Raw genomic sequence first — 57,671 nt, forward strand, 5'->3', positions numbered from 1 at the left:
GCAGAGCACGGCGAGGAGCGCGATCACGACGAGCCCGGTGACGGCGAGGCGGTGCCTGAAGAAGCGCCGGCGGGTGAGCGCCCACTGGGACCGCGAGGTCTCGGCGGCGATGGGAATCACTGTGGTGCGCGGTCTGATCATCGGAGCTTCACTCTCGGGTCGAGGAATGCGTAGCTGAGGTCGGCCAGCAGATTGAACAGGATGATGGCGAGCGCGACCACCGCCATCCAGGGGAGCAGCACGTACACGTCACCCGCGAGGAGCGAGTCGAGCAGCAGCTTTCCCATGCCGGGGATGGAGAAGATCTGCTCCGTCACCACGAGGCCGCCGAAGAGCACACCGGCGTCGAGCAGCACGACGGTGATGAACGGAGCGAGCGAGTTGCGCAGCGCATGACGCATGATCACCTGCCTGCGCGGGACGCCCTTCGCGCGTGCGGTGCGCACGTAGTCGCTCGAGAGCGCGTCGAGCATGGATGCACGGCCGAAGCGACTCCAGCTGGCGATGAGCGTGATCGACAGGGTGGCCACCGGCAGCACGAGGTGTCTCAGGTAGTCGAGATTCAATCCGGATTCTCCGACCGAGTGCAGGCCGACGAAGTAGAGCGGTGGTTCGCTCGCGCCCAGCGACTGCACCGGCCAGACGCCGAAGATCTGGATCAGCAGCAGGCCGAACCAGAATGCTGGAAGCGCGATGCCGAGGTAGGAGGCTCCGGTGAGCACGTAGTCGCCCAGCCGGTACTGGTTCACCGCCGAGTAGGTGCCCACCGCGAGCGCGATGAGCGATCCGATCAGGATGCCCCAGAATATGAGCTGCACCGTGGGCCAGGCGGCATTGCCGATCATCTGCATGACGTCGCCGCCGGTGCGGGTGCTGACGCCCCAGCTGCCGGAGACGAGGCCGCCCAGCCAGAGGAAGTACTGCTCGGGGATGGAGCGGTCGAGTCCCAGCCGTTCGATCTCCCGCGCGACCACCGTCGGATCCTGCGATTGACGCAGCTTGGCGAGCGGGTCGAATGCGAGGCGCACGGCCCAGAAGAGCAGGAACGAACCGACGAGGACGACCGGGACCGAGTAGAGGAGGCGACGCAGTGCGTATGCGATCATGGCTCTGCGTCACCTCCTCGGCTCTGCACCGCTCGGCTGCGAGTCAGCCAACGGTCCATTTCTCCAGGTTCCAGAACGGTCCCTCAGACGGGTTGATCTGGAGGGGGCCGCCGATCCTGTCATTGGTCATGAGGATATTCGGCACGGTGGCGACGGGGATGCCGGGAATGTTCTCGGCGATCAGCTTCTCCGCGGCGAGCGAGGCCTCCACGCGGGTGTCCCGATCGACGCTCTGCTCGACGGTGGCGAGGAGCTCGTCCAGGCCGGGGATGTCGGTGCGCACGAAGTTGATGCCCGAGTAGCCGTTCTGCTCGCTCGGAATCGCGGTGGAGGTGAAGGAGGCCGCGAGCGTGGGCTCGGGGATCGTGTCGATGATCGTCCAGAGGCCCAGCTCGAAGTCGCCCTGAGGCGCGAGCGTCGAGAAGATCTCCGCACCGGTGGAGTTCGCGATCGTCATCTTGAAACCGGCCTCTTCGAGCTGCGCCTGCAGCACCTGCTCGGTGAGCTCACGGCGCTTGTTGCCCGCGTGCGAGGTGATGCGGAACTCGGCGGCCTGACCGGCCTTCTCCCAGACGCCGGAGCCGTTCTTGGCCCAGCCGTCGCCCGTCATGAGCTCGTCGACCTTGTCGAGATCCCGCGTGTAGCGGGAGAAGTCGTCCGAGGCGAACGAGGAGTTGAGCGGCGACAGGAAGCTCTGCTGCGCCTCGGTGACGCCGAGCTTGCCGTAGAGCCGTTCGACGATCGCCGGACGGTCGATCGAGTAGGCCAGCGCCTGACGCGTGACGACGCTGTCGAACGGGAACGCCTCGTTGTTGATCCAGATCGCCTCGAGGTTGCCCGTATCCGGGTCGACTTCGATGTTCGTGTTGGGCACGCCGGCCTCGATCTGGCTGAGCGCGTCGAGCTGCGGCGTCGGATACAGTGCCTGCACCTGGCCGCTCTTGAGCGCCTGGAAAGCGGCCGCGGTGTCGGTGATGAACTGGAAGGTGACCTTCTCGAGCTGCGGCTTCTCGCCCCAGTAGTTCTCGTTCGGCACGAGCGTGACGGAGGTGCCGCGCACCCACGAGTCGATCTTCCACGGACCGCCCGAGAACTCGTATCCGTCGCTCATGATCGCGGCGCGGTCCTCGCCGTCGAGGATATGGCTGGGCAGCAGGGAGTAGTCGCCGCTGAACAGGCTGCGCCACAGCCCGTACTCCGAACTCATCGTGACCACCGCCGTCTTCTCGTCGGGCGCCTCGACGGATTCGATGAGCGAGTATCCGGTCTTGTCGAAGATATCGTCGCCGTCGCGGATCTGCAGCGCGGTGTAGACGAAGTCCTCACCGGAGATCGGTTCCCCGTCCGACCACACGGCCTCGGGGTTGATGCGATACGTGATGATCTGCTTGCCGTCGGTGAGTTCGACCTCCGGTTCGCCGGCGAGCACGTCGGAGGCGACGAGCTGCCAGCCCTCGGCCGTCTCCCTCGTGTCGAACGCGCTCGGCAGTGTCGGCGTGCGCATGGTGTACGAACCCCAGATGTTGCCAGCACAGGTGGCGATCCAGTCGGCGCAGTCCGGCTCCTGCTCGGCGCCGATCACGATCTGGCCGCCACTGCCACTGCCGCTACCGCCGTCGGAAGCGGGCTGGCCGGCGCAGCCGCTGATTCCGAGTGCGAGTACGGCTGCCGCAGGCAGCAATGCTCGCTTCCATCGGGCGAGAGAGGAGCCCGGTGTCCGGGTGAAACTCGTCATTGCAGTTCCTTCCTTCGGTGAAGACAGTGCGCTTCGGAATCTACGAGCAGGCCGCTTTGCAGGCTCGCAGATCTCACGGTAGCGCCACTCGGCCACGATAGCAATACTTATCGTCAATCTCCGTGACTATGTAATCGACTTGAAATGTTGAGTTGCGAGATAGGGTGTATTCCACGACCTCTACCACAGGCGAGGAGTCAAGTGACCAAGCAGAACGCACCGGACGCGACAGAGGCGACCGCCGAGCCTGTCGCGCCCGTCAGGACCCGAAGAAAGCGCGACTCGCTCAATCGCGAGGTGATCCTCGAAGCCGCCGAGAAGATCGCCGTGCGCGACGGCGTGGAGAGCCTGACCTTCCAAGCGCTCGGCGCAGAACTCAGCGCGCACCCGACTTCGATGTACCGCCACTTCCGCGACAAGGACGAGCTCATGCTCGCCCTCATCGACTCGCTGCGGGATCGCTCCTACCTTGGGGCGCTCGTGCCGACCGGCGACTGGCGCGACGACCTGCGTCTCGCGGCGAGAGTCGTGCACGAGCACTACCTCCGGTACCCGCTCTTCGCGCAGCTCATGGCAGCGCGCACGACCCGGCGCCCGCGAGAGTTCGCCAACATGGAGTACATCATGCGGGCGCTGCTCGAGGCCGGCTTCGAGCCGGAGGAGGCGCTGCGCTATCAGCGCGTGTTCGGCAACTACGTGCGAGCCCTGTCGAGCATCGAGTCCGCGGCCCACGCGCTGCCGGAGGAGGTGCAGCGAGAGGACGACCTGGCCTGGCGCCTGCGCTACGAGCAGCTCGATCCCGAGGAGTTCCCGGCGATCACCTCGGCGGGCGGACCGCCGCTCCGGATCGGCGACGCGGGCACCTTCGACCTCGGTCTCGAGCTGCTGCTCGAGGGGCTGGAGGCGCGAGCCGAGGCGGCGAGAGCGCAGCGCGCGACCGGATGACGGTGGCGCCGGGGCGCCCACCATCTCTCTCGGGGAATTCGAGGCCGCTGCGCTGCACTATCACCGCAATAGTGCAGCGCAGCGGCCTCGAATTCGAGAGCGGGGTGAGCGGGGAGCCCCGCGGTGAGACGCGCGCCCGCGACCATCCCCGGTACCGGTGAATCCAGGCTATGCCTCGGTCGACCAGCGCCTCCCGGCGAGCGCCAGATCGGCCAGCTCGAGCATCCGATGCTGCCAGGCCTCCTCGACTGCGAGCCCGCTGGGCTCGTGACCCGCGTCGAACCAATCGAGCAGCACATCCCCGCCGGCCTCCCGCAAGCGGTCGGCGTAGTTCTGCGCCTGCACGGGCGGGGTGCGGGTGTCGCGAGCACCCTGGCAGAGCCAGGCCGATCCTCGTACCTCGGAGACGTAGCTGATCGCCGAGATCTTGGCGCAGGCCTCCTCGAAGGTGAGTTCGCTGTTCGAGAGCACGTTCTGCCACACCGGCCGGAGTGCGGCATTCATGTCGGCGAACGCCGCCTCCCAGTCGGCCATCGCGACGAAGGCGAAACCGCCCGCGAACATCTCGGGCAGCCGTCCGAGCGAGAGCAGCGTGAGGTGCCCTCCGTAGGAAGGCCCGGAGATGAACGTCGACTCGGGTGCGGCGACGCCCAGCTCGCGAAGGCGGAGCACGCCCGCCCGCAGATCGGCGATCTCGCGGTCGCCGTGCCCGACCCAGAAGCCCTCGCGGAAGTCCCGGCCGAACAGCACCGAGCCGCGGTAGTTGATCGCGGCCACGGCGAAGCCCTCCGCGAGCCAGGCCTGCGCTGCGGGATCGTAGCCGTCGCTGGTCACGAGATTCGGCCCGCCGTGGATGATCAGCACGGTTCCGCGGGCCTCGCCCCTCGGCAACGCCCACCACAGCTGCACCGGGGTGCCGTCCTCGCTCGTCACCATCTCCGAGGTGAAGGGGATCCCCTCGGGCACGTCCGCCGGCTCGATGACGGTGCGGACTGCGCCGTCGATCGCGATCTCCACGACCGAGGCGGGTCGGTGCCAGGCCTGCTCCACCGAGAGCACGCGGCCGTCCTGGCCGAGGTACGACTGCGAGTAGTAGCTGAGCTCCGAGGCGACATCCGGCTGGGCGTAGCTGCCGGATCCCTCGCGCGCGACGCGAGCCTCGCCCGTGTCGGTATCGAGCACCAGGAGGCGCTGGATCCCCTCGTGGGTGTGCAGGAGGAGCACGCGAGAGGCCTGCGGGGACCAGTCGAGCGGATGCAGGTCTCCGGGGAACTCGGGCAGCGCGAAGTCGACCCGGTCGCCGTCGAGGGGAGACCAGATCGCCGGTCGTGCGTAGCCGCTCCGCTCGGTCGAGAGCAGCACCCGCTGATCGTGGGCGAGCGGGGAGAACCTCACCGCGCGCACCGGCCCGCCGGCTTCGGTGTCGTCGCACACCGCGATGACCGCTCCGGTCGAGGTATCGATGCAGGTGACCGCGGTGCGGCGCCAGCCGGGATTGTGGTCGGTCGTGTCGACGGTCGCCACCGCGCCGTCGGCCGAGATGCGGCCCCACCAGCTCTCGTTCCTCGAGCTCCAGATCGTGCGAGGCGCGCCCCAGGGCGAGGCGGGTACGACCACCAGGTGGAAGCCGTCGTCGTCGACGGTCGTCGCGAGGAAGGCCAAGCCGTCCGCCGACAGATCCATGCCGCGAACGACGTAGGGCGCGTATCCGGGCGTCAGCTCGACGAGCTCCTCGCCCGTCGTCGACAGGGCGACGAGCCCGCCCACCTCGGAACCGCCGTCGTCGCTCAGGGTGACGACCCACTCGCCGTCGCGGGTGAGCAGCGCGTCGTAGCCGAGTTCGTAGGGCAGCTCGGGCGACCAGCGGGCCTCGCCGCCGGCGGGATCCGACCGCCAGATCCGACCGCGCGAGTCCGCGGGCTGGTTCTCGATGACGAGCGCGGTGTCGGCGTCGCCGGCCACCGGACGCACCGTCATCAGCTGCGGTGTGCGGAACCGCAGCACCCAGTCGGGTTCGCCCGCTGCGCGCGTCGTCTCGGAGGTCTCTTCAGTCACTGTGTGCTCCAATCTGCCACGGCTCCGTGGCGTGTGTAGGTCGCCTCGCCCACGGTTCTGAGGCGCTCGATGAGTCCTGCGGCGAGTTTCGAGCGCTCGACGATCGACTCCAGCCGCACCCACTCGTGCGGTGCGTGCGCCCCGTCGCCGAGCGGACCGAGGCCGTCGAGCGTGGCGACCCCGAGACCGGCCGTGAAGTTGCCGTCCGAGCCGCCGCCCACGGCTGCGGCCTCGAGCGGAGGAAGCCCCAGCTCGTCGGCGACCGCGGCCGCGAGCTCGAAGAGCGGCTGCGCGTACTCCCGCTGCATCGGGGGCCGATTGATCCCCCCTGTGAGCGAGAGTGTCACGCTCGGGTCGACGGGTGCGAGGGCCCGCATGAAGTCGTCGACGCGATGCAGCTCTTCGAGGCTCCACGCGCGAACATCGACCCCGGCCTCGGCGAGATCCGGCACGGTGTTCACTGTGGTGCCGGAGTGCAGCACCGTCGGCGTGACGTTCGTTCCGAGCTCGGGATCCGGGGCCTTGATGATCTCCAGCACCTGGCGCGACATCTCGATGAGCGCGTTCGCACCGAGCTCCGGCTCGAGGCCCGCATGGGCGGCGCGGCCGTGCGCGCGAAGCCGATAGATGCTCGCGCCCCGTCTCGCCACCTTGAGCGCTCCGTCGAGGCTCGGCTCGAAAATCAGCACGGCGCGCGAGCGCAGGGCGGCCTCCTCGATCAGCGCGCGCGAGGTGGTCGAGCCGGTCTCCTCGTCCGCGGTGAGGAGCAGTGCGACGTCGTCGAGCGATTCGAGCCGCTCGAGCGCGCCGATCGCGGCGACCGTGCCCGCCTTCATGTCGAAGGTTCCGGGACCGGACGCCCGGCCGTCGCTCACCCGGAACGGCATGGCGTCCAGGGTGCCGAGCGGCCAGACCGTATCGAGATGACCGAGAATCAGCACGCCCCCCTCCCGGACGGCGGGCCAGTAGAGGTGGCTGACGCCGTCGATCTTCCGCAGCTCGCCGGACCGGCCGAACAGCGGCGAAGCCCAGGCGTCGATCAGGCGGAAGCACGCGGCGATCCCGGCGCGGTGCCCCGTCGGGGACTCGGTCTCGACGAGTTCGCGCAGCCGCGACTCGGCGAGGATGACGTCTGCGCTCATTCGGGTGCTCCTCGGTCGGCGGCGGGTCGGGGAGCGCCGTCGGCGGCTCCCGAGAAGAAGGCGGCGAGCTCGTCCGCGACCTCGTCGGGGACCTCCTCGGCGAGGTAGTGATCCGAGTGGAGGGCGCGTCCGCGCACGGAGGCCGCGCACCGTCGCCACACCTCCAGCACGTCGAAGTTCTTGCCGACGTACCCCTCCGAGCCCCAGAGCGCGAGCAGCGGCGCCTCGACGAGCCGACCGCGGTCGCGATCCTCGCGGTCGTGCTCGAGGTCGATCGACGCCGCCGACTGGTAGTCCGCCGTGGAGGCCTCGATCGCCCCCGGGCTCAGGAAGCAGCGCTCGTACTCGGCGTAGGCGTTGTCGTCGATCGGCCGGCCTCCGGCGTTCCGACCGTCGAATCGGCTCCGCAGCCAGGTGGTCGGATCCGCGGCGAGCAGGCGCTCGGGTACCCCGTTGCGCAGCGCGAGGAAGAACCAGTGGAAGTAGGAGGACGCCATGGCGCGATCGACGTGCTCGAACATGTGCAGAGTCGGCACGATATCGAGCACCGCGATGCGCTCGACCGCCTCGGGTGCGTCGAGGGCCATGCGGTGAGCCACCCGTCCGCCCCGGTCGTGGCCGGCGACCCCGAAGCGTTCGAAACCGAGCGACCGCATGAGCGCGAGCTGATCCGCGGCCATGCTGCGCTTGGAGTAGGTGCTGCCGTCGGACGCGGGCTGCGGCTTGCCGGAATCTCCGTATCCGCGGAGGTCCGCGAGCACGACGGTGTGATGCTCCGCGAGCCGCGGGGCGACCAGGTGCCACATGCGTCTGGTCTGCGGGTACCCGTGCAGGAGCAGCAGGGGAGACCCCGACCCTCCGACCGTCGCCGTGATCGCCAGATCATCGTGGTAGAAGCGGAGCGGTTCGAAATCCGCGGTGATCGTCATCGACCCTCCCTGATAACAAGCTTTGTAGTCAATTACATAGACTAACTCATTGCGCGCGAGAAATGCAGGTGCGTCTCGAGTTTTCTCGGAGCGGTCTCGGCATCGAGGTCAGGCAGGGCCGGGTTGGGTCGGGCGGAGCCGGGCGGCATCCGGCAGGGCCGGGCCAGGCCGGGTGAGGCAGGGCCGGGCAGCGCAGGCCGGATCCGGCAGGGCCGCGCGGGCCGGGTCCTGCAAGGACGAGGCCGGAGAGGATCGGGCGGGCTCCGGCAGCGACGCGGCGCTACGGGAGCCGGCCCGTCGCGAGAGCGCTCACGCGAGCAGCATGGCTCGCGCCGGAGACTCGAGGAGATCGCCGACGATCTTCAGGAAGCGCGAGCTCTCGGCGCCGTCGATGACGCGGTGATCGAACGACAGGCTGAGCGTCAGCACATCGCGCAGCTCGATGCCGCCACGATGCTCCCACGGCCGACGCCGAACCGCGCCCACCGCGAGGATGCCCGCCTGGCCGGGAGGCAGGATTGGCGTGCCGGTATCGACGCCGAACACGCCGACGTTCGTGATCGAGAACGTGCCGCCGGCGAGGCTCTGCGGGGTCGTCTTCCCGGATCGCGCCGCTGCGGTCAGATCCCGCAGCTCGTCGGCCAGCTCCGTGAGCGACAAGCGGTCCGCGCCGTGGATGTTCGGCAGCAGCAGCCCGCGGTCGGTCGCCGCCGCGATGCCGAGGTCCACGGAGTCGAACTGCAGGATCTCACCCGCGTCGCCGTCCCACCGCGCGTTGACCTCGGGAACCTCCCGCAGCGCGAGGCACACCGCCCTGGCGACCACGGCGAGCAGCCCGATCCGATGCTCGGAGACCGTTCGGTCGGCGCCGAGCGAGGAGATGAACTCCGTGGACCCGGTCGCGTCGACCGTGTAGAACACCGTCGCCTGCGGGGCCGTGAACGCGCTCTGCACCATGGCTTCCGCGGTGTGCTTGCGCACTCCTGTCACCGGGATCCGGATCGTCCCGTCCGGCTGCGCGGTCGCGGTCGACGGCGTGGAGTCCTCGTGGTCGGAGCGAGGCGGGGCGCCCGCGCCGACGTGGCGGTCCACATCATCGCGGGTGATGAGCCGATCGCCGACGGAGTCCGCGATCGCTGCGAGATCGACCCCGCTGCGGCGCGCGTAGACGCGAACCGGCGGTGTGGCCCGCGGGCGGCGCCGCCGTTCGGGCTCGCCGGCCGGGGCGTGCGCAGGCGCCGGTGCGGCACTCCGGATGCGTCTGCGCCGAGCGGGGCGCACCGACGTCGTGGCGGCCGCCCCGTACCCGACGAGCGTGGGCTCGGGTGCCGCGTCCGCGGTGCCGTCCGCCGTGCCGTCCCCCGAGTCCGCCGCACGCGGGGATGAGCCCTCCGGCCCGGTGCCGACCGCCCCGTCATCCGCGCCCTCGACCTCGAACGAGATCAGTGGCGAACCGACCTCCACGGTGTCGCCGACCTGGGCGTGCAGCCGCGCCGCGATGCCGGCGTGGGGAGACGGGATCTCGACGATCGCCTTCGCGGTCTCCATCTCGGCCAGCGGCTGATTCAGGGCGACCGCGTCGCCCGCCTCGACGAACCACTGCACGACCCTCGCCTCGACGAGCCCTTCGCCGAGGTCGGGGAGCAGGAAGACGGTGCTCATCGGTCCGCTCCCGTCTGCTCGCCCAGCGGCACCATGACCTGATCCACCGCGTGCAGAATGCGGTCGAGGTCGGGCAGGTGGTGCTTCTCGAGCTTCGCCGGCGGGTACGGGATATCGTGACCCGTCACTCGGCGCGGCGCCGCCTCGAGGTATTCGAAGTCGCGTTCGACGATGGAGGCGATGAGTTCTGCGGCGGGGCCCGCCTCTCGAGAGGCCTCGTGCACGACTACCACACGGCCGGTGCGCGAGACGGAATCCGAGATGGTGTCGTAATCCACCGGGGAGAGCGAACGGAGGTCGATGACCTCGATCGAGATCCCCTCATCGGCAGCCGCCACCGCGGCGTCGAGGGCGGTGGGGACGAGCGCGCCGTACGCGAGCAGCGTGACGTCGCCGCCTGTTCGCAGCACCCTCGCCGTGTCCGTCGCGGGGAGCTCCGCGATGCTGCGATGCGTCGTCGCGGGACTCTTCGAGTGGTAGAGGCGCTTCGGCTCGAGGAAGACGACCGGGTCGTCCGAGGCGATCGCCCGGCGCAGTGCATCGTAGGCGTCCTGCCCGTTCGAGACCACCACCACCCGCAGACCGGCGGTGTGCATGAAGTACGCCTCGGGAGACTCGGAGTGATGCTCCGCGGCTCCGATGCCGCCCGCCCAGGGGATCCGCACGGTCACCGGCATCTTCACACGCCCGCGGGTGCGCGCGTGCAGCTTCGCGAGCTGCGACACGATCTGGTCGAAGGCCGGGTACACGAAACCGTCGAACTGGATCTCGACGACCGGCCGGAACCCGCGGAACGCGAGCCCGATCGCGGTGCCGACGATGCCGGACTCGGCGAGCGGGGTGTCGATGACCCGCCGCTCACCGAACTCCTCGAGCAGGCCGTCCGTGATCCTGAATACGCCGCCGAGCTTGCCGATGTCCTCGCCGAGCAGCACCACCCGGTCGTCTTCCCGCAGCGCGTCGCGCAGGGCGGCGGTGAGCGCCTTCGCGACGGTCGTCGTCTCCGTCATTGGTCATCCTCCGGTTCGAAACTCGAGAGATAGGCGGCGTAGGCATCGCGCTGCCGGGCGAGCTCGCGGTGGGGCTCCGCGTAGACGTGGTCGAAGAGCGACAGGGGCGGCGGGGTCTCCATCGAGATGCAGGCGGCGCGCATGTCCATGGCCAGCTGCTCGCCGTCGGCGAGGATCTGCCGGTGCTGATCGTCGTCTAGCGCGTCGATCTCGCGCAGGTGCGTCTCGAGCCGGAGCAGGGGGTCGCGGCGGGTCCAGGCCTCGAGCTCGTCGGCCGATCGGTATCGGGTGGGGTCGTCCGCCGTCGTGTGCGGTCCGAGCCGATACGTGACGGCCTCGATGAAGGCCGGCCCCCGGCCGGAGCGCGCATGATCGGCGGCCCAGCGCATCGCGGCGAAGCAGGCGAGCACGTCGTTGCCGTCGATGCGGATGCTCGGCACGCCGAAGCCCGCTGCGCGCTGCGCGAGGGAGTACTTCGACTGGAGCGCCACGGGCTCCGAGATCGCCCACTGGTTGTTCTGGCACATGAAGACGGCAGGCACCTCGTAGCTCGCGGCGAAGACGAGTGCTTCGTTCACGTCGCCCTCGCTGGTCGCGCCGTCGCCGAAGTAGGCGGCGGAGATCTGCTCGCCGCCGTCGATGCTGATGCCCAGCGCGTAGCCGACCGCGTGCAGGGTCTGCGCGCCGATGACGATCTGCATCGGGGCGATGGAGAGTTCGGCCGGGTCGTGACCGGATCCCGACTCTCCGCGCCACATGCGCACGAAATCGCCCGGAGCCCCACCGCGAGCGTAGACGAGTCCGAGTTCGCGGTAGCTGGTGAAGAGGAAGTCGTCATCGCGCAGAGCGCGGACGGTGCCGATCTGCGCCGCCTCCTGGCCCCTGCACGGGGGCCAGAGTCCCAGCTGCCCCTGCCGCTGCAGGGACACGCCTTCCGTGTCGATCCGCCGCAGAATCGACATGTCGCGGTAGAGCCCGCGCAACCGGTCCCCGTCGAGCTCCTCGACATAGGAGTCGAGCCTGCTGCCGGCGACGCGCGCGCCTGCTGCGTCGAGCAGCACCTCGCAGTCCTCCAGCACGTGGTCGTACGGGTGAGCTTCATGCAACGGCGCCATCGTCGTTCCTCCAGGAAGTGCACTGGGCCGAATCCCGGGGGCTCACACGCTCCCACCTTCGCGACCGCAGTGTTCTTTCGAAGATAAGTCGCCTTCATCAGTCTGCACAAGTTATGCGCAAAAATCTCAACACTCTGCTCAATATCTCCTTGTCATGACCGCTAGAATGAAGCACTATGATCAAGATGGATCGAGTCGATCGGGCGCTGCTGGCCGCACTCGCGAAGGACCCGCGAGCGACGGTCGTCGCGCTCGCCGATCAGCTGAACGTCTCCCGCAACACGGTGCAGGCGCGCATGGTGAAGCTCGAGAGCAGCGGGGCGATTCTCGGCTACGAGCGCGCGTTCTCTCCCGGCCCCTGGGGGTACCCGCTGCAGGCGTTCCTCAGCATCGGGGTGCGGCAGGCCCGGCTGCCGCAGATCGTCGAACTGCTCGGCGAGATCCCGGAGGTGCTGCAGGTGCACGGGTTGAGCGGTCGTGTCGACCTGATGGCCCTGGTCGCGTGTCGCGACACCTCGCATCTGTTCGACCTCGACGCGAGCATCCTCGGCATCGACGGCGTCGAGCGCACCGAGACCGCGTTCGTGATGCGCGAGCTCGTGCCGTACCGCGTGCTGGGGCTGGTCGAGCAGTAGCCCGCCGGGCTTACTTCGTGCTTACCGTGCCGAAGCGGCCGGCGAGGGGTGCGATGAGCACCGGCCGCATCGCCGCGACCGCCCCCGCCGTCGCCAGCACGGCCATCGCGAACCAGATGAACCCGGCCCAGCCCGGGCTGTCGGCGCCCCAGAACATGTGGTTCAGGTTCCGCAGCGCACCGGTCGCGAAGACCAGGAAGACGTGAACGACGATGAAGACCACGAAGAAGGACATCGTGAGGAAGTGGAGCACGCGCGCCGCCTCCACCGGGAAGACGCGGCCCAGCGACTCGAACCGGCGCGGCCACCAGGCGCTCATGCGGAGCCCCGTGAGCAGGGCGAGCGGGGCCGCGACGAACACGACCAGGAAGTACATGATCTGCTGCAGCGAGTTGTAGTTCGCCCAGCCGTCCTCGACCGGCCACTCGAGGGTCAGGTACTGCAGCAGCGCCGAGGCCGCGTTGGGAAGCGCGTCCCAGCTCGTGGGCACGATCCGCGCCCAGCGCCCGCTCGCGAAGAGGAGCACGACGAAGGCGACGCCGTTGAGCAGCCACAGCGCGTCCACGAGGAGGTGCGCCCACAGCGTGAGGCTGAACCGGCGCCCCGATCGGCGCGAGGACCAGTAGGCCGGAGGCTTCTGCTGGGTTCTCACCTGCCAGCCGGTGCGGATGATCAGGATCATGAAGAAGGCGTTGAGGAAGTGCGTCCACCGCACCCAGCCCGGGAAACCGGGCTCGACGGTGTCGGGCGGTTCTGAGGAGCCGGGGTAGCGCTGCAGGAACTCGGGCACCCCCGGGAGCGTCGTGACGCCGCGGGCGGCGAGCACCACGACCCCCGCCGCGAGCACGAGGGCGAGGACGGGCCCGGCGAGGCGCACGCCGCGCGGCCGGGCCGTCCGGGGCGCCGGGCGCGTTCCGGCCTGCTGCTGCTCGGCCAGTGGGAGCGACCGTTCCGCCGGCGCCTCCCGGAACGTCTCCCGGGGTGCCTCGGCGGTCGCCGGTTCCGCCGGTACTCCCGGTTCCGCCGGCAGTCCCGGTTCCGCCGGTTCCGCCGGCAGTCCCGGTTCCGCCGGTTCCGCCGGTGGGCCGTCGACGGGCGCGGGGAGCGCCATCCCGATGCTCGGGGGCCAGGGTTCGCCCCCCGGGATCCTCGGAAGCCCTTGCCGCGGTGCTGCCGGCCGGGCCTGCGGCAGACCCGATCCGAGCCGGGCGCCCGATCCCGCACCCTCGGGGCTGCGAAGAGCGGCGTCTCGTCCGGGTGCTCCGGCTGGTGGCGTCTCACGCACGCCGGCGGGGACGGCCTGCGCCGCCGGGGACGCGTCCGTCGGCGGTGCGGACCGTGCGAGCGGCGGCCACGGTTCGCCGCCGGGCGTTCGAGGGAGTCCGCGGCGCATCTGCGGCGACCCGGTCATGGCGCCGTCACCGCCGCTTCCGTTCGAGGGCCGAGATCAGCTGCGGCACGATCGTGAACAGGTCACCCACGATGCCGAAGTCCGACACCTCGAAGATGGGTGCGTTCTCGTCGGTGTTGATCGCGACGATCGTCTTCGCGGTCTGCATTCCGGCACGGTGCTGGATCGCCCCGGAGATGCCGAGGGCGATGTAGAGGCGAGGTGCGACCGTGACACCGGTCTGCCCGACCTGCAGCGTCGCCGGCACGAACCCCGCGTCCACGGCGGCCCGCGACGCGCCGACCGCGGCGCCGAGCGCATCCGCCAGCTCTTCGACGAGCGCGAAGCGATCGGCCGATCCGAGGCCCCGCCCGCCGGAGACCACGATGTCGGCGCCGGCGAGCGCCGGCCGGACGGCCGTGGCAGCAGCCTCGGTGAAGCCGGTGACGCGCGATCCGGGACCCTCCGAGGGCTGGAACTCGAGCGCGTGCGCGTCGCGCGCCCGGCCCTCGGCTCGTGCCGCCACGGCTCCGGGGCGGAGGGTGATGACCGGGGCGCCGAGCGACGCCGTGGCGGTGACCCGATAGTCGCCGCCGAACGCGGAGTGGTGGGCGACGACGCCCAGCTCGTCGCGGGAGACGCCGACGGCGTCGGCCGCGATGGCGGCCTCGGCCCGCACCGCGTAGCGAGCGGCGATCTCGCGTCCGAGCCGCGAGTGCGAGAGCAGCACCGCATCCGGAGCGACGAGCGCGACCGCCGCGGTGAGCGCGTCGACGGCGTGGATGCCGCTCGCGGCACCCTCTGCGGTGAGCACCGTTGCCGCGCCGAGCCGCGCGGCTTCGTCGACGGCGGGGCTCTCCTCGTCCGTGTCGAGCAGCAGCGCCACCGGCGAACCGATCGATGAGGCCGCCCCGAGCAGTTCGGCAGCCGACCCCGCGAGTGCGCCGTCGGGTCCGAGCTCGAGCACGGCGAGCACCGCGTCCTCCGGATACGCCGCTGCTGCTCCGCTCATCGGATCGCTCCGCTCTCGATCAGGTACTCGGCGAGCTGATCGGCCGCCGTGCCGTCGTCGACGAGCTTGATCCCGCTCGGCTTCGGCGGGGACGGCTCCGCGGAGAGCACGATCGATCGTGCCACCAGGGCCGGGTCGTCCCGCAGCCCCAGATCGGCCAGCGACAGGGTCTCGAGCGGCTTCTTCTTGGCCGCCATGATCCCCTTGAAGTTGGGGAACCGGGTGGCGGGGAGCGCCTCGGTGACCGAGACGATCGCGGGCAGATCGACCTCGAGGGTCTGCACGCCGCCGCCGTCGGAGCGGACGCCGCTCACGAGGCCCGGCGATATCTCGATCTCGTCGAGGCCGGAGGCGAAGGCCAGGCCGGCCCACTCGGCGACCGCGGCGGGCACCATCCCGCTCGCGCCGTCGGTGGAGGTCTCGCCGCCGATCACCAGATCGCACGACTCGCGGCCGACGGCCGCGGCGATCGCCTGGGCCGTGAGCACGATATCCGCGCCGACCAGATCCGGATCGACGATGTGGAGAGCCCGATCGGCCCCGACGGCCAGGGTCTTCCGAAGCGTCGCGAGCGCCTCCTCGGGAGCGACCATCAGCGTGACGACCTCGACACCGTCCGCCGATTCGGCGTACGCGACGGCGGCCTCGAGCGCACGATCCGACATCCCATCGAGCACGTACCCCGATTCCGTGCGCTCGGCGAGACCGGTCTCGCGACTCAGCCGGCGGCTCTCCGCGGTGTCGAGCACCGCCTTCACGAGAACGATGATCTTCACGGTCGACCTCCTCGGTCGGAGCCGGGCGGCGCCGGAACGGCCCGCTCGGCCCAGCGGATGGGGTTACGCGAGTCCGAGCGAACGGCTGATGAGGAGCAGCTGCACCTCGCTCGTGCCCTCGCCGATCTCCAGGATCTTCGAGTCGCGGAAGTGGCGTGCGACCGGATACTCGTTCATGAATCCGTTTCCGCCGTGGATCTGCGTCGCGTCGCGGGCGTTGTCCATCGCGGCATCGCTCGCGGTGAGCTTCGCCAGGGCGGCCGCGGTCTTGAACGGTTTCCCCGCGTCGCGCAGTCGAGCCGCGTGGTGCCAGGCGAGGCGTGCGAGATGGACGCGCTGCTGCATGCGGGCGATCATGAACTGGATGCCCTGTCGCGTCGAGAGCGGAGCGCCGAACACGGTGCGCGCCCGCGCGTACTCGACGGAGGCCTCGAGGCAGCCCTCGGCGGCGCCGGTGGAGAGGGCGGCGATCGCGATGCGCCCCTCGTCGAGCGCGTCGAGGAAGTTCGCGAAGCCGCGACCGCGCTGCCCGAGGAGGTTGGAGGCGGGAACCCTGGCGTCCTGGAAGGTGAGGGGGTGGGTGTCGGAGGCGTGCCAGCCGAGCTTGTCGTAGGCCGGTTCCACGGTGAAGCCGGGTGTGCCGTTCGGCACGATGATCGTGGAGATCTCCTTCTTGCCGTCGGTCTCGCCCGTCACGGCGGTGACCGTGACGAAGCGCGTGATCGGGGTGCCGGAGTTGGTGATGAACTGCTTCGTGCCGTTGATCACCCACTCGTCGCCCTCGAGGCGCGCGGTGGTCTTGGTCGCGCCCGCGTCGGATCCCGCGTCGGGCTCCGTGAGTCCGAAGCCCGCGAGCGCCCGCCCCGCCAGCAACTGGGGGAGGTACTCGCGTCGCTGCTCGTCGGTGCCGTAGCGGTGGATGGGCATGGCGCCCAGACTGACGCCGGCCTCGAGCGTGATGGCGATCGACTGATCCACGCGCGCCAGTCCCTCGATCGCGAGGCACAGTGCGAAGTAGTCGCCGCCCTGTCCGCCGTGCTCTTCGGGGAAGGGGAGGCCGAACAGGCCCAGCTCGCCCATCTGCGCGACGACGTCCATGTTGAGGGTGTGCGTGCGATCGGCCTCGTAGGCCTGCGGTGCGACGACGTTCTCGGCGAATTCGCGCACCATCTCTGCGAGCGCGTTCTCCTCATCGGTGAGATCGGGGTGGGTCATGGGAGTGCTCCAAGCTGCATTGCTTCGATTACTAATGAGTAACTCACTTCGTGATGAGGATAGCAATATTTCTGATTTTTAGGTAGTGTTCAATTACTGGTTAGTAATCCTTGTGGCAGCGGATTGCATCGCGCGGCGTGGCGCGATGCGGGAGTGGAGAGCGACTGACATGGCTCCGACACAGCAGTCTCCGACGTACCGCGGGCTGGTCGAGGAACTGCGCGCGCGGCTGGGCGAAGCCGCGCGGGGAGGCCCCGAGCGGTCCCGCGAGCGGCACGTGTCTCGAGGCAAGCTGCTGGCGCGCGACCGGATCGACCAGCTGCTCGACGAGGGGAGCCCGTTTCTCGAGATCGCACCGCTCGCCGGGTTCGAACTGTACGGCGGTGACTGCCCGAGCGGCGGCCTGATCGCCGGCATCGGCCTGATCCACGGCAGGCACGTCATGGTCGTCGCCAACGACGCCACGGTGAAGGGCGGCACGTACTACCCGATCACCGTGAAGAAGCACCTGCGTGCGCAGGAGATCGCCGCCGAGAACCGTCTGCCCTGCGTCTCCCTCGTCGACTCCGGCGGGGCGTTCCTGCCGATGCAGGACGAGGTCTTCCCCGACCGGGACCACTTCGGAAGGATCTTCTTCAACCAGGCGCGCATGTCGCGCGACGGGATCCCGCAGATCGCCGCGGTGATGGGCTCGAGCACGGCCGGCGGAGCCTACGTGCCCGCGATGAGCGATGAGACCGTGATCGTCAGGAACCAGGGCACCATCTTCCTCGGCGGCCCGCCGCTGGTGAGGGCGGCGACCGGCGAGGTCGTCACCGCGGAGGAGCTCGGCGGCGGGGAGGTGCACACGCGCGTCTCGGGTGTCGCCGATCACCTCGCCGAGAACGACGAGCACGCGCTGCAGATCGTGCGCGACATCGTCGCCACCCTCCCGCCGCACCCCCCGCTCCTCGAAGCCGTGATGCCGGAGCGGGCGGCCGATCCCGCACCCGGCGACCTGCTCGACGTGGTGCCGGTGGAACTCACGACGCCCTACGACGTCCGCGAGATCATCAGCCGGGTCGTGGACGGCGGCGAGTACTCGGAGTTCAAACGCGAGTACGGCGAGACGCTCGTCACGGCCTTCGCCACGATCCACGGGAACCGGGTCGGGATCCTCGCCAACAACGGCGTGCTCTTCGGCGAGTCGGCGCTGAAGGGCGCGCACTTCATCCAGCTCTGCGATCAGCGGCGCATCCCGCTCGTGTTCCTGCAGAACATCGCCGGATTCATGGTCGGGCGCGAGTACGAGTCGGCCGGCATCGCCAAGCACGGCGCCAAGATGGTGAACGCGGTCGCCACGGCCTCGGTGCCGAAACTCACGGTGGTGGTCGGCGGCTCCTTCGGCGCCGGCACCTATTCGATGTGCGGCCGCGCGTACTCGCCCCGATTCCTCTGGCTCTGGCCCGGCGCCCGGGTGTCGGTGATGGGCGGGCCGCAGGCGGCCTCCGTGCTCTCGACCGTGCGCCGGGAGCAGATCGAGGCGGGCGGCGGCTCCTGGTCGGCCGAGGAGCAGGCGGAGTTCGAGGCTCCGATCCGGGCGCAGTACGAGGCCCAGGGCAGCCCCTACTACTCCACCGCGCGCCTGTGGGACGACGGGATCATCGAGCCCGGTCAGACCCGCGACGTGCTCGGGCTCGCGCTCGACGTGGTCATGCGGGCGCCCCTCGACGATGCCGGCTACGGCGTATTCAGGATGTGAGCGAGATGTTCGAGACGGTACTGATCGCCAATCGGGGCGAGATCGCCTGCCGCATCATCGAGACGCTGCGGCGTCTCGGGATCCGCTCCGTCGCGGTGTACAGCGATGCCGATGCGGCCGCAGACCACGTCGTGCTCGCCGACAGCGCCAGGCGGCTCGGGCCCGCCCCCGCCTCGCAGAGCTACCTGAACATCGATGCCGTGATCGCCGCGGCACTCGAGAGCGGCGCCCAGGCCATCCACCCCGGCTACGGCTTCCTCGCCGAGAACGCCGGCTTCGCGCGGGCCTGCGCGGCCGCCGGGATCGTGTTCATCGGCCCGACGCCGGAGGCGATCGAGGCGATGGGGGACAAGATCACCGCGAAGCTCACCGTCGAGCAGCGCGGCGTGCCGACGGTGCCGGGCGTCGCGAGGCCGGGGCTCACGGACCAGGAGCTGATCGACGCGTCACCCGCCATCGGCTATCCGCTGCTGATCAAGCCCTCCGCGGGCGGCGGCGGCAAGGGCATGCACGTCGTCGAGCACGAGTCCGGGCTCGCGCCCGCGATCGCCGCGGCGCGGCGCGAGGCCGAGGCCGCCTTCGGAGACGACGCCCTCTTCATCGAGCGCTACCTCTCGACTCCCCGGCACATCGAGGTGCAGATCCTCGCCGACCAGCACGGCGGCGTCATCCACCTGGGGGAGCGCGAGTGCTCGCTGCAGCGCCGCCATCAGAAGGTGATCGAGGAGGCCCCGTCCCCGCTGCTCGACGAGGCGACCCGCGCCGCGATCGGCGAGGCCGCATGCCAGACCGCGCGGAGCGTCGACTACCGAGGTGCGGGAACCGTCGAGTTCATCGTCGAGGCCTCCCGCCCCGACGAGTTCTTCTTCATGGAGATGAACACGCGGCTGCAGGTGGAGCACCCCGTGACGGAGCAGATCACCGGCGTCGACCTGGTGGAGCAGCAGCTGCGCATCGCAGCGGGCGAACGTCTCCGGCTCGCGCAGGACGACGTCCGTTTCACCGGCCACAGCATCGAGGCCCGTGTGTACGCGGAGGATCCCGCCGCCGGGTTCCTGCCGACCGGCGGACGGGTGGAGTTCGTCGCGCATCCCGGCGGACCGGGGATCCGGGTCGATACCGCGATCTCCTCCGGCCTCACGGTCTCCGTCGACTACGATCCGATGCTCGCCAAGATCATCGCCTGGGGCGAGACGAGAGAGGCTGCTCGGCGGCGGCTCGTCGCTGCACTTAGCGACACGGCGGTCATCGGCTTCCCCACGAACATCGAGTTCATGCGGTTGCTGCTGGAGCTTCCCGAGGTTCGCGCAGGCGAACTCGACACCGGCCTGATCGAGCGGCAGCAGGATCGCATCTCGCATGCGCGACCGGATGACCGCGCCTTCGCCGAGGCGGCGCTGCTGCTCGACGCGGACGCGGCGGCTCGCTCGGGGCGAGGACCGTGGGAACGCCGCGACGGCTGGCGCCTCGGCGAGCCGAGCCCCCGGGTCTACTCGCTGGTCAGCGGCGAGGAGCGGCGCACCGTGCGCGTCTCGGGGGCGGCGCCCGACGGATTGCGGGTGCGCGTCGGCGACGAACCCGAGGCCCGCGCCGTGCAGCTGATGCGCCACGACGCGCACCGGTGCACCATCGGTCTCGACGGTGCGACCCGCAGTTCGTTCGTCCGAGTGGATCGGGGCCGGGTGAGCCTCGTGCGGGACGGCGCCGAACTCGAGATCCGCACCGAACGACGGCACCACGGCGCCGAAGCCGAGGCGGGCGCCGAGCCGCGGCTCGAGTCGCCGATGCCGGGCACGGTGGTACTGACCCCGGTCGAGGACGGCGCGACGGTAGCGGTCGGCACCCCGATCGTCGTCGTCGAGGCGATGAAGATGGAGCATGTGCTGCGGGCGGGAGTCGCGGGCGTGGTGTCGCTGCGGACGGTGGCGGGAGACACCGTGGCTCGGGGCCAGACGCTCGCGGTCATCACCGCAGCGGAGACAGCGGAGATACCGGAGACATCGGAGACCGAGGAGGACTCATGAGCGGAAGACGCATCGAGCAGCGCGGGCTCTACTTCGAGGAGTTCGAGGAGGGCGCCGTGTACCTGCACCGCCCGGGCCGCACGATCACCGAGGCCGACAACGTGCTCTTCACCACGCTCACGATGAACACGCAGTCGCTGCACCTCGACGCCGCGTGGAGCGAGGACACCGAGTTCGGCGAGCGGCTGGTGAACAGCATGCTGACGCTGTCGACGCTGGTGGGACTCTCGGTTTCCCAGCTCACGATGGGCACGATCGTCGCCAATCTCGGCTTCACCGAGGTATCGTTCCCGGCTCCCGTGCGCATCGGCGACACGCTGTACGCCGAGACCCGCATCGCGGGCAAGCGCCCCTCGGCGTCCCGTCCGGGGCAGGGCATCGTGACGCTCGAGCACACCATGCGCAATCAGCACGATGCCGTGGTCGCGCTCGCCACGCGGTCGACGCTGATGCGGTGCGCGCCCGACCGGGAGGGGGAATGATGCTGGGGCCCGCGCTGCTCTTCTGCCCCGCGGATCGGCCCGAGCGATATGCGAAGGCGCTCGCCGCCGCCGATACGGTCATCATCGATCTCGAGGACGCCGTGGCTCCGGCGGACAAGGCGTCGGCTCGTGCCGCGCTCGTGGCGCACGAGGCCGATCCCGACCGTGCGATCGTGCGCGTCAACCCGGCGGGCGGGGCCGATCACGAAGCCGATCTCGAGGCGCTGGCCGGCACCTCCTATCGCACCGTCATGCTGGCGAAGGCCGAGCGCGGCGCGCAGCTCGACGGCCTCGCCGCCGCAGGATATCGGGTCATCGCGCTCTGCGAGACCGCGCTCGGCGTCGAGAACTGCGCGGAGATCGCCCGCCATTCGGCCGTGGCCGGCGTGATGTGGGGGGCCGAGGATCTGGTCGCCGGCATGGGCGGGCGCTCGAGCAGGCACCCCGACGGCTCCTACCGCGATGTCGCCCGATACGCGCGCTCGCGGGTGCTCCTCGCGGCAAAGGCCGCGGGCAGGCTCGCGATCGACGCCGTGCACCTCGAGATCGCCGACGCGGAGGGGCTGCGCCGGGAGGCCCTCGACGCCGTCGCGTGCGGCTTCGACGCCACGGCCTGCATCCACCCCTCCCAGGCCGCGGTGATCCGCGAGGCCTATGCGCCCGCGGCCGAGCAGCGCGCGTGGGCGCAGCGCGTGATCGCCGCCGCCGAGGGGCAGCACGGCGTCTTCGGCTTCGAGGGCCGGATGATCGACGAGCCGGTGCTGCGCCAGGCGCGGGCGATCCTCGGAACCGACTGATCCCGCTTCGGGCGTCGCGCTACGCCCCGGCGGCCCCGCTCGCCTCGGTCTCGCGCACCGGCGAGAGCAGCGCCGCGTGCGCCATCGCGGAGAGGAGGCGAGCCGCGCGCGGCCCGCTCGAGGCCGCGCTGTGCGGGGTGGAGTTGAGCAGACCCACGACGGCGAGCAGGCGGGTCTGCGCCTCTTCCGAGCCGAACTCGGGCCGGATCGCCGTCAGCACCCTCTCCCACTCGCGCAGGTACTCCCGCTGCAGGCGGCGCACCTTCCGGTTCGTCTCCTCGGGAAGGTTCGCGAGCTCCCGGCTCTGTACCACGATGATGTCGGGCTCGGCGATCGCGAACTCCACGTGGAAGGCGATCAGCTCTTCGAGGATCTCCTCGGGCGTGCGGTCATCGCCGACGATCTGCAGGCACCCCGCGAGCAGTCGCGAACTGACATCGACCAGGAGCTCGCCGAGCAGCGCCTCTTTGCTGGGGAAGTAGTTGTAGAGCGCGGGCCCGCTCATGCCGACGGCCTCTCCCAGCTCGACGGTGGAGACGGAGTTGAAGCCGCGCTCCGCGAACAGCCGGGCAGAGCTCTGCATGAGTGCGGCGCGCCGATTCGCCTTCTGGGTCGCACGCCAGGTCGCCATGGGTCGAGTCTATCGAGAGTCCGCACGGCGCCGCGACGGCCGTGCAGCCGGGCGACGGCCGCCCGCGCCTGCGCGATGTCGGTGGCGTCGATCGCCGCGGCGGCCGGCACGGAGGGCTCCGGTACCGTCTTGGCCGGTGCGACTGTCGCGCCGGCCAAGACCGTGTGTCCGACTCAGTTGTTGCCGCCGCTTCCTCCGCCTCCCAGCGTGCTCTCGAAGGTGCGGGTGTTCTCCCCGCCGCAGCTGTCGATGATTCCGACCGATAGTCTCGTCAGGTAGGTCTCATTGATGTACTCGAACGCGAAGTCGATGCCGAGATCGGGATACTGCGCAGTAAGTTCGGCGACCGCGGTGTAATACTCATCCCATGCGGAGCGGTAGGCGGTTTCGCTCAGCGCGAATTGGAGGTTCCCGGCGGTATCGGCCGTCCCGTCTGTTCCGGAGTGCTCCCAGGTCCCAGTAAAGGTCACCTCGCCGCTCTCGATATCCGCGGGAAGCTCACCCAGCGTGGCGACCCAGTGGCCGCGAAGCTCTTCGGTTCGGATCCGGGTGACGGAGAAGGTAGCACCCTGGTCCGTGAGATTCGCCGCCCACCCGGATGGGAGGTTGGCGAGCGTTCCGGTACCCGGATCCAGATAGAACTCAGAGACGTCGTCGCCCCAGACCAGCTCGTCGGGCGTGCACGGGCAGGGGACCGGGGTGACGTCGAAGACCCAGACGGTGGTGGCGCCGTCGGCGATGGTGAAGCCATCGTCGGCGGTGGCGGTGACAGTGACGCTGCTGCCGTCGCGGGTGGTGGTGTAGGTGATGCCCTCGGTGTCGGGGATCTCGACGGCCGGCTCCTCCCCGCACTCGGCGGTTCCGAGGCGCGGCTCCACCGGAGTGACCGGTGAATCCGGGCAGGGGACCGGGGTGACGTCGAAGACCCAGACGGTGGTGGCGCCGTCGGCGATGGTGAAGCCATCGTCGGCGGTGGCGGTGACAGTGACGCTGCTGCCGTCGCGGGTGGTGGTGTAGGTGATCCCCTCGGTGTCGGGGACCTCGACAGCCGGCTCCTCCCCGCACTCCGCCTCGCCCAACTCCGGGGCGACCGGGGTAACCTCCTCGTCCACCGGATCCGGCTCCGGCTCCGGTGTTTTCTCGCACGGGTCTGTCTGCGACTGCTGCGCGGCCGCATGGGCGGGCATCGCATGCAGCACGGGTGCGAAGACGAGCAAGCCGGCGATCGCGAGTGCGCCGATCACCGCCGCGCCCGTCCGCGAGCCGGATCTTCGCCTCAGCATCAGAAGCGCCGTGCTGATGAGCAGCAGCGCGGCCACCGCACCCAGCAGGGGCGGCATCGCAGGGTTTCCCGTGGCGGCGAGTACACAAGGATCGGTGTTCATGTCGAGCTTCTCTCCTGAGGTTCCCCCCCAGCAGTGAGCTTTTCCTGCGGAGACGATATCACTGATCTGTCGGTCGCGGGCGACAGCCTGTCCTGATCGTTGTCGAACCGATCGGTCTCGTCCCGCACCGGCGGCTCGGCACGATCTCCGCGGAGCAGGATCGCTCAGCGCCCGCGCAAGGTGCGCGATGGGAGCTGGCCGTAACGGGTGCGGTACGAGCTCGCAAAGCGTCCGTGGTTGTAGAACCCCCACTCCGTGGCGATATCCGAGACCGAGATCGTCTCCGGGGTGCCTCGGACCAGGTCGTGGTGCGCGCCTTCCAGTCTCATGCGCGTGAGATACGCCCCAGGGCTGACACTCAGGTGCTCGGTGAAGCCGCGGTGGAGCGTGCGCACGCTCGCCCCGACCGCGGCTGCGATGTCCGGAACGGTGATCGCCTGCCGGACGTTCTCCTCGATGAAGGCCTGAGCGCGTCTCACCACTGCGGGACTCGAGCGACGCGGCGGCGAATCGAGGGCCTCGCGGTACTGGTGTTCGGCGGCGAGGAGCAGGCCGGTCATCAGCGTGTCCGAGATCTGGGTGACGAAGTAGGGATTCGACACCAGGCCGGAGGGACTCTTCATCGCTTCGCGCATCATGGTGACGAGGCTCCACCACTGACGGCCACGAACGGTGCGCAGATCCAGCAAGCGGAGGAAACGGATCTCGCTGGTGGCCTCCGCTCCCAGCAGCCGGGCCAGTTGAGCCTCCATGGTGCGTCTATCGAACCGGACCATGGTCAGGCGCTCGGAGCCGAGCGCCCATCCGGTGATCTCCACGCCGTCGACCGGCCCGGACACTGCTGCTGCGAACGGCGTTGCGGTGAAAGTACGCCTGCCGGTGGTCAGGTCGAGATTTCCGACATCGGGAGCGCTGACGCTGTAGAACTGGTCCTGGCCGCCCACCGTGAGGCTGACTTCGCACCCGTAGTGGAGCTCTCCGAAGGTCAGAGCTCCGAGCGGACTCGCGATCAGCGAGTAGGCGAAGGGAGTACGAGATCTTTTCGGCGACAGGCGGTGGTCGTAAAAAGCGCGCGAGCCGATCTCAATTGCATGGTCGACGTCGGTTGTGCGGAACACCCGCGTCTCTGACATTGAGAACCACCTTGACTCGAGTCGAACGGCATGAGGATGCTCTGCGTGCGCTCAGCAGCAAGTTGCGAAGATCCTACATCAGCTTGCATAGTGCCCGAACTCCGGCCTCCGAAGTCGTGGAGCGGGCCGACGCGGCACAAATAGGACAAAGACGTGACTCAAAACGTATGTCGGGCGGAGGCGTGCGCGGCTTTACTCGAGATACCTACGTGTTCCGACCGCCACAACTGTGCTGGTGAGCTCTATTCCGGCTGACATCCGCCGTGAATCGAGGGACGGACCCGATGGAGCGAATCAGCGGTTCGCTCCGTTCCGTGTTCCGGATCGTGGGCCCGGGAACGAGCGATGAAACTGCGGGAGGCAGAATGCTGGTGAGATTTGGGGTGCGCCGAGCTGAAGGCGGTACCAAGGCCCTGATGGGGATCGGGCTTGTGCTGGCGCTGTTCGCCGTCTTGCTCGTTCCCGCAGGGGCGTGGGCCGCGCCGGGCGATCTCGCGCACGGCACCGTGTACTCGGATGCGAACAAGAACGGCGCGTTGGACGCCGGGGCAGCCGGCGATGCCGATGTGGGTCTCGAGGGGGTGACCGTCAATGTGCTCGACGCGGACGGCAACCTGCTGGCGAGCACGGTGACCGCCGCTGACGGCACTTGGGCGATCTCGGAGTCCGCCGTGACGGGCACTCCGGCGCGGATCGAGATCGTCACCGCTGACGCGAACGGCGATGTCTACGGGACCTACACGACGACGAACGCCGAGAACCACTTCGCGCGCAGCAGCGCACCGAATCGCGCGGTCGCCGACCTCACGGGCACCGACGTCGAGCTGAACGCCCTGGTGTACCCGGTGTGGAAGCTGGACCTGAAACTCGCCGACGACCCGAACGGTGTCGGCGGCAAGTCGATCCTCACCGGCGCGCCGACCTGGGACCCCAATTCGGCGGAGGACGGCTTCGACGACAGCACCTCCAACACGCGGGTCCGCTCCGCCGACATCGTGGCCTTCAACTGGTCGCTGACGGCCGAGAGCGAGGACGGCTCGATCGGCGACACCTTCGCGGATGCGGTCTTCGAGCAGACGATCTTGTTCTCCGACGGAGCGGTGGCGAACTTCGTGTCGATCCCGGCGATCTGCGATCAGGCCCAGAGCACGATCGTCGCGCAGCCCTCCGGCACCACCATCGCCGCGAAAGCAGACCCGCCTGCCGGCACTACGAGTGTGGTACTGAGTTGCGTGCTGGGCGAGATGGGAGTCTCTCCGGCGCCGTCGGCCTACATTCTGTCGACCCTGGTGCAGCCGTCGGCCACCTCACCGAACGGTTCATCGTTCGAGACGGAGTCCCGGTTCTACGCGGTCGACGGCAACGGTGCGGCCACCGCGCAGCCCGCTCCCGGCCCCGAGGTACCGCCGATCGAGATCACCGCGGCACCTCGGTACGACCTCGAGAAGACTCCGGGCGACCGTACATATACCGGCTATAAGAGCATCGATGGTGAACCGGTCCGTGGCATCTTCACGTACTACAACCTGAAGATCTCGACCGACCGGAAGGTCGGCGTCGAGGCCTTCGAGCAGCCGCTCACCTTTGAAGACAGCTTCTGGGGTGTTCGCAGCGTGGCCGGCCCGGACGGTGAGCCGGTAGGTTCTCCGGTGACCGATCTCAAGTGGTACATCGACCTGTGTGATCATGGTGTGCTTCCTGGAAGCGGCATCAATCCGAGCACCACGGTCTACAGCCGGATCGGCTACTCGCTGCTGGCCACCGAGGCCAACAGCGCCCGCCACTCAGGCAATTGCGCCTACGAGCGCACAGGTGCTGCCGACACCGGCAACTACACCTTCACGCTGCAGGGCATCGATACCTCGGGTATCTCCTACCCCACGCAGACGATCGGGGGACAGTCCCTGGCCGCCGGCCCCTACTACGTGGCGTCCTACCGCGTGCGGGTGTTCGTTCCGCTCACCGAGATCGATCGTATGCAGGGCGCCGCCACCGACGGCGTCGGCGAGCTCAGCATCTTCAACCGCGTGGGCGACTTCGACCCCGAAAGTGTCTCGGGCGCCAGCAATTTCGGCTCGGGCAACGAGCCCGGATCCTGCTTGGCCGGTCCCTCGAGCGACCAGGCCACGAATTGCGACGTGATGGAAGACGGCCGTCGCAGCAATAACGTTGCCGGTCCCAGCACCCTGCGCATCTCGGCGGGATCATGGGGCAAGTACCTCAACGACGCCACCACCGGATGGGCGAACGGAGTGGCTTCGCTCCCGAATCTCTCGGTTGCACACGGCGGTGACGGCCAAGTACAACCGGGCCAGACCTTCTCATCCCGGCAGGTGCTCAACAACACCGGCACGGACATGACGCGCGCGGAGATGTGCGACGTCTTCGACCGCACGATGCTCAAGCTCGCACCGCTCGCGCAGGATGTATCAGCGACGAATCCGTTTGATGCCGGCCGCTACTCTGCAGTGCTCCGCTATCGGAACGGAACGACCGAAGCACCCGCCGAACAGCAGGCGCGGCAGGGCGACTGGGAGATCAAGTACGGCACCGTCGACCTGACTGGCGATGACCCGAACACCGGAGTCTTCGACACAGCGACCGACCGGTACGAGGGGGACTGGAGCAACCAGAAGGCCGCGGCGAGCGGCAGCGGCACCGCCTGCGGCTCCGCCGACATCACCTGGTACGACTCGCCCGAGGACGTGCCGGGCGGCGTCGACGCGGTCAACGTGGTGTGGGCGAAGACCGCACCGGGCTACGTGGTGCAGGGCGGCGACATCGAGTACTGGTATCTCGCGTTCGAGCAGCGCGACACCTACAACGGCGGGCCGCACGCAGGCGAGACGATCCCGTCGGGCACGGTCGCCGTCAACTTCGGTAATGTGTCGACTTCGACTTTCGCAACAGCTTGGGCCGGCAACGGCTATATGCCAGGGGCGGGCATGACAGGTGGCACGCACCAGACCGGCGAGAACGGTTCCACGTACGGAGATCGTTGGACCGTTGCCCGGGCCGACCTGCGCATCCAGAAACGCACGATCGACGAGACCGTCGACGGAGAGGCCTCATCGGGGGTCTCGAACTACGGCGTCACCGGTGCCGCGGTCGCAGGGAGGCCGGTGGTCTGGGAGCTCACGCCCACACTGACCGCGGCCTCCGACGAGCCGGCCCCGGTGGCCGGCATCACCGTCACCGACACCCTGCCGGAGTATGTCGTGTACGACGAAGCCGCGACGCAGGCGCTCGCCACAGCGGGCGGATTCCCCGCCCCCTCGTCGGCGACGGTGAACCCCGACGGCACCACGACCGTCGTATGGAGCCTCGGTATCCGTACGCCGAACGAGGATCTGCCCGTGCTCAAGGTCGCCACACGCACCGATCCGATGTCGCCCCCGAACACCACCGCGGTGAACGAGGTGCTGATCGCCGCAGACGGCGTGCCCCGGGTGTCGAGGCACTTCGATGACCACACCATCCGCATCGAGCAGTCGGGCCAAGTGCAGTTGAAGAAGAGTGTGGATCGCCGGCTCGATCTGCAGGATGACGACCAACGGTACACGCTGGAGGTCAAGAACTTCAGCGAAACCCTGATGATCCAGGCTCCGACGATCTACGATGCACTGCCCTACGGCGGCGACGCGACGAACGACGCGAATGTGCAGCGCACGCCCCCATCGGACTACGCGGGAACGAATCGGTTGAACGCCGCTCCGGTCGCGACCGACTTCGACGGGGCCACCCCGCGCGCCGGCGTCTTCTACTACACGACAGTCCCGGGATCAGAGATCCCCCAGCGGCAGCAGGACGACACCGACCCCTCGATCTGGTCGACGACCTTCACCCCGAATGCGACCGGCTTCAAGTTCGTGTCGGCGACCCCGCTGGCGACGACCGCCGACGCTTCGGGATCGGGGATCAAGATCGCGTTCCAGACCGACCAGGCCGAGAACGAAGCGGGAGACGTGTACACCAACCGCTTCACTGCGATCAGCCCGACACTCGACGGCGGCAATCAGCTGCTCACCTCGAACACCGTGTCGGTGCGGGTGCTCGGATTCTCACTGGGCGACTTCATCTGGTTCGATATCGACGGCGACGGGGCCTACACCGCGGGCACGGATCGGCCGGCCCCGGAAGGCGTCACGGTGCAGGTGCGCGACGCGGCGGGGACGGTGGTGGACACCGCCGCGACACTCGGCGGAGCACAGGAGGGACGCTGGATCGTCAACGATCTGCCCGCCGGAGACTACTACGTCACCATCCCGGCATCCGAGTTCGCCGACGGCGGTCTGCTGGCCGGAGCAGTTGCCGCCCCCGGCGCGGTGTCCGATCCGAACGGCGACGTGAACGAGGACGGCGACCACCACGCCATCGCAGATGGTGTTGGCGTGCGCTCCTCCGGGCTCATTACCCTGAGCGCCGATACCGCAGCCGACCCGATCACCGGAGCCGAGCCGACGGGTGAGAACGCCGCGGGGCTTTCGGCCTCGCCCCTCACCACCGACGACTTCACGAACCTGACGCTCGACCTGGCGCTCACCCCCGCCGCGAAGTTCACGGTCGCGAAGGCGGTCGACGGCGACGCAGCGCAGTACGGCACCGGCAACTTCATCGTCCAGGTGGCATGCACCAACAATGACGCAGCCGTACCCGGGTACCCCAGAACCGTCACTCTGAAGGGCGGCGAGTTCGAGGAGCTGTTCGCTCCGCTCGGCTCGCATTGCACTGCTGCCGAAACGGGGATGGGCGGAGCGACGAGTGTCGCCATCGACCCGAGCGACGGGCTCACGCTCGATGTGGAGGACGGCGAATTCACCCTCACCGTGACCAACACGTTCGACGCGGGCCAGTTCAAGATTCGCAAGGAGGTCCGGGGCGTCGGGGGAGACCTGGGCACCGACGGGCGAGAGTTCACCTTCGCGGTCACCTGCTCGTTCAACGGGGAGGATGGCGTCTTCGAGACGACCATCGCCCTCGCGGACGACGGATCGGGCGTGCTGACCTCTGAGCCGATCACGGGCCTGCCCGTCGGCGCGAGCTGCACCATCACCGAGACCGACAGCGGCGGCGCCGACGAGACGCCGGCCCCGGTGCAGCTGGTCATCGAGCAGGATCCGCAGACCGAGCAGATCGCCGGGTTCGTCAACGAGTACTCGGCGGGCGCCGTGCAGGCGCTCAAGGAACTCGCGGGCGCTGCGCAGGACGACACGTTCATCACCGGACTGGACTACGAGGTGCAGCTCGACTGCGCGATCGAACGCGATGGTGCGCTGCTCACGCTGTACAGCGGCAAGCTCTGGCTCACCCCCGGTACCGCCGTGATTCCCGAGGTCGGCGGAGTGCCGGTGAAGCTCCCCGTCGGCGCTCACTGCTGGATGCAGGAGACCGCCGACCAGGGGGCCGACGATATCGCGGTGAACTTCACCTCCTACGAGGATGCGGCCGTCGTGACCGCGGGAGCACCCGACGAGTTGCAGACCCTCGAACTCGCGGCCACCAATACCTTCGATCGGAGCGAGCTGACGGTGTCGAAGAAGGTCGTCGGGCCGGGCACCGGCGAGGCGTACGATTTCGAGCTCGCATGCACCTACCCGGTGCGCGGCGAGGACGGGGTCGAGCAGACGGTCGAGTATCCGCTCGCCGAAGGCGATGCGTCGTTCGGTCTGCGGGACGGTGAGAACAAGACCGTCTCCGTGCTCGCGGGTGTCACCTGCAAGGTGGTCGAGACGAACGTGCCCGAGGGGGCGACGGTCACGATCGTCGATAGCGACGGTGCGACCGCGGGCGGCACCGCCGATGGCGAGCTGAGCCGCGTCACCGGGTCGGCGAACACCGTCGAGGTGACGAACACTTTCACCCTCGATCAGAAGACATCGACCCCTCCGCCGACGATGCCGATCACCGGTGCCGCGCCGCTCCTCGGTGTGCTCTGGTCGGCATTGGGTCTGCTCCTCACCGGCGCGGCGCTCCTGCTCACCCGCCGCCGACAGGCGGCCCAGCGAGGAGATGCGCCGTCGGAGACGTGAGCAGCCGTTAGACGGCGGTAACAGAACGTCCCGGCCCTCCCTGGCTGGACTCGCCCTCCCTCTCCCCCCCCCCCAAGGCGAGATCTGTTACCGCTTCCCCAAGACCCGCCACCGCCAACCCCAAATAGCGGTGGCGGGTCGCCCCTTCTCCGCCTCCCGGTACCGCCGGGCGCTGGAAACACACTCCGGGTCGGCACACCTCCGCCGCATCCGGCGCAGGTGTGCCGCCCTACTGAGCCCGGCGGCGTGCTCCGACACGCAGGCGACTGAGCGCCAGGCGAGTCGGATGAATCCGGCGAACCGGCTCCTGAGGCTCCTCGCCGCCCTCGCAGTGCCGCTCGGCCTCGTTCTGCGGCGGCGGGCGCGCCGCGATCCGGAACTGATGCACGAGGACGCCGACGGCGAGAGCGGGTGAGCGATATGTGCATCAGCGATCCCGCGGATCCGGCGGAGGCGGTGGGAGCCGCTGAGTCGAAGGTGGTGGTGGATGCCCCGAACGGCAGCCCGCTGTGGCGGGACGTACGGACGGCGAACGCGGGGAAGCTGGAGACGCGTATCGACAACGAGGATGCGGTGGATCCGATCGGAGAGGGAATGCCGGTTCGGTGGCATCTCGACTACTGGACGGATCCCGTTCTCACTCAGAAGCTCCGAGGCCTCGATGAGGGCTGAGCGAGGAACGCTCAGCCCGCCGTTGTCGAGATCTGCACCGAGTTCCCCCACGGATCCGCGGTCGTGAGGCCATCGACCGAACGCTCGTAGTCGTGGCCGGCCGCGTCGAGCCGCTCGGCGATCTCGTCGACGGCGTCGGCCCCCGGCACGGTGATGGTGAGGGAGCCGAGGCCGGTGGCGTTCTCCCGAGCGCCCGCGCCGGCGCTCTGCCAGGTGTTCGTGGCGAGATGGTGGTGGTAGTCGCCGGCTGCGTAGAACAGAGCCCCGTCGGTCTGCGAGGTCACCGCGAAACCGAGGGCGTCGGCGTAGAAGGCCCGTGCCTCGTCGAGGTCGCCGACCTTCAGGTGCACGTGCCCCATGGTCGCGGAGGCCGGATCGGCGGCACCCGCTCCGAGGTGCTCCTGGATGAAGGCGTTGGGGTCGAGCTCCGCAGACCCCATCTGCACCTCGCCGTTCTCCCAGCGCCATTCGCTGCGCGGCCGGTCGACGTAGAGCTCGAGGCCGTTGCCCTCGGGGTCGAGGAAGTAGAAGGCCTGGCTCACCGCGTGGTCGGCCGAGCCCTGGAAGGTCTCGGGAGCGACGGTCGCGATGTTCATGATGGCGCTCGCGAGAGCGGCTTCGTCGGGATAGAGGATCGCCGAGTGGTAGAGGCCCGCCTCTGCGAGGGTGGAGCCCGACTCGCCGCCCGATCCCGACGTCACCCGCAGCAGCGGGGCATCGAGCCCGAGCACCACCTCGTCATCCGACTCGCTCAGCACCGTGAGGCCGACCGCGTCCTCGTAGTACGCCCGCACCTTCGGGAGGTCGTGGGCGTTCAGCTCCACGACCCCCATGGACGTGTCGTCGGGGAGCGCGGCCGACGGTGCGGCATCCTCCGCGCTCGAGCGCGACGAGGCGATGACGCCCCACACGATCCCCGCGATCGCGGCGAGCACGATGACGACGGAGACGATCAGGAGGGCCCGAGACCGGGGGAGCGCTGAGAAAACTGCCATGCCCTCCCCGAACGCGGGTGCGGGAACCCGCATTCCTGGGAATCCGTGGTGGGCGCAAAGGCGCGGTGGGCCGCATTCCCGCTTTTGGATCGTATTGCGTCGGCCCGCTGCCCGGGGACAGGGCGGAACGCGATACCGGAGCTGATCCTCAGGGCGTTGGCGAGTGTCGGTTTCGCAAGGCTCATGTTCAGTATGGTGACGACAGCCTGAACCATCTCGCACAAGGGATCCTCGTTGCCGTTCTCGAGCTCGGCGAGACAGTGGAGCGAATTCCTGGTCCGGTGAAAAGCCTTGCCCAGTATCCCCAATGGTGCGGGCAGCCCCTGGCGCGACGGCTCAACTGATAACGCCGCGGGGGTAATAGCTTGTCCGCACCCAGCGGACGCGCTCGAGGCGCCCACTCAGGAGGCGATCAGTGGGAGGAAGGAGAGGAGCAGGCTCACGACCCCGATGGCGGTGAGGGTGATCCCCGCGACGTAGACGGCGTGCACCACCGGGCGGCGCGGCTCCGGCCGCATTCTGTCGGGGCGGCGTTCACTGATGAAGGCGTTTGCGGTCTCGCGCCCGCGCCAGAGCAGTGTCTCGTCTCCGGTCAGCAGGCGCTCCCAGAAGCCGTTCGCGGCGTACCATCGGGCGCGGATCCGCGAGCCCTCGGCGACGAGCACGATCTCGACGGGCACCCAGCGGCCGTCGCCGGCCTTCACCAGGAGTCCGAACAGCAGAGCGGGCAGGCCGATGCCCAGTCCGAGCCAGGAGAGCACCTCACCGATGGTTCCGAGAGCGTCGATCAGGTTCACCCGCGCTCCCGTCCTCATCCGTGGCGAGGGAACCAGGCTCGCAAAAAAAGGGGTTCGCTGCGATCGTAGATCACCGCGGACCCCTGCCGCACGTCGGATTGCGGGTGCTCCGCGCCGACCCGCGGACGGCTCATTGAGCGAGCACCCGGGGCCATCCGGTGATCACCCGGCGCGTACTCGGCGCGTGCTCGGCGAGGGAGAAGAACCGGGATAGTGTTTCCCGCCGCGTCGCATCGAGGGCTCCGGGCACAAATAGCATTGGTGCCGACGCGCTGGCGAGTCGGAGTAACGCATCAGCCGAAGGGGAGCCCAGTGCGCAGAAGGTTGGGTACCTTGCAGAAGTCAGTCGTGCGCCGTTCGCTGTGGACCGCACTCGCATTCGGAACTGTTGCGGCGCTCGTGGGCGGCAGCCTGCTTGCCACCGGATCGCCGGGGTTGGCGGCGCCGCAACAGCACGTGCAGTCGTTCGCCTACACCGGGTCTACCGCGGTGTGGTCGGTGCCGAGCGGCGTGCACTCGGTGCAGGTCGAGATCCGCGGCGGCCAGGGCGGCAACGGCGGCGATGACGCCGCCGGTGCTCCGGCCACCGGCACCTACCGAGGCCTGGTCACCGGCACTATCGACGTGACTCCGGGCCAGGCGCTCACCGTCGCCGTCGGCAGCGGCGGGGCCACCGGCGCGAGCAGCGCCCAGGGCACTGCCGCCGGGCCGGCGGGCGGGAACAACCCGCTGTCGGGCTACGACGGCGGCATGGGCGGCAGGGTCGGCACCGCCGGCAGCTCGGGTCAGGGCGGCGCCGGCGGCGCGGCGAGCGTGCTGCGCATCGACGGCGTCGACATCGTCGCGGGCGGCGGCGGCGGCAACGGCGGCTCCGGCCAGTACGCGCCTACCAAGGGCCGTGTCGCGGACAGCACCTTCGTGCCGCGCACCGATGCCGTCTCCACGAGCGGCCAGGCAGGGCTGCAGCCGACGGGCGGCAACAACGACGGCGGCGGATCCGGCGGCGGCGGTGGCGGTGCCCACGGCGGTGCCCAGGGGCGCGTGGAATTCGGCGCGGGCACCTCGACCGAGTGGTTCGGCTACGGCGGCTCGGTCGGCCAGAACTCCACGGCGTCGTTCACCGCGCTCAGCGCGGGCTACGAGCACCTCGCCCAGAACACGGGTCACGGATCGATCGTGATCCGATGGGTGACCGGCGTCGCGGCCGCACCCGCCGCGCCGCAGGGCGTCGCGGGCATCGGCGAGGTCGATCTCTACTGGAATGCGCCGACCGAGATCGGCCAGGGGCCCGTCACCGACTACCGGGTGCAGTACAGCGCCGACGGCGGCACGAGCTGGAACGATGCCCCGTCCGTCGGATCCGCCGCCACCGAGCAGACGGTCACAGGGCTGAGCAACGGGACCGCCTACGTCTTCCGCGTCGCCGCGGTGACGCCGGCGGGGATCGGCGACTACTCGCCGCAGTCCCAGCCGCTCACCCCCTTCGCGCTGCCGTCCGCACCGACGATCACGGATGTCGCTCCGCTGGACGGCGCGCTCTCGGTCGGCTTCACCGCGCCCGCCACCGGTGCCCCGCCGACCGGCTACCAGTACCGGGTCGACGGCGGCGCCTGGGTGCCCGTGGCCGGTATCGGGCAGCCGATCACGATCCCGGGTCTGAGCAACGGCACGCCCTACAGCATCGAGATCCGCGCGACGAGCAGCGTCGGGGCCGGCGCCGCGAGCGCCCCCGAGAGCGGCACCCCGCGGGCGGTTCCCGGTGCGCCGACCGTCACCGGGGTCGCCGCAGGCGTCGGCACCGGCACCGTCTCCTTCGCCGCGGGATTCGACGGCGGATCGCCCATCACCGGCTACGAGTACCGCCTCGACGGTGGTTCCTGGCAGACAATCGCCTCGGGCACGAGTCCGCTCGCACTGAGCGGACTCGACGACGGCGCCTCCGCGAGGGTCGAAATCCGCGCGGTGAACGCGCTCGGGGCGGGAGCGCCCAGCGCGCCGGTCACCGTGACGACTCCCGACGTGCCGGGGGCGCTCGTCGACGCCGCGGCGGTCGGGCTCGACCGCGCGGTGTCGGTGGACTTCGCGCTCGGCACCACCGGCGGATCGCCGATCACCGGCGTCGAGGTGAGCCTCGACGGCGGCGCGAGCTGGGCGCCGATCGGCCTGTCTGGGCCGATCACGATCCCGGGCCTTGCGAACGGAGTGGAGCAGAGCGTGCAGCTGCGTGCGGTCAACGCCGTCGGGGCGGGGCCCGCGAGCACCGTCGCGGCGACGCCGGCCACGGTGCCGGGTGCGCCGAGCATCACCTCGGTGCGCGACAACGAGGCGGGCGCCCTTGAGGTGGAGTTCACCCCGCCCGCGCAGAACGGCGGATCCGCGATCAGCGGCTACGAGTACTCGACGGACGGCGGCCTGAGCTGGGCCGCCGCTGCCGGAGGGGGCGCGTCTCCGTTCACCATCGCGCAGGGGAGCGACGGCGGAGAACTCGATCCCGAGACCGTGTATCCGATCGCGCTGCGCGCCGTCAACGCCGTCGGCGCCGGTCCCGCCTCCTCCGCGCTGAACACCCTCGGACCGGTGCCGCCGGTGCTCGCCGGTGCTCCGACGATCACCGCGGTCGTCTCGCAGCCGGGCGCCCTGGCCGTCGAGTTCACGCCCGGCGACAACGGCGGCGCGACGGTGACCGAGTACCAGTACTCCGTCGACGGCGGCGACAGCTGGGCGTCGACCGGATCCCTCTCCGATCGCTTCGTCATCGGCGGTCTTACCGACGGCACCTCCTACCCGGTGCTGGTGCGCGCCGTGACGAATGCGGGCGACGGCGCGAGCTCGGCCCCCGTCTCCGGCACCCCCGCCTCCGCGCCCGAGGCGCCGACGCTCACGGCGCTGCAGCGGGGCGACGGACAGCTCACGGTCGAAGCGGCACTGGGAGCCAGCGGCGGATCCCCGATCGCCGACCTCGAGTACACGCTCGACGGAGGTGCGAACTGGCACTCCACCGGCCGCATCGAAGGACCGGTGACGATCTCCGGCCTGAACAATGGCGAGAGCGTCACCGTGCAGCTCCGCGCACGCAACGCGGTCGGGGTGAGCGGCGGCTCGAACCCGCTCGGCGCCAGCCCGTCAGCGGCCCCACCGCAGCCGGCGCTCACGCTGACCGCCGGCGACACGACTGTCGCCGTCGCGGTCTCCTTCCCCTCCGACGGGGGTGCTCCGCTGACCGGAATCGAGTACTCGCTCGACGGCGGCGACACCTGGGTGGACACGGGCAGCCTCTCCGGCGCCCTGCTGCTGACCGGCCGCGCGAACGGAACTCCCGTCGAGGTGCGCGTGCGCGGGGTGAACGCGATCGGCGCGGGCGCCGTCGCGGTCGAGACAGCGACCCCGCGCACGGTTCCCGGCCCGCCCACGGACGTGACCACGGTGGGGAACACCTCCTCGGTCGAGGTCGCCTGGCAGGCGCCGGCCGATGACGGCGGATCGCCCGTCACCGGGTACACGGCCTACGCGTACGCGAGTGCGGCCGCCACCACACCCGTGGCCTCGTGCACCAGCACCGGCGACGAGGCGTGCACCATCCAGGGCCTCGCCAACGGTTCCACCTACTTCGTCGCCGTAGCGGCGCAGAACGCCGCCGGTACCGGACCGGAGTCGGTGCGGCGCCCCTCGGCGATGCCGCTCGTGCGACCGGGAGCCCCGAACCTCACGGCTGCCACCGCGGGAGACCAGCGCCTGACCTTGACCTTCTCGGCGGGCACCGCCGGGGACCGGCCGATCCAGCGCTACGAGTACACCGTCGACGGCGGCGCGACCTGGCTCTCGCTCGGCACGGGCAGCCCGGCGAACGTCTCGGGCCTCACCAACGGCACGCAGTATCACGCGCAGGTGCGCGCGGTGAGCGAGGCGGGCCCGGGCCTCGCCTCGAACGTGCGCAGCGGCACCCCGTACGGCTATCCGTTCGCGCCGACGAGCATCGTCGCGACCCCCGGCAGCGGGGGCGCCTCGGTGAGCTGGAGCCCGGCCGACCTGAACGGCACCGCGCTCTCGCGGTACGCGGTGACGCTGTTCAACGCGCAGAGCGGTGGCGCGGTGGTCTCGGGCCCCCTCTACACGACGGGCACCAGCCTCAACTTCACCGGGCTCGCGAACGGCACGACCTACTACGTCTCGATCCAGACCGAGGCCACGGCGCCCGTCGGAGGCACACTGTACTCCGAGCGCTCCGATCCGCGCGTTCCGGTGACGCCCAATCAGGCCGGCACCCCGCCGACCTTCGGCACGCCGACGCGCACCGCCGACGGGTACACGGTCACCATTGCCAACTACCACGCGTCGTCGTCGTACGCCCTCGACCAGGCGGGGCTGCCCGCGGGCGCCTCGGCGGCCCGATCCGGCGACACCATCACGGTGACGGGCCTGGCTCCCGGCGCCGGCGGCACGGTCGGGGTCACGGTGACGCGATCCGGGTTCACGCCGGCCACGGCCGCCGTGATGGGCACCGCGCTGAACGCCGGCGTGGCCCCCGAGTTCGGTGCGCCCGCGCCCACGGCCGACGGCTACACGGTGCAGATCACCAACTTCGACGCGACGGCGAGCTACTCGACCTCCGGCCTGGCGCCCGGCGTCACGGCGGTCGTCAGCGCGACCGGGCTGGTCACGGTCACCGGCGTCGATCCCGGCGCCACCGAGAGCGTGTCGGTGCGGGTCGCGAAGACGGGGGCGGTGGACGCGCTCGGGTCGACGCAGGGCTCGGCGCTCGACGCTGCGCTGCAGCCGATCTTCGGCACGCCGACGCGCACTGCAGACGGTTTCACCGTGCAGATCACCAACTACGACGCGGCGTTCGCCTGGACGGCCGCGACCTCCACGGGATCGGCGACGGTTGACTCCTCGGGCCTCGTGACCGTCACCGGCCTCGTGCCTGGCGGTGCGGCCTCCGTGACCGTCGGAACGAGCCGGATCGGATTCGTGGACGGGTCGCAGAGCGTCTCGGGATCGGCGCTCGAGGCGGCGCTCGTGCCCGTGCTCGGCACGCCGACGCGTACGGCCGACGGGTTCACGGTGCAGATCGAGAACTACGACGCGGCGTTCGCGTGGTCCGCGAACGCCGCTGACGGAGCGGCGACGGTGAGTGCGTCGGGACTGGTGACGGTGACCGGACTGGACTCCGGTGCCGCTGCGACGGTGACGGTCGAGACCAGTCGCTCGGGGTACGTGCCCGGAAGCGGCAGCGCGTCGAGCGAAGCACTCGGCGCCGGTGTGGCGCCGGTGTTCGGCGCGCCGGTGCGCACGGCCGACGGCTACACCGTCACCATCGCGAACTACCAGCCGCTGGCACTGTATGCGCTGGACCCGGCGGCGCTGCCGACGGGCGCCTCGGCGACGCTCTCCGGTGACACGGTCACCGTGACAGGGCTGGCCCCGGGAACGGCCGGCGAAGTCGGCGTCACGGTCACGCGGCCCGGCTTCATGCCAGCATCCGGCACGGCGACGGGCGCGGCCCTGGAGACCGGGGTGGCGCCGGTGTTCGGCACGCCGACGCGCACGGCCGACGGCTACACGGTGCAGATCGAGAACTACGACGCGGACGCGGCGTACACCCTCGACGACTCAGAGCTGCCGACCGGTGCGAATGCCGCTCGCAGCGGTGACACGATCACTGTGACCGGGCTGGCCCCAGGTGAGCGCGGCGAGGTGGGCATGACGGTCGCGAAGTCCGGATCCACCGACGCCTCCGAGACGGTGGCGGGTACGGCCCTGGAGACCGGTGTGGCGCCGGTGTTCGGCGCGCCGACGCGTACGGCCGACGGGTACACGGTGCTGATCGAGAATTTCGATGCGGACGCCGAGTACGAGTTCTCGGTGCCGGCGGGCGTGACGGCCGCGGTCGACGGCTCGGGCCTCGTGACCGTCACCGGCGTCGAGCCGGGTGCGGAGGCGACGCTGGAGGCGACCGTGTCGAAGTCCGGATTCACCGATGCTTCGGCCTCGGTGACCGGTGCTGCCCTGGAGACCGGTGTCGCGCCGGTGTTCGGCGCGCCGGTGCGCACGGCCGACGGCTACACCGTCGTCATCACGAACCTCGATCCCGATGCCGCCTACGCGCTCGATGAGTCGACGCTGCCCGCGGGGGCCGCGGCCGCGCGGAGCGGGGACACTATCACGGTGACCGGGCTGGAGGCCGGTGCGACGGGTGCGGTCGGGGTGACCGCGTCCCGCGCCGACCGCACGGACGCGTCGGCGACTGCGACCGGCACCGCCCTGGAGGCCGCGCTGGTGCCGGAGTTCGGGACCGTGAACCGCACCGCCGACGGCTACACCGTGGAGATCGTGAACCACGACCCCGCCTTCGACTGGTCGGTCGCCGCTTCGCACGGCGACGTCGCGATCGACGCCTCGGGGGTGGTCACCGTGACCGGCCTGGACGCGGGTGCCGCCGCGACGGTGACCGCGGAGACGAGCCGCACGGGCTACGTGTCCGGCAGTCGCGTGGTGAGCGGTGCGGCACTGGAGACCGGCGAGGCGCCGGTGTTCGGCACGCCGACGCGCACGGTCGACGGCTACACGGTGCGGATCGAGAACTTCGATCCCGACGCGGACTACGCGCTCGACGCGTCCGCGCTGCCCGCGGGCGCCGCCGCCTCCCGCGCCGGGGACGCCATCACCGTGACCGGGCTCGCGCCCGGCGCGAGCGGCGAGGTGGGTGTGACCGCGTCGAAGACCGGATACACCGACGCCGCGTCGCCCGTGACCGGCACCGCGCTCGAGACGGGCATCGCCCCAGCCTTCGGCCCGGTGACCCGCACGGCGCAGGGCTTCACCGTCGAGATCACCAACTTCGATCCCACCGCCGAGTACCTCCTCGCGGCGCCTCCCGGGACGACGGTGCGTCTGGTCGGATCAACCATCGTCGTGACCGGCCTCGCTCCGGGCAAGAGCGCCACGATCGATGCTCGGGTGCAGCTCCCGGGCTCGACCGAAGCCGCCGGATCGGTGACCGGGGCTGCGCAGCAGGCGGGCTCGGCGCCGAAGCTCTCGAAGCCGAAGCCGACCGCGGACGGCTTCGAGGTGATGATCCTCGACTACGATCCGTCGCTCGAGTACACCGTCACCGTGACGCACGGCACGGTGAAGCGCGTCGGCGCGCTGATCGTGGTCACCGGGCTGGAGCCGGGGCAGGAGGCGGTGCTGACGGTGACGGCCTCGAACGCCGACACGGCCGCGGGCACCCAGGCCGTCGCGGGTGCCGCTGCGGAGGCTCCCGGCCCGGGCGAGGAGCCCGAGGCCCCCAGCACGACGCCCGGTGGCGGACTCGCCGCAACCGGTGCCGCGGGTGCTGCGCCGATCGGCCTGCTCGCAGCACTGCTGCTGCTCGCCGGGGCGGGGCTCGTCGTGCGACGCCGCAGGGTCTGAGCGATCGGCGGGCTTCGGAGCGGTTCTCCGTTCCGGAGCCCGCTTCGTCGTGCGCGCAGGAGTCCATCAGTCGATGGCAGCGGGTGCATCCCGGGCGGCGCCCCGTCGGGCCCCGCCGCGATCGATGCGGGTGATGGGCCGATCCCCGCGCGGCCCGAAGAGGTGCAGGATCTCGACCGAAAGACCGTCGGCGGGGCCGAACCAGTGCGGGGTCATGGGGTCGAACTGCGCGGTCTCGCCGGGGTCGAGCAGATGATCCTCGTCGCCGAGCAGCAGTCGCAGCCTCCCGGCGAGCACGTAGAGCCAGGCGTGGCCCGGGTGCGTGACGAGCCGGGGATCCCGCGGCCCGAGCACGTGCTTGAAGACCTGCACGCGGCTCGGGTACTGCGTCAGGGGTACGACGACGCCTCCGGTGGCGGCCCGCTGGGGCTCCAGGTGCACACGCGGATCGCCCGTCGCCGGTGCGGCCACGAGCTGATCCAGCGACACCTCGTACGTCCGCGCGAGCGGGAGCAGCACGTCGAGCGTCGGTTGCCGGCGCCCGGTCTCGATTCGTGAGAGGGCGCTCACCGACAGCCCCGATTGCTCGGCCACCGCGGTCAGCGTGAGCCCCCGTGCCTGCCGCAGCCTGCGCAGGCGCGGGCCGATTGCGCCCAGGATCTCGGCCACGTCCGCATGCATGCTCTCATCTTTGCAGATCCCGCAAAATCACTGGGCCCTGTGGAATCGCGGCGCGAGCATGGGTGGTGACTGACGATCGCCGAGAGAGAGCAGACCCCGTGACCGGATCCATCGCCACCGTCTCCGCCGCACCGCCGGTGCTGAGCGCCCGTCGCAGGTGGGCGGTGCTGACCGTCTGCGCCTCGGCGCTCTTCCTCGTCGGCCTCGATACGACGATCGTGACGGTGGGGCTCCCCGAGATCAGCGCGGGGATCGGGATCCCCGGAGATCGGACCGCCTGGGTGATCGACGCCTACACCGTACCGTTCGCGAGCCTGCTGATCACCTCGGGATCGTTGGCCGACCGGTTCGGCCGGCGCCGTATCTTCCGGTTCGGACTCGCGGTGTTCGGAGTGTCATCGCTGGTGTGCGCCGCGGCTCCGACGCTGGAGTTGTTCCTCGTCTCTCGAGCCGTGCAGGGCGTCGGGGCATCGATGCTCACGCCGGTCGCGCTGGCGATCGTGGTGAATGCGATACCAGATCCGCGGGAGCGGGCGCAGGCGATCGGAGTCTGGGGCGCGATGTTCGGCCTGAGCATGGCCGTCGGTCCGGTGGCGGGCGGCGCCCTCATCGCCGCATTCGACTGGCGGGCCGTGTTCTGGCTCAACGGCCCCGTCGTGCTGGCCGTCCTCGTGCTCGTGTCGGCGCTCGTGCCCGAATCGCGCGCGACGCGTCCCCGGAGGCTCGATCTCCCCGGACAGGTGCTTCTGGTACTCGTGCTGGGTTCCGCCGTCTCCATGCTGATCGAGGCACCCCGCCGCGGATGGGCTGCTCCGGCCTCGTTCGCGTCAGCAGGGGTGCTCCTGCTGGCCGGGACCGCGTTCGTACTGGTGGAATCGCGCCGCAGGCAGCCCCTGATCGATCCGGGACTGTTCCGCCGGCCGGTGTTCAGCGGCGTCGTCATCGCGGCGGTGGCCGTGTTCGTCGCCTGCAGCGCGACCCTGCTGCTGACCACGCTCCTGCTGCAGAACGCGCTCGGGTGGGCCCCGCTCGCCGCCGGGGCCGCGATGCTGCCGATGGCGATCGGGGCGATCGTGGGCGCTCCGCTCGGCGGATACCTCGTCGCGAGGACCGGCGCACGGCTGCCGCTCGTGCTCGCGGGCACAAGCCTGCTGCTCGGCGGAGCGCTGCTCATGGGGTTCGCCGCGGGGACGCATCCTCTGCCCCTGCTGCTCGGCGCCTCCCTCCTCATCGGCACCGGCGTGGGGGTGTCCGGCCCACCGATCACGAACACCGCGGTCAGCAGTCTGCCGCCGGATCGCGCGGGAGTCGCAGGCGGGATCACCTCGACCGCGCGGCAGGTCGGCACCGCCCTCGGTGTCGCGCTCGCCGGGGGTCTGACGGGTGGCCTCACCGCGGGCTCGCCGCCGGCCGAGTCGTTTCTCGGGAGTCTGCCCGGCTGGATCCTCGTCGTGGTCTGCGGAGCCGTGGTACTCGCGACGGCCGCGGTCGTGTCCGAACCCGATCCGGTCGCGCGGTCCGGCGTTCAGCCGGTCCCGACCCCTGACGCGGGGAGCCCGCGATGAGAGCCCTTCTCCTCGGCGCGCGCGGCGCCGTCGGGGCGGTCGTCCACCGCGAGCTGGAGTGCGGTGGCGCCGTCGTGACGGCGGCGAGTCGCACGGCTGCCGGCGACGCCGGTGTCGACCTCCGAGGCGATCTCGCCTCGTTGACCAGGCTCGCCGTGACCCATGACGTCGTCATCAACGCCTCGGGCATCGAGCGCGCCGACCTCGCCGGCGCCGCGGGGCGCACCCCGCTGGTCGATATCTCGGCCACCGGGGCCTATCTCGCCGAGCTGCGGAAGACCGCGGTCGGGCCGGTCGTGCTCGGCGCGGGTCTCGCTCCGGGCCTCAGCACCGTTCTCGCCCACGCGCTCGGCGGCGAGCCCGCCGATGAGGTCGACATCCTCGTGATGCTCGGCACCGGGGAGCGGCACGGCCCGGCGGCCGTCGCGTGGACGGCCGGTCTCGTCGGCCGTGACGTCTACCAGCCGCCCGAGGGGCGACCCGTGCGCAATCTCCGCGAGCGCATACGCGAGCAGGGTCCCGATGGGCGCACCCGACTCTACCTCCGAGCCGACTTCCCCGACCACATCCTCCTCGGCGGGGCGAAGCGCCCCCTCATCCGCTCCTACCTCGCGCTCGGATCCGCGGCGATGACGACCGCGCTCGGGATCGTGGGCCGCGTCCCCGCCCTGCGCGGCGCGCTGAACGAGGCCCCGCACCTCGGCAGCGACGCCTGGCACGTGATCGCCCGCAACCGCCGCACCGGAGACAGACGGCAGGCGAGCGGGAACGGCCAGTCCGAGGCGACCGGCAGACTCACGGCTCTCGCGGCGACGCGAGTCGCCTCCTCCTCCGACGCCGTGGGCGTCGTCACCATGGCTGATCTTGTGAGCCTCGAGGAGGCCGTCACGGTGCTCCGCTCGCTCCGACGGCAGCCGGATGAGAAAGTATGAAAAAGCCTCTGAGCTGGGGTTCAGTGCTAGAATCGGGTGATGGTGATCCGTGATCTGCAGGCTGTCCTGCACGAGGTGCACGAGGCCGTCGGGCCGCTCATCGGCTCCGGCAGCGTGGCCGATTACATTCCCCGCCTCGGGGCCGTGAACCCCGATCAGTTCGGCATCGCGGTGATGACGACGGACGGAGATCTCTGCTCCGCGGGCGATGGCGACGTCGAGTTCTCCATCCAGAGCATCTCGAAGGTCTTCTCGCTCGCGCTCGTGATGGCCGCCGACGGCGACGGGATCTGGCAGCGGATCGACCGGGAGCCCTCTGGGGCCGCGTTCAACTCGCTCGCGCAGCTCGAGTACAAACGGGGCATACCGCGCAACCCGTTCATGAACGCGGGCGCACTGGTCGTGGCCGACCATCTGCTCTCGCTCACCGCATCCGAGGATAGCCCAGTGCTCGACTTCGTGCGCGCCGAGTCGGGCAATCCGTCGATCGCGGTCGACGCCCTCACCGCCGCCTCCGAGCTGTCGCACGCCGACCTCAACTCGTCGATCGCGCATATGCTGCGCAGCTTCGGCAACCTGCGCAACGAGGTCCCGGAGGTGCTCGATCGCTACGTGCAGCAGTGCTCGATCGCGATGTCCTGCGAAGACCTTGCGGCGGCGGGGCTGTTCCTCGCCCGGCGCGGGGTGCGGGCCGACGGCAGCCGGCTGCTCACCGCGAACCAGGCGAAGCGCGTGAACGCCGTGATGCTGACCTCGGGCTTCTACGACGCTGCCGGAGAATTCGCCTACCGCGTGGGGCTGCCCGGGAAGTCCGGTGTGGGCGGCGGCATCCTGGCGATCGTGCCCGACGTCTGCGCGATCTGCGTCTGGGCGCCCGGGCTCGACGCCTCGGGCAACTCCCTCGTCGGCATGGCCGCGCTCGACGAGCTCACCTCGCGCACCGGCTGGTCGATCTTCTAGCGGGGCGCAGCCTCCGATCCGCCCCGCTCGCTCAGCCCCGGTCGCTCCGCGCGCAGCCGCGGAGCGACCGGGATCCTCCCGAGATCGTCAGCGGGCCGCGGCGAGGGGGCGATCCGGCGGGATCGCGGCGAGCAGCGTGCGCGTGTACTCGTGCTGCGGCGCAGCGTAGAGCTCCGCACTCGGCCGCGCCTCGACGATCTCTCCGCGCCGCATCACCATCACCTCGTGACTCATCTCGTGCACCACCGCGAGGTCGTGGGCGATGAAGAGATATGCGAGGCCCAGCTCGTGCTGCAGGTCCTTCAGCAGCGTCATCACCTCGGCCTGGATCGAGACGTCGAGCGAGGCGGTGGACTCGTCGAGGATGAGCAGCTCGGGTTCGCAGGCCAGCGCGCGGGCGATGCAGACCCGCTGGCGCTGGCCGCCCGACATCTCGTGCGGATAGCGCTCGGCGAAGGCCTCGGGCAGCTGCACCTGATGCAGCAGCTCGTGCACCCGCTCGCCGCGCGCGCCGGCGCCCGCGCGGAGCCGGTGCACCAGCAGCGGCTCCGCGATCGATTCGGCCACCGTCATGCGGGGGTTCAGCGCCGAGAACGGATCCTGGAACACCATCGACAGCCGGCGCCGCAGACTGCGCCGCGCGGCGCCTCGGGCGCGCAGGACGTCGGCGCCGCCGAGTGTCACCTCGCCGCTCTCCGCCGTCACCTGTCCCGTGAGGGCTCCGGCGATCGTCGACTTGCCCGAGCCGGATTCGCCGACGAGCCCGAGCGTGCTCCCGCGCGAGATCGTGAACGACACGTCCCGCACCGCGTGCACCCAGGTCGTCACGGTCTTGGACTTCACCGGGAAGCGCACGTTGAGCCCGCTCACCTCGAGCACCGGGCGCTCGCTCGCCGGAGCCGGCGGGGGAGGCGGGCTCTGCAGCGAGGGTCGGCTCGACAGGAGCCGGCGCGTGTACTCGTGCTCGGGACGATCGAAGAGGTCGAGCACGGGCCGCTGCTCGACCACGTCGCCGCGATAGAGCACGGTCACCTCGTCGGCCACCTGCCCGATCACGCCGAGGTCGTGGCTGATCCACACCACCGCCATGCCGCGCTCGCGCTGCATCTCGCGCACGAGATCGATGATCTGCGCCTGCGTGGTGACGTCGAGCGCCGTCGTGGGCTCGTCCGCGATGAGCAGGGCGGGGTCGCAGGCGAGCGCGATGGCGATCATCACGCGCTGGCGCTGTCCGCCCGAGAGCTGATGCGGATACGCCGAGAGCCGCTGCTCGGGATCGGGCAGTCCCACCGCCTCGAGCAGTCCGATCGCGCGCGTGCGCGCGGCCCGGTGGCTCAGTCGGAGGTGCGCCTCGGGCCCCTCGGTGAGCTGCCGCTCGAGGGTGAGCAGCGGGTTGAGCGAGGTGCTGGGATCCTGGAAGACGAAGCCGATCTCGGGCCCGTGCACGCGACGCAGCCCGGATTTCGATGCGGTCACGAGATCCTGCCCGCGCAGGAGCGACTGGCCGGTGACCCGCTGGTGCGGGAGATCGAGCAGTCGGGTGGCGCTCAACACGCTCAGGGACTTGCCGGATCCGGACTCGCCGACGATGCCGACCGTGCGGCCGTCGTGCACGTCGAAGGAGACGCCGTGCACGAGATCGGCAGCGCCGATGGCGACCCGCAGATCGCGGACGGAGAGGACGGGGGCATCGGTTCCGCTCATCGGCGAGCACTCCTTGATTCGATGACGCTGCGCTGCTTCGGGTCGAGGACGTCGCGGAGTCCGTCGCCGACGAGATTGCAGGACAGCACGGTGAGGAAGATCGCGGCGCCGGGGAACACGGCGAGCCACCAGGCCGTGCCGAGGAAGGACTGCGCCTCGAACAGCATGCGCCCCCACGACGGCTGCGGGGGCTGCACCCCGAGTCCGAGGAACGACAGCGCGGCCTCGGAGAGGATCGCGAACGCGAGCGAGAGGGAGGTCTGCACGATGATCGGCCCGGAGATGTTCGGCAGCACGTGTCTGCGCAGGATCCGGGCGGTGCCGGTCCCCATCGTCTGCGATGCCCGCACGAACGGCTCCGCCCTGACGCTGAGTGTGCTCGCGCGCGCCACGCGGGCGAAGATCGGGATGTAGACGATGCCGATCGCGATGGTCGCGGTGTTCGCGCCCGGTCCGAGCACGGCGACGATCGCGAGCGCCAGGATGAGCATGGGGAAGGCGAAGAGCACGTCGACGATGCGCATGAGCACGCCGTCGGCCCAGCCGCCGGCGTAGCCGGAGACAATCCCGAGCAGCACGCCGACGGTGAGCGCGATGGCGACGCTGATGACGGCGACTCGAAGCGATACCTGGGCGGCGATCACCACGCGGGAGAAGACGTCGCGGCCGAGGTCGTCCGTGCCGAACCAGTGCGCGCCGCTCGGCGGCTGCAGGGCGTTCGACACATCGGTCTCGTTCACGCCGTACGGCACGAGCACGGGGCCGACGAGCGCGGCGAGCACCATGACGAGCAGCACGATGCTGCCGATCAGGCTGACGGGGCTGCGCAAGAAGAGGCGGAACGCGGACGGGCGGCCTCCGCCGGAGGTCTTCGGTGCGGTCGCGAGTGCGACGGTGTCCGGAGCGGTCATGACAGTCGGATCCTCGGGTCGATGAGGGCGTAGAGGGCGTCGACCAGCAGGTTCACCGCGAGGAAGGCCACTGCGATGAGCAGCACGGCTCCCTGGACGACGGGGTAGTCGCGGGCGGCGACCGAGTCGTAGACGAGCCGGCCGAGGCCGGGCCAGGCGAACACGACCTCGACCACGAGCACGCCTCCGAGCATGGTGGCGAGCTGGATCCCGGTGATCGTGAGGATCGGGATGAATGCGTTGCGCGCGATGTGCACGCCGGTGACGATCGCGGGCTTCAGGCCCTTGGAGCGGGCCGTGCGCACGTAGGCGGCCTCGGCGACCTCGAGCACCGCGCCGCGGATGTAGCGCGTCATGATCGATCCTGCGACGAGGCCGATGGTGAGGGCCGGCGTGAAGACGCGTCTGAGCCACTCGCCGGGATCGTCGCCGAACGCGACGTAGCCGGAGGACGGGAGCCATCCGAGAATCGAGGAGAAGAGGGTGATGAGCAGCATCCCCATCCAGAAATCGGGGATGGAGACGCCGAACTGGCTGAGCACGCGCACGATGCCGTCGCCGAAGGTGCCCTCCCGCAGAGCGGAGTAGGTGCCGGCGGGTATCGAGATGAGCAGCGCGATGAGCATGCCCATCGCGGCGAGCGAGAAGGTGGCGGGAAGCCGCGCCAGCAGCACCTCGGTGACGGGCTGGCCGTTGCGGAAGCTGACGCCGAGATCGCCGGTGAGCGCGTGGCCGACGTAGCCGAAGAACTGCTCGATCAGCGGGCGGTCGAGGCCCGACGCGGCGCGCAGCGCCTCGTACGCCTCCGGGGTGTACCGGGTGCCGAGCGCGATGCGCACGGGGTCGCCCGGCACCAGATGGATCAGCGTGAACACCAGGACGAGCACCCCCAGCAGCACCACCACGGTGTGGAGGAGCCGCTTGGCGATGAAGCGCAGCGTCGGGGATCCCGTCACGCGCGAGGCGATGGCGGTGCTCATCCGGCGAGACTCACGTCCTTGAAGCGCACGGCCCGGTCGCTGCGCGCCGTGTAGCCCTCGAGGCCGGGGGACCACGCCTGGATGACGGACGGGTTGTAGAGGTACAGGTAGCTCGCATCCTCGGCGATCAGCTTCGCGGCCTCGGCGTAGATCTGCTTGCGCGCCTCGGTGTCGGTCTCGACGCGGCCGGAGTCGAGCAGTTCGTCGACCCGCGGGTTGCTGTAGCCCTGCGCGTTGCTCGCGCCGTCGGTGTGGTGCTGCGCGTAGTAGAAGTCATCGGGATCGATGTTGCCGAGCCAGGCCATCATGAGCATGTCGAAGTTGCCGGTGTTCTGCTCGTCGAGCCAGGTGGCGAAGTCGGGCTGCCGGATCGACACCTCGATGCCGAGGGGCTTCAGGTTGTCGGCGATGACCTGCGCGGCCGTCACGGTCTCGGGGTAGTCGGACGACGCGAGCAGGTCGAGCTTCAGGGTGCTGCCGTCGACCCCGGCCTCGCTCAGGAGCTCGTTCGCGCGATCGGGGTCGGTGCGGTACTCGTCGAACTCGGTGAACCACGCGCTCTGCTGCGGGATCGCCAACTGGTTGACCTCCGCGGTGCCGTAGCTCGTGACCTGCGCGATCGCATCGCGATCGATCGCGTACCCGATGGCCTGGCGCACGCGCGCGTCGTCGTAGGGCTCGCGCTGCTGGTTGAGCGCGAGGTACCAGTAGTCGGTGCTCGGCTCGAGGCCGATCTCGACCTGATCGTCCTGCTGCAGCTGTTCGAGCTGCTGGGCGGGGATCGAGTCGGTCCAGTGGATCTCGCCGCTCTTGAGCGCCGCGATCGCGGTGTTCCCCTCGGACAGGAATGAGAAGGTGACCCCGCCGACACCGGGGGCACCGTCCCAGTAGTCGGGGTTCGCCTCGAGCCGGATCGCGTCTCCGGGGGTGTAGCCCGAGAGCGAGAAGGGACCGGTGCCCACCGGCTTCGTCGTGATGTCGCCGCTCTCGACGTTCTGCTGCTGCACGATGGCCATGCCCTTGAAACCGCCAAGGCTCGAGAGCAGGTTGGGGGTCGGCTGCGCGACCGTGATCTCCACGGTGCGGTCGTCCGGGGTGGCGATGCCCGTGACCGCGCTGAGGCGCCAGGCGTTCGCGAGCTCCTCGTCGATGATGCGGTTGAGGGAGTAGGCGACGTCGGCGGAGGTGAACGGCGAGCCGTCGTGGAACGAGACGCCCTCGCGCAGGTGGAAGGTCCACGTGAGCTGATCGTCGCTGAGATCCCAGGACTCCGCGAGCGCCGGCTGCATCTCGAGGTTCTCGTCGGGGGCGACCAGCGTGTCGAAGATGTTCTCCAGTACCTCGAACGAGAAGTAGGAGGTGGTCTTGTGGGGGTCGAGCTGATCCGGCTCCCCGGCGATCGCCGCGGCGAGGACGGTGCCCGAGGGAGCGGTTCCGGTGCCGTCCAGATCGACGCCGGTGCCGGTCGAGCAGGCGCTCAGCGCAAGTGCGCTGAGCAGGGCGATTCCCGGGAGCAGTGTGCGTGGCTTCATCGGCACTTTCCTCTGTTCGAGTGAGCAAAATTATCATTTTTATGATGGAATCATCATTATTGCGATAGTCAACATCGAAAACCGGCTCGCGTCAACCCGAGGAAGCAGCGACATGACCTACACCATCCTGGCCAGCGATCCCGACCGGCATCTCCTGGGGGTCGCCACGGCGAGTCGCTCCCTCGCCGTCGGCGCCGGTGTTCCCGCGCTGAGGGTCGGAGTCGGTGCGGTCGCCAGCCAGGCGTACACCAACCGTGCGCTGCGCGGATTCGTGCTCGACGCGCTCGCCGCGGGGCGGGCTCCGGCCGACGTCGTGGCGCAGCTGCCCGAGGTCGACACCGGGAGCGCGCGCAGGCAGGTGGCGGTCATCGACGCCGCGGGGCGCATCGCGGTGCACACGGGGAGCGGGTGCACCGCCTGGGCGGGAAGCGCGACGGGCGACGGTTTCGCTGTGATCGGCAACCTGCTCGCGGGCCCCGCCGTGCTGGACGCGATGGCAGCGGAGTTCGGGGCCTGGCCTCGGACGGGCTCCGGGGAGGGCGCCGCGGCAGACGGCGCGGCCTTCGCCCGGAGGCTTCTCGCCGCGCTCTCGGCGGGGGAGGGCGCCGGGGGCGACCTCCGCGGCCGGCAGTCGGCGGCCCTCCTGGTCGGCGCGGGGACGGCGACCGCGGGTTCGGACGGGTCACTCGCATTCGACCTGCGCGTCGACGATCACGAGCAGCCCGTGCGCGAGCTCGGCCGCCTGCTCGGCAAGGCCGTGTCGGAGCCGGCGCCGTGACCCGTTACTGCTCGAACGGGGTCACCGCCCCGAGCACCACGCTCGGCTCCGCGCCCGTGTTCGCCCACCAGTGGGGAACGGAGCAGCGGTACGTCATGGCGTCGCCCGGTGCGAGCTCCACCCGCCGCTCTCCGTGCACCACGGTGAGCGTGCCCGACTCCACCACGATGCACTCGGTGCCGAGGTGGCGGAATGCCTTGCCCTCGTTCGTGAAGCCCGGGGGCAGCGTGCTGCGGATCACCTGCAGCGACGAGCGCAGCCCCGGGGTCAGCAGCTCCCGCACCACTCGCTGGCTCGCCGGCTGCTCCTCGAGCGCGGGCAGCAGCTCGCGCTCGTCGGCGCGCACCACGAGCTCGTCGCGCACGCTGCCGCCGTCCAGCAGCCGCGCCATCGGAATGCCCAGGGCCTCGGCGAGCCGTTTGAGCGCCAGGTACGAGGGGTTGCCGAGACCGCGCTCGAGCTGGCTGATGAGTCCGAAGCTCACTCCGGAGCGCTGGCTGAGCGCGCTGAGGCTCAGACCCTGCCGCTGCCGCTCGTGGCGGAGCTCGCGGCCGAGGCCGGCGACGTCCGGGTTCGGGGTATCCCTGTCCTTGCTCACCTCTTCAGACTAATCATGCCGCCCGTCGCCGGGCGCGCGCACCGCAGAGAAAGGCACGACGTGCAGCATCGCGACTCCGCCGTTCCCGAGGTCGCAGACCGGGGCGATCCGGTGATCCCCGAGGGAGCCGAGCGAGTCCTCTCACCCGTCGACCGCGTCGCAGAGCAGTGGCTCGACACCGAGGTGCGGCTCGATCCGGTGCTCGGTACGCGGATCGGCCGAGGCGGTGGCGACGATCGGCTGGGCGACTACTCGCCCGACGGGGTCGCGGCCCGGAACGACGCGGCTCGCGGCGCGCTCGCCGAGCTGCGGACGGCGCGTCCGCGCGATCGCGTCGACGAGGCGACCGCCCGGGATCTGGGCGAGCGGCTCGCGCTGCGGCTCGCCCGTGCCGAGGCCCGGCTGGAGTTCTGCGACCTCACCGTGCTCGAGACGCCGGTGCAGCTCATCAGACAGGCCTTCGACCTGATGCCCGCGGAGACTCCGCATGACTGGGAGGTCATCGCCCGCCGGCTCGACGCGGTGCCCGCCGCCCTCGCCGGCTACCGGGAGACGCTCGCGCGCGGCGCGGCGGAGGGGCCGGCGCCGGCGCGGCGGCAGGTGCTCGCCGTGGCCGAGCAGGCCGAGCGCTTCGCGAACGGATTCTTCCGCGGCCTGGCGGATCGGGGGAGCCGGTCGGGCCGGCTCCCCGCGGAACTCGGAGTGCGTCTCGGGGCCGGTGCCGACCGGGCGGGCGCGGCCTACGACGGCCTGGCGCAGTTCCTGCGCGACCGGATAGCCCCCGGCGCGTCCGACGCCGACGGCGTCGGACGGGACCGCTACGTGCTCGCCACCCGCGAGTTCCTCGGCGTCGAGATCGACCCCGATGAGAGCTACGAGTGGGGGCTCGAAGAACTCGAGCGCATCGTGCGCGAGCAGCGGAGCACCGCACGCGAGATCGTGCCGGGCGGTTCCATCGCCGAGGCCGTGGCGGCGCTCGACGGGGATCCCGCCCGCCGTGTGCGGGGAGAGGCCGCGCTGCGGGAGTGGCTTCAGGAGGAGAGCGATCGCGCGATCGACGCGCTCGCGGGAGCGGTGTTCGATATCCCTGCGCCGCTGCGTCGCCTGGAGTGCCGGATCGCACCGACGCGCGAGGGCGGGATCTACTACACGGCGCCGAGCGACGACCTCTCCCGTCCGGGGCGCATGTGGTGGACGGTTCCCCGGGGCGTCACCGAGTTCCGCACCTGGCGAGAGCTCACCACCGTCTACCACGAGGGGGTGCCGGGGCATCATCTGCAGATGGGGGGCGCGGTCGTGAACCGGCGCGAGCTCAACGCCTGGCGGCGCGGTCGAGCGGGCACCTCGGGGCACTTCGAGGGCTGGGCGCTCTACGCGGAAGGGCTCATGGACGAACTCGGGTTCCTCGACGATCCGGCTGCCAGGCTGGGCCGGCTCGACGCCCAGAGGATGCGCGCCGCCCGGGTGGTGCTCGACATCGGTCTGCACCTCGGCAAGCGACTCCCCGGCGGGTCGGGGCGCTGGGACGCCGACAGCGCCCTGGCGTTCATGGGCCGCAACGTCACCATGAGCTCGGCCGCTCTTCGCTTCGAGGTGCTCCGCTATCTCGGCTGGCCGGGCCAGGCCGTCTCCTACTCGCTCGGTGAGCGCGTGTGGCTGCGCCTGCGACGTGAGGCGCAGGCGCGCGAGGGGGCCGACTTCGACCTGCGCGGCTTCCACGACCGAGCGCTCCGGCTCGGGTCGCTGGGTCTCGGCACCTTCGAGTGGGCGATGCGGCCGCAGACGCCGCGGGGATCCTGACCCGGCTGTCCCACCGCCCCGGGCGCGGCATCTCGTCACAGATGCAGGCGCTTGGCGAGCTCGTGGCGCACCTCCGGCCCCGATGCGAACTGCACCAGCACCAGCGCGACCAGGCTGAGCGCGCCGCAGATCGCCGAGGGCACGGGGGTCCTCACCCACCCGAACGCCAGGAACCCGATGGGGGCGAGCCCCAGCAGCACCGTCAGCCCGCTGTAGAGGACGTGCTCGCCTACCTCCATGCGCATCACGCGCACCGTGATCAGCACGGCCACGATGGAGCACGCGCAGACGATCGGCACGGCGTACGTCAGCGACCACCCGTGCCACCCGGTGAGGTAGTCCCAGTACACGCAGACCAGCCCGACCAGTACCACGAGGTACACGGTGCCCTTGGCGACGTTGCGCCGCTTGCGCACGGCCATCAGCACCACGAGCCACATCGCGCTCACCCCGAGCCACACGGAGCGCAGCGCGCCGATGTCGTCGAACTCGCGGCTGAACAGCAGCTGGGCGGCGAACGACGCCAGGATCAACGCGATCGAGGTGAGGAAGAGCACCTGCAGCACCCGTCGCCTGGAGAACACGAGGGGCACTGCTGGCAGCGGGCTCGGGGCGGGGTCGCCGGTGAGCGGATCCGCGCACAGCGGGCAGCCGGTCCAGTCGCCCTCGATGTCGACGGCGCACGCGGTGCAGCGCCTCATCGTTCCCCCTCCGCCGGTTCCGCATCCGCGAGCTCCGCCTCGGTGACGCGCGTCGCCGCGACCGTCACGTCGACCCCGTGCGCGGTGAGCATCCGTGCGAACTCCCTGACGTGCCCGGTCTCGGTGAACGGAGAGGTGAAGCTGATCGTGAGCAGACCGGCGTGGGACATGGCGCAGAACTGCGGGCGCACCGCGGAGACGTGGAACAGCATCCGGCCCACGTGCGAGTCGGCGGGCTCGGGCAGCACCACGCGGCCCAGATTCGAGACCGCGACGGTCAGGCCGCGGTTGCTGCCGCGGTTGATGAGACCGAGGATCACGTCCTTGAGCGGGCGCGGCACGATCCTCAGCACGGGCATCCGCTCGAAGCGGATGAGGCGCCGCAGCTTCCGCTCCAGCGCCTCCGGGGTGGCCTTCGGGCGGAACTGGCTCTCGAGTCCCCGGCAGATCGTGCCGAGATCGTCCGGGCCCTCGCCGTAGCTGTGCTCCACCCGGATGGTCGCGAAGAAGTTGCGCGCCGACGTCGACGGGAAGAACTGGCGCAGGTTCACGGGCACCGAGGCCGCCAGCGTGCGGTGTTCGCCCAGGCCGCCCGAAGAGAGCCGGATGGATTCGAAGAACAGCGCGGTCAGATACATCGTGAGCGTCACCCCCTCGGCGCGGGCGAGGCCGAGCACCTCGGCGACCGGCAAGGTGAGCTCGACGACGCGGGTGCGGTTGTCGGGCGTGCGCGTGCCCCTGACCCGATGCGCCCGCTTCGCGGAGCGGAACCGCCGCGGTCTCGCGCCCGCGGTCTCGGTCTCGCGCGGCGATGCACGGGGGCTGTTCTCGACGGTGAGCGCGGCCGGCGACGCCTCGTGGCTGAACGCCGCCTCGGTGGCGGGATCCTCGCGCCGCCTGCTCCGGCGTCTGCGGAAGTAGTGCCCGAAGCTGTCGGCGGCCAGCTCGTGGGCCGGCTCGGCCGGATGGTCTCCGGGCGCGGGGTAGCGCAGCCGCGTGTAGGCGGTCACGAGGTCGGTGAGGAACCACAGCGCTCCGGTGCCGTCCGACAGCGCGTGGAAGATCTCGAGGATCACCCGACGCCGATGGTGCACCACGCGGAACAGCAGGGTGCGCCGGTCAGCCTGATAGATCGGAGCGCAGGTGTGCTGCTGCTCGGCGGCCACGAGCGGGCGCAGATCGCTGTCCTGCAGGTAGTACCAGAACACGCCGCGTCGCAGCACCGCGCGGTAGAGCGGGTACCGGTCGTAGGTCGTATCCAGAGCCTGCTGCAGCAGCACGGGATCCACGTCGTGGTCCATCTCGGCGCTGACGCGGAACACCTTGGGATCCGCGTCGCTGCGCGCCGCGAGGAAGATGTTGGAGGCGTTGTCGAGCCGCACCCAGGCTCGGCCGCTCACCTCGGATCCTCCGGTTCGGCGCGGTGAGCATCCGATTCGGGATCCGCATCCGTGCCGTCGAGAAACGCGTTGATCACCTCGTACCCCTCGCGGAGGGAGCGGGAGAACCTGGGCAGTGCGATGAACCCGTGCAGCGCCCCGTCCACGCGGTGGATCCGCACCTCGTTGCCCGCCGCCTCGAGGGCGCGCCCGTAGGCCTCGCCCTCGTCCCGCAGCAGGTCCAGCTCCGCCGTGATCAGCAGGGTCCGCGGCTGGCCGGCCAGGTCCGTCGCCGTCAGCGGGGCGACCAGCGGATCGCGGCGCCGCTCCGGGTCGGGTACGTACAGGTCGAAATAGTCCTGCACCTCGGTGTTGGTGAGTCGATAGTCGTCGCCGTGCTGGCGCACCGAGGCGAACGGAGAAGTGCGCGGGTCGTGATCCCAGTGGGTGACCGGATAGAGCAGGATCTGCCGATCCGCGCCGCGACGCCCCTCCTCACGGAGCTGCAGCGAGACGGCGGCGGCCAGATTCCCTCCGGCGGAATCGCCCACGAGGACGATGCGGTCGGTGTCGGCGACGCCCACGCGCCCCGGATCCTCGAGCAGCAGCCGGGTGACGCGGGTGCAGTCCTCCAGGCCCGCCGGGAACGGGTGCTCCGGGGCCAGCCGGTAGTCGACGGAGGCCACGACGCAGCCGGTGAGATCGGCCATCGTGGCGCACGCGGGGGTGTAGCTCTCGATGTCGCCGGTGACCCATCCGCCTCCGTGGAAGAAGAGGAGCACCTCGTCGCGTCGCTGCTCCTTCGGCTGGAAGACGCGGACCGGAATCTGCCGGTTCCCGTCGTCGGAGGTGATCTGCTGGTCGAGGGCCTGGTAGCGCGGCGCCGGCAGCGCGGCGAGCTGGCGCTGGAAGCGGCGCACCTTCTCGTAGTCCTCGCGCATGTTGAGCCGCGGCGCGGCGAACAGGCGCATGAAGGCGCGGGTCAGTCGGTTCACGTGCGGGCCGCGGCGTGGAGGGCTGACTGCGTCATGCCCCCAGCTTAGAGACGTCGCCTGTGCCCGGGTGCGACATCGGCGGCCGCTCGATACGCTGAGACCGACGGAGAGGCGGGATCGATGCGCGCGATAGTGGTCGAAGAACAGGGTGCGGAGCCCCGGGTCGTGGAGGAGCTCGAGGAGGGCGGACTGCTCGATGGGCCGGTCGAGCTCGACGTGCTGTACTCCTCCTACAACTACAAGGACGGGCTCGCCCTCGCCGGCCGGGGCATCGTGAGGTCGTGGCCGCTGGTCCCCGGCATCGACCTCGTGGGACGTGTCACCGCCTCGCATGCCGAGGGCTGGGCCGAGGGCGATCAGGTGGTGCTGAACGGCGACGGACTCGGCGAGTACCGGCACGGCGGCTTCGCCACCCGGGCCCGGGTGCGCCCCGACGCGCTCGTGCGCCTGCCCGAGACGATCAGCCCGCTGCACGCGGCCGCGATCGGCACCGCGGGTTTCACTGCGATGCTCTCGGTGCTCGCTCTGGAGGACGCGGGTGTCGCCCCCGACGCGGGAGAGATCCTGGTCACGGGGGCCGCCGGCGGCGTGGGATCGGTGGCGATCTCGCTGCTGGCCGGCCGCGGGTACCGCGTCGTCGCCTCGACGGGGCGTGCGGAGGAGCAGGGGGAGTACCTCGCGGGGCTCGGCGCGGCGAGACTGATCGACCGCCGCGAGCTCTCCGACGAGGTCGGAAAGCCGCTGCAGGAGCAGCGCTGGGCCGGCGCGATCGACTCGGTCGGATCCACCACCCTCGCGAACGTGCTCGCCCAGACCGCGTACGGCGGGGCCGTCGCCGCCTGCGGCCTCGCCCAGGGCGCGGATCTGCCCGTGACCGTGCTGCCGTTCATCCTGCGCGGCGTCACGCTCACCGGGGCGAACTCGGTCGACGCGCCGCGAGCGCTGCGGCAGCGGGCGTGGGACGCGCTCGCCGCGGAGATCGATCGTGAGCTGCTCGACGGCATGACCGAGACCATCGGTCTGGGCGATGCGCTCGCCTACGCGGACGAGATCCTCGCGGGCCGCGTGCGCGGACGCACGGTCGTCGACGTGAACCGCTGAGGTTCGGAGGCTCGGGCGCTCGGCGGTTCGGAGGCTCGGCTCGAGCCGCACCCGGCTACAGCTCGGCGTACCGCGCCCTGAACCCGCAGAACACCCCGTACGAGACGAAACCGACGCCGACGGCCGCCACCAGCGCGGGGCCCGCAGGCAGCTCCCGCAGCGTGCGGATCGCCCCGTCGAGCGCGCTCACCAGCTGCGGTTCGTCCTGCACGGCGGCTGCGCAGACGA

At 70.4% G+C, this 57,671-nt stretch carries 44 protein-coding genes (2 of these 44 running past the window's edge); 16 read left to right on the forward strand and 28 right to left on the reverse strand.

Translation table 11 applies throughout. From position 1 onward, the window contains the following. The 3 genes in view from AMS65_RS03255 to AMS65_RS03265 are tightly spaced (at most 43 nt apart) and all read right to left on the reverse strand, a layout consistent with a single transcriptional unit that may run on beyond the window. Positions 1–141, reverse strand: the 5' portion of a protein-coding gene (locus AMS65_RS03255; protein ID WP_053382733.1) for an ABC transporter permease. It extends 750 nt beyond the left edge of the window; only the first 141 of its 891 coding nucleotides appear in the window; it begins with the start codon at positions 139–141; its stop codon lies off the left edge, out of view. Then, on the reverse strand, positions 138–1,106 hold the full coding sequence (locus tag AMS65_RS03260; RefSeq protein WP_053382734.1) for an ABC transporter permease: 969 nt from the start codon (positions 1,104–1,106) through the stop codon (positions 138–140). The genes AMS65_RS03255 and AMS65_RS03260 overlap by 4 nt, the downstream gene beginning before the upstream one ends. Positions 1,107–1,149: 43 nt before the next feature. Next, positions 1,150–2,841, reverse strand: a complete 1,692-nt coding sequence (locus tag AMS65_RS03265) for an ABC transporter substrate-binding protein (protein WP_083451450.1) — start codon at positions 2,839–2,841, stop codon at positions 1,150–1,152. 201 nt (positions 2,842–3,042) lie between these two features. On the opposite strand from AMS65_RS03265, the gene AMS65_RS03270 reads away from it, so the two are divergent. Then, positions 3,043–3,786, forward strand: coding sequence for a TetR/AcrR family transcriptional regulator (locus tag AMS65_RS03270; RefSeq protein ID WP_053382736.1), 744 nt, complete (start codon positions 3,043–3,045; stop codon positions 3,784–3,786). A gap of 168 nt (positions 3,787–3,954) precedes the next feature. Here AMS65_RS03270 and AMS65_RS03275 read toward each other — a convergent pair whose 3' ends face one another. From AMS65_RS03275 to pdhA, 6 genes are all read right to left on the reverse strand, one after another. Further along, positions 3,955–5,841, reverse strand: coding sequence for a prolyl oligopeptidase family serine peptidase (locus tag AMS65_RS03275; protein ID WP_053382737.1), 1,887 nt, complete (start codon positions 5,839–5,841; stop codon positions 3,955–3,957). Continuing rightward, complete coding sequence (locus tag AMS65_RS03280; RefSeq protein WP_053382738.1) at positions 5,838–6,983, reverse strand: M20 family metallopeptidase; 1,146 nt, start codon at positions 6,981–6,983, stop codon at positions 5,838–5,840. The genes AMS65_RS03275 and AMS65_RS03280 overlap by 4 nt, the downstream gene beginning before the upstream one ends. Continuing rightward, entirely contained in the window at positions 6,980–7,912 is a 933-nt protein-coding gene (locus tag AMS65_RS03285) for an alpha/beta fold hydrolase (RefSeq protein ID WP_053382739.1), read from the reverse strand. Before AMS65_RS03285 ends, AMS65_RS03280 begins: the two co-directional genes overlap by 4 nt. Before the next feature lie 309 nt (positions 7,913–8,221). Continuing rightward, positions 8,222–9,574: a dihydrolipoamide acetyltransferase family protein gene (locus AMS65_RS03290; protein ID WP_053382740.1), complete on the reverse strand. Its 1,353-nt coding sequence runs from the start codon at positions 9,572–9,574 to the stop codon at positions 8,222–8,224. Continuing rightward, positions 9,571–10,584 (reverse strand): alpha-ketoacid dehydrogenase subunit beta, encoded by a 1,014-nt coding sequence (locus AMS65_RS03295; RefSeq protein WP_053382741.1) that lies wholly within the window; start codon positions 10,582–10,584, stop codon positions 9,571–9,573. Before AMS65_RS03295 ends, AMS65_RS03290 begins: the two co-directional genes overlap by 4 nt. Continuing rightward, positions 10,581–11,699, reverse strand: a complete 1,119-nt coding sequence (gene pdhA, locus AMS65_RS03300; protein WP_053382742.1) for a pyruvate dehydrogenase (acetyl-transferring) E1 component subunit alpha — start codon at positions 11,697–11,699, stop codon at positions 10,581–10,583. The genes AMS65_RS03295 and pdhA overlap by 4 nt, the downstream gene beginning before the upstream one ends. 176 nt (positions 11,700–11,875) lie before the next feature. Here pdhA and AMS65_RS03305 point away from each other — a divergent pair, with 176 nt between their 5' ends. Further along, the gene (locus AMS65_RS03305) at positions 11,876–12,334 is read left to right on the forward strand and encodes an Lrp/AsnC family transcriptional regulator (protein WP_053382743.1); all 459 of its coding nucleotides are present in this window, start codon (positions 11,876–11,878) and stop codon (positions 12,332–12,334) included. A gap of 10 nt (positions 12,335–12,344) precedes the next feature. Here AMS65_RS03305 and AMS65_RS18640 read toward each other — a convergent pair whose 3' ends face one another. The 4 genes from AMS65_RS18640 to AMS65_RS03325 all read right to left on the reverse strand — a co-directional run bounded on the left by AMS65_RS18640 (position 12,345) and on the right by AMS65_RS03325 (position 16,727). Beyond that, on the reverse strand, positions 12,345–13,445 hold the full coding sequence (locus AMS65_RS18640; RefSeq protein ID WP_241489320.1) for a cytochrome b/b6 domain-containing protein: 1,101 nt from the start codon (positions 13,443–13,445) through the stop codon (positions 12,345–12,347). Between the two features lie 307 nt (positions 13,446–13,752). Next, complete coding sequence (locus AMS65_RS03315) at positions 13,753–14,736, reverse strand: electron transfer flavoprotein subunit alpha/FixB family protein (RefSeq protein ID WP_053382744.1); 984 nt, start codon at positions 14,734–14,736, stop codon at positions 13,753–13,755. Next, positions 14,733–15,512 (reverse strand): electron transfer flavoprotein subunit beta/FixA family protein, encoded by a 780-nt coding sequence (locus AMS65_RS03320; protein WP_053382745.1) that lies wholly within the window; start codon positions 15,510–15,512, stop codon positions 14,733–14,735. Before AMS65_RS03320 ends, AMS65_RS03315 begins: the two co-directional genes overlap by 4 nt. Positions 15,513–15,575: 63 nt before the next feature. Then, positions 15,576–16,727 (reverse strand): acyl-CoA dehydrogenase family protein, encoded by a 1,152-nt coding sequence (locus AMS65_RS03325; protein WP_053382746.1) that lies wholly within the window; start codon positions 16,725–16,727, stop codon positions 15,576–15,578. A 169-nt stretch (positions 16,728–16,896) separates the two neighbouring features. Between AMS65_RS03325 and AMS65_RS03330 the strand changes: the two genes are divergently transcribed. Genes AMS65_RS03330 through AMS65_RS03345 form a run of 4 tightly spaced genes read left to right on the forward strand, consistent with a single transcriptional unit; the run spans position 16,897 to position 21,771 of the window. Further along, the gene (locus AMS65_RS03330; protein WP_083451452.1) at positions 16,897–18,468 is read left to right on the forward strand and encodes a carboxyl transferase domain-containing protein; all 1,572 of its coding nucleotides are present in this window, start codon (positions 16,897–16,899) and stop codon (positions 18,466–18,468) included. Positions 18,469–18,473: 5 nt separating this feature from the next. After that, positions 18,474–20,492: an acetyl/propionyl/methylcrotonyl-CoA carboxylase subunit alpha gene (locus AMS65_RS03335; RefSeq protein ID WP_053382748.1), complete on the forward strand. Its 2,019-nt coding sequence runs from the start codon at positions 18,474–18,476 to the stop codon at positions 20,490–20,492. Further along, entirely contained in the window at positions 20,489–20,974 is a 486-nt protein-coding gene (locus AMS65_RS03340) for a MaoC family dehydratase (RefSeq protein ID WP_053382749.1), read from the forward strand. Before AMS65_RS03335 ends, AMS65_RS03340 begins: the two co-directional genes overlap by 4 nt. After that, positions 20,971–21,771, forward strand: a complete 801-nt coding sequence (locus AMS65_RS03345; protein WP_053382750.1) for an HpcH/HpaI aldolase/citrate lyase family protein — start codon at positions 20,971–20,973, stop codon at positions 21,769–21,771. Before AMS65_RS03340 ends, AMS65_RS03345 begins: the two co-directional genes overlap by 4 nt. 19 nt (positions 21,772–21,790) lie before the next feature. Here the strand turns inward: AMS65_RS03345 and AMS65_RS03350 are convergent, their stop codons facing one another. The 3 genes from AMS65_RS03350 to AMS65_RS03360 all read right to left on the reverse strand — a co-directional run bounded on the left by AMS65_RS03350 (position 21,791) and on the right by AMS65_RS03360 (position 24,920). Continuing rightward, positions 21,791–22,402 carry a TetR/AcrR family transcriptional regulator gene (locus AMS65_RS03350; RefSeq protein WP_053382751.1) on the reverse strand — a complete coding sequence of 204 codons (612 nt, stop codon included), beginning with the start codon at positions 22,400–22,402 and terminating at the stop codon, positions 21,791–21,793. A gap of 173 nt (positions 22,403–22,575) precedes the next feature. Continuing rightward, positions 22,576–23,787 carry a hypothetical protein gene (locus AMS65_RS03355; RefSeq protein WP_157502039.1) on the reverse strand — a complete coding sequence of 404 codons (1,212 nt, stop codon included), beginning with the start codon at positions 23,785–23,787 and terminating at the stop codon, positions 22,576–22,578. Between the two features lie 164 nt (positions 23,788–23,951). Further along, the gene (locus AMS65_RS03360; protein ID WP_053382753.1) at positions 23,952–24,920 is read right to left on the reverse strand and encodes an AraC family transcriptional regulator; all 969 of its coding nucleotides are present in this window, start codon (positions 24,918–24,920) and stop codon (positions 23,952–23,954) included. A gap of 416 nt (positions 24,921–25,336) precedes the next feature. On the opposite strand from AMS65_RS03360, the gene AMS65_RS03365 reads away from it, so the two are divergent. The 3 genes from AMS65_RS03365 (at position 25,337) to AMS65_RS03370 (ending at position 31,621) form a co-directional block, all read left to right on the forward strand. Further along, a complete protein-coding gene (locus AMS65_RS03365; protein WP_053382754.1) occupies positions 25,337–30,949 on the forward strand; it encodes a DUF5979 domain-containing protein in 5,613 nt (1,870 codons plus the stop codon). A 286-nt stretch (positions 30,950–31,235) separates the two neighbouring features. Then, the gene (locus tag AMS65_RS20455) at positions 31,236–31,364 is read left to right on the forward strand and encodes a hypothetical protein (protein WP_277620055.1); all 129 of its coding nucleotides are present in this window, start codon (positions 31,236–31,238) and stop codon (positions 31,362–31,364) included. After that, complete coding sequence (locus AMS65_RS03370; protein WP_157502041.1) at positions 31,361–31,621, forward strand: hypothetical protein; 261 nt, start codon at positions 31,361–31,363, stop codon at positions 31,619–31,621. The genes AMS65_RS20455 and AMS65_RS03370 overlap by 4 nt, the downstream gene beginning before the upstream one ends. An 11-nt stretch (positions 31,622–31,632) precedes the next feature. Here AMS65_RS03370 and AMS65_RS03375 read toward each other — a convergent pair whose 3' ends face one another. Together AMS65_RS03375 and AMS65_RS03380 are read right to left on the reverse strand one after the other, a co-directional pair. Then, complete coding sequence (locus AMS65_RS03375; RefSeq protein WP_241489321.1) at positions 31,633–32,616, reverse strand: VOC family protein; 984 nt, start codon at positions 32,614–32,616, stop codon at positions 31,633–31,635. Between the two features lie 401 nt (positions 32,617–33,017). Then, positions 33,018–33,413 carry a hypothetical protein gene (locus tag AMS65_RS03380; protein ID WP_053382757.1) on the reverse strand — a complete coding sequence of 132 codons (396 nt, stop codon included), beginning with the start codon at positions 33,411–33,413 and terminating at the stop codon, positions 33,018–33,020. Between the two features lie 333 nt (positions 33,414–33,746). On the opposite strand from AMS65_RS03380, the gene AMS65_RS03385 reads away from it, so the two are divergent. Then, the gene (locus AMS65_RS03385) at positions 33,747–40,826 is read left to right on the forward strand and encodes a fibronectin type III domain-containing protein (protein ID WP_157502043.1); all 7,080 of its coding nucleotides are present in this window, start codon (positions 33,747–33,749) and stop codon (positions 40,824–40,826) included. A gap of 66 nt (positions 40,827–40,892) precedes the next feature. On the opposite strand, the gene AMS65_RS03390 is transcribed toward AMS65_RS03385, so the two are convergent. Beyond that, a complete protein-coding gene (locus AMS65_RS03390) occupies positions 40,893–41,507 on the reverse strand; it encodes a helix-turn-helix domain-containing protein (protein WP_053382759.1) in 615 nt (204 codons plus the stop codon). A 98-nt stretch (positions 41,508–41,605) separates the two neighbouring features. On the opposite strand from AMS65_RS03390, the gene AMS65_RS03395 reads away from it, so the two are divergent. Genes AMS65_RS03395 through AMS65_RS03405 form a run of 3 tightly spaced genes read left to right on the forward strand, consistent with a single transcriptional unit; the run spans position 41,606 to position 44,964 of the window. After that, positions 41,606–43,072 (forward strand): DHA2 family efflux MFS transporter permease subunit, encoded by a 1,467-nt coding sequence (locus AMS65_RS03395; RefSeq protein WP_206541961.1) that lies wholly within the window; start codon positions 41,606–41,608, stop codon positions 43,070–43,072. Beyond that, the gene (locus tag AMS65_RS03400; RefSeq protein WP_053382760.1) at positions 43,069–44,004 is read left to right on the forward strand and encodes a saccharopine dehydrogenase family protein; all 936 of its coding nucleotides are present in this window, start codon (positions 43,069–43,071) and stop codon (positions 44,002–44,004) included. Before AMS65_RS03395 ends, AMS65_RS03400 begins: the two co-directional genes overlap by 4 nt. A gap of 39 nt (positions 44,005–44,043) precedes the next feature. Beyond that, positions 44,044–44,964 carry a glutaminase gene (locus AMS65_RS03405; protein ID WP_053382761.1) on the forward strand — a complete coding sequence of 307 codons (921 nt, stop codon included), beginning with the start codon at positions 44,044–44,046 and terminating at the stop codon, positions 44,962–44,964. 87 nt (positions 44,965–45,051) lie between these two features. On the opposite strand, the gene AMS65_RS03410 is transcribed toward AMS65_RS03405, so the two are convergent. From AMS65_RS03410 to AMS65_RS03425, 4 genes are read right to left on the reverse strand one after another with little or no spacing between them, the layout of a single operon-like run. Beyond that, on the reverse strand, positions 45,052–46,668 hold the full coding sequence (locus AMS65_RS03410; RefSeq protein WP_053382762.1) for a dipeptide ABC transporter ATP-binding protein: 1,617 nt from the start codon (positions 46,666–46,668) through the stop codon (positions 45,052–45,054). Further along, entirely contained in the window at positions 46,665–47,579 is a 915-nt protein-coding gene (locus AMS65_RS03415; protein WP_053382763.1) for an ABC transporter permease, read from the reverse strand. Before AMS65_RS03415 ends, AMS65_RS03410 begins: the two co-directional genes overlap by 4 nt. Beyond that, positions 47,576–48,559, reverse strand: a complete 984-nt coding sequence (locus AMS65_RS03420; protein ID WP_053382764.1) for an ABC transporter permease — start codon at positions 48,557–48,559, stop codon at positions 47,576–47,578. Before AMS65_RS03420 ends, AMS65_RS03415 begins: the two co-directional genes overlap by 4 nt. Further along, on the reverse strand, positions 48,556–50,091 hold the full coding sequence (locus AMS65_RS03425) for an ABC transporter substrate-binding protein (RefSeq protein ID WP_053382765.1): 1,536 nt from the start codon (positions 50,089–50,091) through the stop codon (positions 48,556–48,558). The genes AMS65_RS03420 and AMS65_RS03425 overlap by 4 nt, the downstream gene beginning before the upstream one ends. A gap of 112 nt (positions 50,092–50,203) precedes the next feature. Between AMS65_RS03425 and AMS65_RS03430 the strand changes: the two genes are divergently transcribed. Continuing rightward, positions 50,204–50,869: a DUF1028 domain-containing protein gene (locus AMS65_RS03430; protein ID WP_053382766.1), complete on the forward strand. Its 666-nt coding sequence runs from the start codon at positions 50,204–50,206 to the stop codon at positions 50,867–50,869. 4 nt (positions 50,870–50,873) lie between these two features. Here AMS65_RS03430 and AMS65_RS03435 read toward each other — a convergent pair whose 3' ends face one another. After that, a complete protein-coding gene (locus AMS65_RS03435; RefSeq protein ID WP_053382767.1) occupies positions 50,874–51,467 on the reverse strand; it encodes a helix-turn-helix domain-containing protein in 594 nt (197 codons plus the stop codon). Between the two features lie 111 nt (positions 51,468–51,578). Here AMS65_RS03435 and AMS65_RS03440 point away from each other — a divergent pair, with 111 nt between their 5' ends. Next, a complete protein-coding gene (locus AMS65_RS03440; RefSeq protein WP_241489331.1) occupies positions 51,579–53,267 on the forward strand; it encodes a DUF885 domain-containing protein in 1,689 nt (562 codons plus the stop codon). Positions 53,268–53,302: 35 nt separating this feature from the next. Here the strand turns inward: AMS65_RS03440 and AMS65_RS03445 are convergent, their stop codons facing one another. From AMS65_RS03445 to AMS65_RS03455, 3 genes are read right to left on the reverse strand one after another with little or no spacing between them, the layout of a single operon-like run. Then, positions 53,303–53,968 carry a DUF6320 domain-containing protein gene (locus tag AMS65_RS03445; RefSeq protein ID WP_053382768.1) on the reverse strand — a complete coding sequence of 222 codons (666 nt, stop codon included), beginning with the start codon at positions 53,966–53,968 and terminating at the stop codon, positions 53,303–53,305. Next, positions 53,965–55,368 (reverse strand): alcohol acetyltransferase, encoded by a 1,404-nt coding sequence (locus tag AMS65_RS03450; protein WP_053382769.1) that lies wholly within the window; start codon positions 55,366–55,368, stop codon positions 53,965–53,967. Before AMS65_RS03450 ends, AMS65_RS03445 begins: the two co-directional genes overlap by 4 nt. Continuing rightward, entirely contained in the window at positions 55,365–56,342 is a 978-nt protein-coding gene (locus AMS65_RS03455) for an alpha/beta hydrolase (protein ID WP_241489322.1), read from the reverse strand. The genes AMS65_RS03450 and AMS65_RS03455 overlap by 4 nt, the downstream gene beginning before the upstream one ends. A 120-nt stretch (positions 56,343–56,462) precedes the next feature. Between AMS65_RS03455 and AMS65_RS03460 the strand changes: the two genes are divergently transcribed. Next, positions 56,463–57,443, forward strand: a complete 981-nt coding sequence (locus AMS65_RS03460) for an MDR family oxidoreductase (RefSeq protein ID WP_053382770.1) — start codon at positions 56,463–56,465, stop codon at positions 57,441–57,443. A gap of 55 nt (positions 57,444–57,498) precedes the next feature. Here the strand turns inward: AMS65_RS03460 and AMS65_RS03465 are convergent, their stop codons facing one another. Continuing rightward, positions 57,499–57,671: the 3' end of a DUF1206 domain-containing protein gene (locus AMS65_RS03465; RefSeq protein WP_075200819.1), read on the reverse strand. The gene runs 631 nt beyond the window's last position; 173 of the gene's 804 nt are visible here — the last part of the coding sequence; its start codon lies beyond the right edge, outside the window; it ends in the stop codon at positions 57,499–57,501.

It is taken from the genome of Leucobacter celer subsp. astrifaciens, from assembly GCF_001273835.1.
GTDB classification, from domain to species: domain Bacteria; phylum Actinomycetota; class Actinomycetes; order Actinomycetales; family Microbacteriaceae; genus Leucobacter; species Leucobacter celer.

Excerpts from the sequence above, each read along its gene's own strand:
- AMS65_RS03260 (WP_053382734.1), bottom strand. The coding sequence starts at position 1,106 with ATGATCGCATACGCACTGCGTCGCCTCCTCTACTCGGTCCCGGTCGTC.
- AMS65_RS03265 (WP_083451450.1), bottom strand. The coding sequence starts at position 2,841 with ATGACGAGTTTCACCCGGACACCGGGCTCCTCTCTCGCCCGATGGAAG.
- AMS65_RS03280 (WP_053382738.1), bottom strand. The coding sequence starts at position 6,983 with ATGAGCGCAGACGTCATCCTCGCCGAGTCGCGGCTGCGCGAACTCGTC.
- AMS65_RS03285 (WP_053382739.1), bottom strand. The coding sequence starts at position 7,912 with ATGACGATCACCGCGGATTTCGAACCGCTCCGCTTCTACCACGATGAT.
- AMS65_RS03290 (WP_053382740.1), bottom strand. The coding sequence starts at position 9,574 with ATGAGCACCGTCTTCCTGCTCCCCGACCTCGGCGAAGGGCTCGTCGAG.
- AMS65_RS03295 (WP_053382741.1), bottom strand. The coding sequence starts at position 10,584 with ATGACGGAGACGACGACCGTCGCGAAGGCGCTCACCGCCGCCCTGCGC.
- pdhA (WP_053382742.1), bottom strand. The coding sequence starts at position 11,699 with ATGGCGCCGTTGCATGAAGCTCACCCGTACGACCACGTGCTGGAGGAC.
- AMS65_RS03305 (WP_053382743.1), top strand. The coding sequence starts at position 11,876 with ATGATCAAGATGGATCGAGTCGATCGGGCGCTGCTGGCCGCACTCGCG.
- AMS65_RS18640 (WP_241489320.1), bottom strand. The coding sequence starts at position 13,445 with ATGGCGCTCCCCGCGCCCGTCGACGGCCCACCGGCGGAACCGGCGGAA.
- AMS65_RS03315 (WP_053382744.1), bottom strand. The coding sequence starts at position 14,736 with ATGAGCGGAGCAGCAGCGGCGTATCCGGAGGACGCGGTGCTCGCCGTG.
- AMS65_RS03325 (WP_053382746.1), bottom strand. The coding sequence starts at position 16,727 with ATGACCCACCCCGATCTCACCGATGAGGAGAACGCGCTCGCAGAGATG.
- AMS65_RS03330 (WP_083451452.1), top strand. The coding sequence starts at position 16,897 with ATGGCTCCGACACAGCAGTCTCCGACGTACCGCGGGCTGGTCGAGGAA.
- AMS65_RS03335 (WP_053382748.1), top strand. The coding sequence starts at position 18,474 with ATGTTCGAGACGGTACTGATCGCCAATCGGGGCGAGATCGCCTGCCGC.
- AMS65_RS03340 (WP_053382749.1), top strand. The coding sequence starts at position 20,489 with ATGAGCGGAAGACGCATCGAGCAGCGCGGGCTCTACTTCGAGGAGTTC.
- AMS65_RS03345 (WP_053382750.1), top strand. The coding sequence starts at position 20,971 with ATGATGCTGGGGCCCGCGCTGCTCTTCTGCCCCGCGGATCGGCCCGAG.
- AMS65_RS03350 (WP_053382751.1), bottom strand. The coding sequence starts at position 22,402 with ATGGCGACCTGGCGTGCGACCCAGAAGGCGAATCGGCGCGCCGCACTC.
- AMS65_RS03355 (WP_157502039.1), bottom strand. The coding sequence starts at position 23,787 with ATGAACACCGATCCTTGTGTACTCGCCGCCACGGGAAACCCTGCGATG.
- AMS65_RS03360 (WP_053382753.1), bottom strand. The coding sequence starts at position 24,920 with ATGTCAGAGACGCGGGTGTTCCGCACAACCGACGTCGACCATGCAATT.
- AMS65_RS03365 (WP_053382754.1), top strand. The coding sequence starts at position 25,337 with ATGGGGATCGGGCTTGTGCTGGCGCTGTTCGCCGTCTTGCTCGTTCCC.
- AMS65_RS20455 (WP_277620055.1), top strand. The coding sequence starts at position 31,236 with ATGAATCCGGCGAACCGGCTCCTGAGGCTCCTCGCCGCCCTCGCAGTG.
- AMS65_RS03375 (WP_241489321.1), bottom strand. The coding sequence starts at position 32,616 with ATGGCAGTTTTCTCAGCGCTCCCCCGGTCTCGGGCCCTCCTGATCGTC.
- AMS65_RS03390 (WP_053382759.1), bottom strand. The coding sequence starts at position 41,507 with ATGCATGCGGACGTGGCCGAGATCCTGGGCGCAATCGGCCCGCGCCTG.
- AMS65_RS03400 (WP_053382760.1), top strand. The coding sequence starts at position 43,069 with ATGAGAGCCCTTCTCCTCGGCGCGCGCGGCGCCGTCGGGGCGGTCGTC.
- AMS65_RS03405 (WP_053382761.1), top strand. The coding sequence starts at position 44,044 with ATGGTGATCCGTGATCTGCAGGCTGTCCTGCACGAGGTGCACGAGGCC.
- AMS65_RS03410 (WP_053382762.1), bottom strand. The coding sequence starts at position 46,668 with ATGAGCGGAACCGATGCCCCCGTCCTCTCCGTCCGCGATCTGCGGGTC.
- AMS65_RS03415 (WP_053382763.1), bottom strand. The coding sequence starts at position 47,579 with ATGACCGCTCCGGACACCGTCGCACTCGCGACCGCACCGAAGACCTCC.
- AMS65_RS03420 (WP_053382764.1), bottom strand. The coding sequence starts at position 48,559 with ATGAGCACCGCCATCGCCTCGCGCGTGACGGGATCCCCGACGCTGCGC.
- AMS65_RS03425 (WP_053382765.1), bottom strand. The coding sequence starts at position 50,091 with ATGAAGCCACGCACACTGCTCCCGGGAATCGCCCTGCTCAGCGCACTT.
- AMS65_RS03430 (WP_053382766.1), top strand. The coding sequence starts at position 50,204 with ATGACCTACACCATCCTGGCCAGCGATCCCGACCGGCATCTCCTGGGG.
- AMS65_RS03445 (WP_053382768.1), bottom strand. The coding sequence starts at position 53,968 with ATGAGGCGCTGCACCGCGTGCGCCGTCGACATCGAGGGCGACTGGACC.
- AMS65_RS03460 (WP_053382770.1), top strand. The coding sequence starts at position 56,463 with ATGCGCGCGATAGTGGTCGAAGAACAGGGTGCGGAGCCCCGGGTCGTG.